45 protein-coding genes and 6 tRNA genes are annotated in these 54,560 nt (G+C 40.4%); 2 read left to right on the top strand and 49 right to left on the bottom strand.

The features are described from left to right. Window positions 1-357: 357 nt before the first annotated feature. The 41 genes from U9Q08_03470 to U9Q08_03670 form a co-directional block, all read right to left on the bottom strand. Entirely contained in the window at window positions 358-1,308 is a 951-nt protein-coding gene (locus U9Q08_03470) for an SDR family oxidoreductase (GenBank protein MEA3328775.1), read from the bottom strand. A 19-nt stretch (window positions 1,309-1,327) separates the two neighbouring features. Continuing rightward, entirely contained in the window at window positions 1,328-2,638 is a 1,311-nt protein-coding gene (locus U9Q08_03475) for a nucleotide sugar dehydrogenase (protein ID MEA3328776.1), read from the bottom strand. Beyond that, window positions 2,639-4,720: an LPS assembly protein LptD gene (lptD, locus tag U9Q08_03480; protein MEA3328777.1), complete on the bottom strand. Its 2,082-nt coding sequence runs from the start codon at window positions 4,718-4,720 to the stop codon at window positions 2,639-2,641. A gap of 7 nt (window positions 4,721-4,727) precedes the next feature. Further along, entirely contained in the window at window positions 4,728-5,969 is a 1,242-nt protein-coding gene (locus U9Q08_03485) for a sensor domain-containing diguanylate cyclase (protein MEA3328778.1), read from the bottom strand. Further along, a complete protein-coding gene (locus U9Q08_03490; GenBank protein MEA3328779.1) occupies window positions 5,957-7,165 on the bottom strand; it encodes a sensor domain-containing diguanylate cyclase in 1,209 nt (402 codons plus the stop codon). Before U9Q08_03490 ends, U9Q08_03485 begins: the two co-directional genes overlap by 13 nt. 16 nt (window positions 7,166-7,181) lie before the next feature. Next, window positions 7,182-8,291: a sn-glycerol-3-phosphate ABC transporter ATP-binding protein UgpC gene (gene ugpC / locus U9Q08_03495; GenBank protein ID MEA3328780.1), complete on the bottom strand. Its 1,110-nt coding sequence runs from the start codon at window positions 8,289-8,291 to the stop codon at window positions 7,182-7,184. A gap of 51 nt (window positions 8,292-8,342) precedes the next feature. Then, window positions 8,343-9,155, bottom strand: coding sequence for an acetyl-CoA carboxylase, carboxyltransferase subunit beta (accD, locus tag U9Q08_03500; GenBank protein ID MEA3328781.1), 813 nt, complete (start codon window positions 9,153-9,155; stop codon window positions 8,343-8,345). Window positions 9,156-9,252: 97 nt separating this feature from the next. Further along, window positions 9,253-9,324: transfer RNA gene (locus U9Q08_03505), tRNA-Thr, on the bottom strand. Between the two features lie 18 nt (window positions 9,325-9,342). Next, on the bottom strand, window positions 9,343-11,031 hold the full coding sequence (locus U9Q08_03510) for a GspE/PulE family protein (protein MEA3328782.1): 1,689 nt from the start codon (window positions 11,029-11,031) through the stop codon (window positions 9,343-9,345). Beyond that, window positions 11,028-11,411, bottom strand: coding sequence for a response regulator (locus U9Q08_03515; GenBank protein MEA3328783.1), 384 nt, complete (start codon window positions 11,409-11,411; stop codon window positions 11,028-11,030). The genes U9Q08_03510 and U9Q08_03515 overlap by 4 nt, the downstream gene beginning before the upstream one ends. A gap of 1 nt (window position 11,412) precedes the next feature. Beyond that, a complete protein-coding gene (locus U9Q08_03520; GenBank protein MEA3328784.1) occupies window positions 11,413-12,588 on the bottom strand; it encodes a hybrid sensor histidine kinase/response regulator in 1,176 nt (391 codons plus the stop codon). 30 nt (window positions 12,589-12,618) lie between these two features. Continuing rightward, window positions 12,619-15,396 (bottom strand): Cache 3/Cache 2 fusion domain-containing protein, encoded by a 2,778-nt coding sequence (locus tag U9Q08_03525; GenBank protein ID MEA3328785.1) that lies wholly within the window; start codon window positions 15,394-15,396, stop codon window positions 12,619-12,621. Window positions 15,397-15,403: 7 nt separating this feature from the next. Beyond that, window positions 15,404-16,009 (bottom strand): PAS domain S-box protein, encoded by a 606-nt coding sequence (locus U9Q08_03530; GenBank protein MEA3328786.1) that lies wholly within the window; start codon window positions 16,007-16,009, stop codon window positions 15,404-15,406. A 1-nt stretch (window position 16,010) separates the two neighbouring features. Further along, entirely contained in the window at window positions 16,011-16,994 is a 984-nt protein-coding gene (locus U9Q08_03535) for an ROK family protein (protein ID MEA3328787.1), read from the bottom strand. A 44-nt stretch (window positions 16,995-17,038) separates the two neighbouring features. Next, window positions 17,039-17,113 (bottom strand) — tRNA-Phe (locus U9Q08_03540). Then, window positions 17,104-17,685: a 3'-5' exonuclease gene (locus U9Q08_03545; GenBank protein MEA3328788.1), complete on the bottom strand. Its 582-nt coding sequence runs from the start codon at window positions 17,683-17,685 to the stop codon at window positions 17,104-17,106. Before U9Q08_03545 ends, U9Q08_03540 begins: the two co-directional genes overlap by 10 nt. A gap of 2 nt (window positions 17,686-17,687) precedes the next feature. Further along, window positions 17,688-18,389 carry a lipid-binding SYLF domain-containing protein gene (locus tag U9Q08_03550; GenBank protein MEA3328789.1) on the bottom strand — a complete coding sequence of 234 codons (702 nt, stop codon included), beginning with the start codon at window positions 18,387-18,389 and terminating at the stop codon, window positions 17,688-17,690. A 294-nt stretch (window positions 18,390-18,683) separates the two neighbouring features. Beyond that, a tRNA-Asp gene (locus tag U9Q08_03555) sits at window positions 18,684-18,762 on the bottom strand. A 79-nt stretch (window positions 18,763-18,841) separates the two neighbouring features. Then, window positions 18,842-18,918 (bottom strand) — tRNA-Val (locus U9Q08_03560). 85 nt (window positions 18,919-19,003) lie between these two features. Next, window positions 19,004-19,078 (bottom strand) — tRNA-Glu (locus U9Q08_03565). 18 nt (window positions 19,079-19,096) lie between these two features. Further along, a tRNA-Lys gene (locus tag U9Q08_03570) sits at window positions 19,097-19,172 on the bottom strand. Window positions 19,173-19,219: 47 nt separating this feature from the next. Further along, window positions 19,220-19,780 (bottom strand): ribosome recycling factor, encoded by a 561-nt coding sequence (gene frr, locus U9Q08_03575; protein ID MEA3328790.1) that lies wholly within the window; start codon window positions 19,778-19,780, stop codon window positions 19,220-19,222. Window positions 19,781-19,790: 10 nt separating this feature from the next. Further along, entirely contained in the window at window positions 19,791-20,510 is a 720-nt protein-coding gene (gene pyrH / locus U9Q08_03580; GenBank protein ID MEA3328791.1) for a UMP kinase, read from the bottom strand. A 6-nt stretch (window positions 20,511-20,516) separates the two neighbouring features. Next, window positions 20,517-21,083, bottom strand: a complete 567-nt coding sequence (tsf, locus tag U9Q08_03585; protein MEA3328792.1) for a translation elongation factor Ts — start codon at window positions 21,081-21,083, stop codon at window positions 20,517-20,519. Then, window positions 21,064-21,795, bottom strand: a complete 732-nt coding sequence (gene rpsB, locus U9Q08_03590) for a 30S ribosomal protein S2 (protein MEA3328793.1) — start codon at window positions 21,793-21,795, stop codon at window positions 21,064-21,066. Before rpsB ends, tsf begins: the two co-directional genes overlap by 20 nt. Before the next feature lie 70 nt (window positions 21,796-21,865). Beyond that, complete coding sequence (locus tag U9Q08_03595) at window positions 21,866-22,786, bottom strand: AEC family transporter (GenBank protein ID MEA3328794.1); 921 nt, start codon at window positions 22,784-22,786, stop codon at window positions 21,866-21,868. After that, complete coding sequence (locus U9Q08_03600; protein MEA3328795.1) at window positions 22,787-23,350, bottom strand: aminodeoxychorismate/anthranilate synthase component II; 564 nt, start codon at window positions 23,348-23,350, stop codon at window positions 22,787-22,789. It lies immediately after the preceding gene. Window positions 23,351-23,473: 123 nt separating this feature from the next. After that, window positions 23,474-24,991: an anthranilate synthase component I gene (gene trpE, locus U9Q08_03605; protein MEA3328796.1), complete on the bottom strand. Its 1,518-nt coding sequence runs from the start codon at window positions 24,989-24,991 to the stop codon at window positions 23,474-23,476. Window positions 24,992-25,000: 9 nt separating this feature from the next. Beyond that, a complete protein-coding gene (gene nagB, locus U9Q08_03610) occupies window positions 25,001-25,726 on the bottom strand; it encodes a glucosamine-6-phosphate deaminase (GenBank protein MEA3328797.1) in 726 nt (241 codons plus the stop codon). Window positions 25,727-25,742: 16 nt separating this feature from the next. Beyond that, the gene (gene purL, locus U9Q08_03615) at window positions 25,743-27,965 is read right to left on the bottom strand and encodes a phosphoribosylformylglycinamidine synthase subunit PurL (protein MEA3328798.1); all 2,223 of its coding nucleotides are present in this window, start codon (window positions 27,963-27,965) and stop codon (window positions 25,743-25,745) included. A gap of 125 nt (window positions 27,966-28,090) precedes the next feature. Beyond that, window positions 28,091-31,336 (bottom strand): carbamoyl-phosphate synthase large subunit, encoded by a 3,246-nt coding sequence (gene carB, locus U9Q08_03620; GenBank protein MEA3328799.1) that lies wholly within the window; start codon window positions 31,334-31,336, stop codon window positions 28,091-28,093. Between the two features lie 237 nt (window positions 31,337-31,573). Continuing rightward, on the bottom strand, window positions 31,574-32,644 hold the full coding sequence (gene carA / locus U9Q08_03625; GenBank protein MEA3328800.1) for a glutamine-hydrolyzing carbamoyl-phosphate synthase small subunit: 1,071 nt from the start codon (window positions 32,642-32,644) through the stop codon (window positions 31,574-31,576). After that, window positions 32,641-34,014, bottom strand: coding sequence for an amidophosphoribosyltransferase (locus U9Q08_03630; protein ID MEA3328801.1), 1,374 nt, complete (start codon window positions 34,012-34,014; stop codon window positions 32,641-32,643). The genes carA and U9Q08_03630 overlap by 4 nt, the downstream gene beginning before the upstream one ends. After that, window positions 34,004-35,272 carry a Glu/Leu/Phe/Val dehydrogenase gene (locus tag U9Q08_03635; protein MEA3328802.1) on the bottom strand — a complete coding sequence of 423 codons (1,269 nt, stop codon included), beginning with the start codon at window positions 35,270-35,272 and terminating at the stop codon, window positions 34,004-34,006. The genes U9Q08_03630 and U9Q08_03635 overlap by 11 nt, the downstream gene beginning before the upstream one ends. Before the next feature lie 15 nt (window positions 35,273-35,287). Next, a complete protein-coding gene (locus U9Q08_03640; GenBank protein ID MEA3328803.1) occupies window positions 35,288-36,226 on the bottom strand; it encodes an ATP-binding protein in 939 nt (312 codons plus the stop codon). 162 nt (window positions 36,227-36,388) lie between these two features. Beyond that, window positions 36,389-37,159: an imidazole glycerol phosphate synthase subunit HisF gene (gene hisF / locus U9Q08_03645; protein ID MEA3328804.1), complete on the bottom strand. Its 771-nt coding sequence runs from the start codon at window positions 37,157-37,159 to the stop codon at window positions 36,389-36,391. An 8-nt stretch (window positions 37,160-37,167) separates the two neighbouring features. Beyond that, complete coding sequence (locus U9Q08_03650) at window positions 37,168-38,697, bottom strand: DUF1846 domain-containing protein (GenBank protein MEA3328805.1); 1,530 nt, start codon at window positions 38,695-38,697, stop codon at window positions 37,168-37,170. 171 nt (window positions 38,698-38,868) lie between these two features. After that, window positions 38,869-40,701, bottom strand: a complete 1,833-nt coding sequence (gene pabB, locus U9Q08_03655) for an aminodeoxychorismate synthase component I (protein MEA3328806.1) — start codon at window positions 40,699-40,701, stop codon at window positions 38,869-38,871. A gap of 14 nt (window positions 40,702-40,715) precedes the next feature. Then, window positions 40,716-42,599, bottom strand: coding sequence for a tRNA uridine-5-carboxymethylaminomethyl(34) synthesis enzyme MnmG (mnmG, locus tag U9Q08_03660; GenBank protein MEA3328807.1), 1,884 nt, complete (start codon window positions 42,597-42,599; stop codon window positions 40,716-40,718). A 43-nt stretch (window positions 42,600-42,642) separates the two neighbouring features. Further along, the gene (locus U9Q08_03665; GenBank protein MEA3328808.1) at window positions 42,643-43,347 is read right to left on the bottom strand and encodes a GAF and ANTAR domain-containing protein; all 705 of its coding nucleotides are present in this window, start codon (window positions 43,345-43,347) and stop codon (window positions 42,643-42,645) included. Window positions 43,348-43,449: 102 nt separating this feature from the next. Continuing rightward, window positions 43,450-45,258 carry an ABC transporter ATP-binding protein gene (locus tag U9Q08_03670; GenBank protein MEA3328809.1) on the bottom strand — a complete coding sequence of 603 codons (1,809 nt, stop codon included), beginning with the start codon at window positions 45,256-45,258 and terminating at the stop codon, window positions 43,450-43,452. 229 nt (window positions 45,259-45,487) lie between these two features. Here U9Q08_03670 and U9Q08_03675 point away from each other — a divergent pair, with 229 nt between their 5' ends. Together U9Q08_03675 and lpxB are read left to right on the top strand one after the other, a co-directional pair. Then, entirely contained in the window at window positions 45,488-46,420 is a 933-nt protein-coding gene (locus U9Q08_03675) for a Gfo/Idh/MocA family oxidoreductase (GenBank protein ID MEA3328810.1), read from the top strand. Then, on the top strand, window positions 46,393-47,550 hold the full coding sequence (gene lpxB, locus U9Q08_03680; GenBank protein ID MEA3328811.1) for a lipid-A-disaccharide synthase: 1,158 nt from the start codon (window positions 46,393-46,395) through the stop codon (window positions 47,548-47,550). The genes U9Q08_03675 and lpxB overlap by 28 nt, the downstream gene beginning before the upstream one ends. On the opposite strand, the gene phoU is transcribed toward lpxB, so the two are convergent. From phoU to U9Q08_03720, 8 genes are all read right to left on the bottom strand, one after another. Further along, window positions 47,545-48,231 carry a phosphate signaling complex protein PhoU gene (phoU, locus tag U9Q08_03685; GenBank protein MEA3328812.1) on the bottom strand — a complete coding sequence of 229 codons (687 nt, stop codon included), beginning with the start codon at window positions 48,229-48,231 and terminating at the stop codon, window positions 47,545-47,547. The two genes, lpxB and phoU, sit on opposite strands and share 6 nt — an antisense overlap. Window positions 48,232-48,248: 17 nt before the next feature. Continuing rightward, a complete protein-coding gene (gene pstB, locus U9Q08_03690; protein ID MEA3328813.1) occupies window positions 48,249-49,013 on the bottom strand; it encodes a phosphate ABC transporter ATP-binding protein PstB in 765 nt (254 codons plus the stop codon). 65 nt (window positions 49,014-49,078) lie between these two features. Further along, window positions 49,079-49,939 carry a phosphate ABC transporter permease PstA gene (gene pstA, locus U9Q08_03695; protein MEA3328814.1) on the bottom strand — a complete coding sequence of 287 codons (861 nt, stop codon included), beginning with the start codon at window positions 49,937-49,939 and terminating at the stop codon, window positions 49,079-49,081. Then, window positions 49,930-50,808 carry a phosphate ABC transporter permease subunit PstC gene (gene pstC / locus U9Q08_03700; protein ID MEA3328815.1) on the bottom strand — a complete coding sequence of 293 codons (879 nt, stop codon included), beginning with the start codon at window positions 50,806-50,808 and terminating at the stop codon, window positions 49,930-49,932. Before pstC ends, pstA begins: the two co-directional genes overlap by 10 nt. Window positions 50,809-50,811: 3 nt before the next feature. After that, entirely contained in the window at window positions 50,812-51,645 is an 834-nt protein-coding gene (locus tag U9Q08_03705) for a phosphate ABC transporter substrate-binding protein (protein MEA3328816.1), read from the bottom strand. An 87-nt stretch (window positions 51,646-51,732) separates the two neighbouring features. Continuing rightward, window positions 51,733-52,944 carry a hypothetical protein gene (locus tag U9Q08_03710; GenBank protein ID MEA3328817.1) on the bottom strand — a complete coding sequence of 404 codons (1,212 nt, stop codon included), beginning with the start codon at window positions 52,942-52,944 and terminating at the stop codon, window positions 51,733-51,735. 351 nt (window positions 52,945-53,295) lie between these two features. Further along, complete coding sequence (locus tag U9Q08_03715; GenBank protein MEA3328818.1) at window positions 53,296-53,418, bottom strand: hypothetical protein; 123 nt, start codon at window positions 53,416-53,418, stop codon at window positions 53,296-53,298. Window positions 53,419-53,535: 117 nt separating this feature from the next. Then, a partial coding sequence (locus U9Q08_03720; GenBank protein ID MEA3328819.1) for an ATP-binding protein occupies window positions 53,536-54,560 on the bottom strand: 1,025 nt, incomplete at its 5' end.

Raw genomic sequence — 54,560 nt, forward strand, 5'->3', positions numbered from 1 at the left:
TCTAATAATTTCAGGTTCCGCAGGTGTTCGGTCGGCTTTAAGAATTTTTCTTGTAATTGGGGCATATGATGTTATTGAAATGATGTTCTAAAAATGAACGATGTTATTTTATATTAATCAGCTGCCCTTGTCAAGTAAAAAAAGAGGAGAGGTTGTAGGTCATAGCTGATAGGTCATCCTCTACGGGGAGGCTCCGCTTCGCTCCGCACTAGGTGATAGGTGACGTTTAAATATCGTCCCTCTGGATCCTGCGGTCAAGCCGCAGGATGACGCTTAAAAAACGGTCAAGCCGGAAAATGACATTGGGTATAAGTCATTAAAGAGTGTAGCCCAGGACTAGTCCTGGGCTACTGATAATTAGGGGGTAAGGATAGATGGATTGTTTTTAAACCAGGCTACTGTTTTTTCCAGGCCGTCTTTAAATTGGACATTGGGTTGGAGATTAAGGATGGTATGCATCTTGTTGATATCAGCATAGGTTTTAGCGACATCACCGCGTCTTTTGGGGGCAAAAACAGGTTTTATGTCTTTATCTAATATCCCGTTTAATAAAGCTACTATTTCATTGATAGAAATACTATTGCCACAGGCTACATTTAATGCTTCGCCGGATATACCAGGCGTTATGGCTGCTTTTAAATTCGCGTCTACGACATTGCCCACATAGGTAAAATCGCGGGACTGCTTACCGTCCCATTCTACAGTCGGCGGCTCATCTTTGAGCATCCTGAAGGTAAGTATAGGGATAACCGCCGAATATTTGCTCTCCGGGTTTTGCCTCGGGCCAAATACATTAAAATACCTTAAGCTAACAGTTTCTAATCCAAAAGTAGCGCTAAATGTCCGGCAATAGTGCTCGCCGGTGAGTTTAGAAACCGCATAGGGTGAAATCGGCCGGGGAAGATCTTCTTCTTTTTGAGGGAACTTATCTGTATCACCATAAATAGAACTGCTTGAGGCATAAACTACCCTCTTTACCCCCATTTCTTTGGCGGCCATAAGAACTCTTAGCGTGCCGGCTATATTTATATCATTTGTCAACACCGGGTCATCAACAGACTTTGGCACAGAACGAAGGGCCGCCTGATGTAAGATGTAATCTATGCCCTTACAGGCCTTTTTTAAATCCTCCGGATCTCTTATATCGCCTTCGATCAATTCTATTCTGTCCATAAAAGGGGCCAGGTTTTCGCGTTTACCGGTAATAAAGCTATCAATTACTCTAACCTGCTCATCCTGCTCAACAAGTCTTTCAATAATATTCGAACCGATAAATCCGGCTCCGCCGGTAACCAGATAACTTGCCATTAACTTAACCTCTTTCTTTTTAAAGTGTTACGATGTTGTTGGTTTTTATTCCTAAACGTCCGAAAATATTTCGTGTATCAAGAACAAGTCCGGCATTAGCGGCTAAAAATTTATAATCAAACCCCGTGTGATCGGTAACAAGCACCAATAAATCGCTTCCCCGGATGTTCTTTGCGGTACAACTGCATCTTTTAAGATTTATATCGTCTATTTTTAAATATGGGATATAAGGATCGCAGTAGGAAACCTTCACGCCTTTCTTCTTTAATATCTCAATAATATCCAATGCCGGAGATTCCCGAAGGTCGTTAACATCCTTTTTATAAGTAACCCCCATAATAAGTATTTTTGCTTTAGATATATCTACATTTTGCTGTATAAGAAGCTTCTCTGCCTGCTGACAAACATAATAGGGCATAAACAGGTTTGTTTTGGAAGCTAAGTCTATCATTTTTGTCCTGAAACCTACTTTACGCGCCTTCCAGGAGAGATACAACGGATCGGCAGGAATGCAGTGGCCGCCTATGCCCGGGCCGGGGTAAAACGGCATAAAACCGAACGGTTTTGTCTTGGCTGCCTCCACTACCTCCCAGGCGTTTATCTTGAGCTTGTTGCAAAGCATTGCAAATTCATTTATCAACCCGATATTTACGATCCTGAAGGTATTCTCCAGCAACTTCACTATCTCCGCCGCTTCAGCAGACGAAACCATAATAACCTTTTTTATTATCTTGGAGTAAATTTCTCTGGTAAGCTCACCGGCTTTTTTACTTATTCCGCCTACAACCTTGGGGATATTGGCCAAGCTATATTTCTCATTGCCGGGGTCTATTCTCTCCGGTGAAAAGGCCAGGAAAAAGTCTTTTCCTTCAACCAATCCGCCTTTTGAAAGAATGGGCAAAATTACATCTCTGGTAGTACCTGGATAAGTGGTGCTTTCAACTATAATAAGGCTTCCTCTTTTAAAATATTTGCCGATAGTGCGGGTTGCTTTCATAATATAGGAGATATTGGGTATTTTTGTTTTGCGCAACGGCGTAGGCACGCAAATTATGATAATATCGACTTCTTTTAGGATTTTATAATCAGGCTTAGGAAAGAAATTTTTTCTATCTATAGCACTTTTTATTTCCTGCTCCGGTATCTCCAGGATATATGAACGTTTATTTAAAAGTGTATTTAGCCTTTTTTTATCAGTGTCTATGCCAAAAACGTCAAATCCGGCCTTGCTAAATTCCAGGGTTATCGGCAGTCCTACATACCCCAATCCGATCACGGCTACTTTTGCGGTCTTGTTATTTATTTTTTCTTTTAATCCTCTTGCTATCATTTAATATCCTGAACCACGCTCGCCGATCCTGGGCTCGTTGTAAGTAGTACGTCCTTTTATCTCTATCTGAGGAAATGCCTTGAGCCGCAGGACAAGCCAGATAGTATCAGCGTCTTTTCTGTTCCAGGCCAACTCTCCTGTCCAGCAGTGAAGGTCACGTTGAATCCTGTATTCCTGTTCATTAAAATTTGCGCTCATGAAGTTATCAGCCTGATAACCCCAACGCTGATAAGCCCACACACGCCACTTGGAATTAAGCTTATAACTTGCCTGAACGGTCAGTTCATTGTCCATATGCCTTAAGTATCTATTGCCCACGCCAAAGCTCCATTTATCCCCGCCATTAGCTATTAAGTCGACGTTACAGGTCTCCATGGCTTTGCTGGTTATATTATAATCCGTATCGAACTGGCAGGTCAACCAATTATATGGTCTTAATTCTAAATCAACTTCAAGGCCGGAAATTTTGTTGGTCTCCGGAAAATAATCAATAGCCGTAAACAGGTTTACTAAATCGACCTTTTTTATTTCATCGTCAAATTTTCTTTTGGTTTGTAATTTGTTTTCCAGGCTAAGGGTAACAGCATTATAGTCGGTTATCCCGTCAATGCTGTCGAACACCAATATTTTATCCTGCTTTAGGCCGGGCTCTCTATATCTATAGTTATAACTTATTCCTGGTTCGACCAAGTGCCTTAATCCATTTATCCCCATATTTAAAAAATCACTTTCCAAATCAAAAACCCGCCAGAAACTAGTGCTTAAATCGAGGCCGCTGTAAAAAATAGCCCTGTTTAAAATACTGCCGTTTACATCCTCGCTGTACCATGTCTCTCTTGCTCCGGCATAAGGCGTGAAGTACAACCAGCCAAATAACTTGCTGGTATGGAAAAACTTATTAAAACTATCAAACCTTATCGCTTCATAATCTGAAAGTCCTGCTCTCCGATTATATAAGTTCGAGGCGCTGGTCTCTGTCTGGTAGTAAAATCTCGTATTGCCAATTCTTAAACCGGGGACATCTAATGAAACCTCGGGAAGTCTTTCTACTTGCGTGAAAAAATCATTAACCCTGCCGGTGGCAGTCAGATTAATGATATAATCGGGCCGTGATCTGGTAAAAGAAATGAATGATTCCGGCTCGCTTTCTTCTTCGTATTCACCCTCAAAAAAATCTTTAACAATGGTTCCATCGCTCAACTTATGATACTCGGCCTGAAATAAGGTATTATTATCTATTTGCCAACGATGCCGGTATTGAGCGCGGTATCTCTGTTCTCTTTCCCTTAAGCTTTCTATTAGTTGTTGATCCAAGTCATCAGCGTAATAAGTTTTAAGATGTCCTTCTCCGAAATTACGCGACCTATAATCATGATCTATACCGCCGGCCCATCCCCTTAACTCCCTCCAATCAGCATGAATATAACCCTGAGCGTTTTCATTCAGCCAGTAGCGATACTGGCCTAATGCAAATATCCCCCAATCCTTTTCACGGCCCGGAGTAATAGTTACCTTTGGCCTTTCATCTTTTAGAGAATGGGTATAAAACGGTATATAAAATACAGGGTATTTGTCTATATATATCACAACATTATAGGCAACTACTTTATCGCCTAAAAATATTTTAATCTTCTTTGACTGAACCCGATAATGCGGGGGGTCAAGCTCGCAAGTGCTGATATAACCATTGGTTATCAGGAATTCTTTATCTCCTACTTTATCGATCTCTTCACCCCTGCCATACCAGGGCTTGAATTCACCGCGGCCGTTTATAAGCTTGCCTTTTTTGGTCTCAAAATCATAATTTATCCTTTCAGCCCGAAAGGTATTTCCGTCTTGATATAAAGTAACATTTCCTTCCAGAAAACCCTGCTTGGCATCTAAACGGACAACTGCTTTATCGCAAGTCAATTTTATATCATTATAAGTAATAACTACATTACCTTCGCCAATTACTGTTTTTTCTTCGGTAAGAAACTCTATTTTGTCCCCGTTGCAGACAATAGATGAATCTTGCTGAGCATAGCCGGAACAACCGGTCAATAAATAAATACCAACCGCCAACCGCCAAACTCTTAACATTCTGGATTTACCTCTCATATATCTCTACCCTATTTCTCCCTTTGTTCTTGGCCCGGTATAACGCCTGGTCTGCCTTTTCTATTAGGGTCTTTGCCTTCTTGGCGTCACCGGGAAAACAAGCCACGCCGATTGAAATACTAAGCCTGGCTTGCTCCCCATAATAAGTCCTGAAAATATGATTATCTGCGGCCCACCTAATTCTTTCGGCAACTTGAACTGCACCTTTTTTGTCTGTCTGGGGAAGTATAACCGCAAATTCCTCCCCTCCGTACCTGCCTACCAAATCAACGCGTCTTAAGCTATTTTTGAGAATTTCCGTTATCTCCTGAAGGGCAGTATCTCCCGAAAGATGCCCATACCGATCATTATAAGCCTTAAAATAGTCAATATCGATCATAAAAAAGGATAATTTAAATTTATGCCGCAGAGAACGCTCCATTTCAGCATTATACATTTCCAAAAAGTGCCGGCGGACATAAGCCTTTGTCAAGCCGTCCATTATCGAAAGTTCCTGTACTACCTCATACAGCTCTATCTTTTTCATCTCCAACGCCAGTTGCCCTGCTAAAATTAAAAACTTATCAAAAACATCTCCTTTAAACCCCTCCAGCGTTAGGATTGCTATAATCTTATTCTCTACAATTAACGGTACTGCAATGAAAGATCTGATTTCATGCGGAAGAGCAAGCTTTATATCGGAACTATAAGCCCTGCCCGGCGAAACAAAGATAGGCTTCCTTGTTTTTAGTAAAAGCCTGACCACATTTTGGTCAAAGCCTCCAACATCTACCTCGGTTGGCCTGGCCCTTAATTCTTTATCCAGCATTGTCGCTTTTCTTCTTTCTTTAAAGGAAATTTCTTCCTGGATAGGATCTCCTTTTTGAATCTCATAAATTTTCTCAATCAAACCATGGTTTTCTACTTCAGCAATTAAAATCAATTTACTCTTTTTAAAATCAAACGTTCTTCGTATGACCCCGCTCAAAATAGTAAATATTTCAGAGAACTCCAAAGCCGTACCCATATCTTTAGTAACCTCATAAAGTGAGGCAATCTGCAGAAGATCATAGTCTAATTGCGTATTAAGACTATTCATCTTTTTGGTCTTTTCTTTAATCTTTAAACACTCACGCTTGATCTTGGTTGAGCTATCCTGAAATAGAAGCTTTTCCCTTTGCTCTAAGTAATAAAGGTAATAAACAAGTGCAGCAGTCATAACGGCTGAAATAAAGCCGACTATAAATAACATACGCAATTTCTTCCCTGTTCTTTTGCTTTATAAAGCGCTTTATCGGCCGCAGCAATAAGTCTTTCAGCATCCAAGGCATCTTGAGGAAAACTAACCACTCCAATTGAAACAGAAATTTTGGTCTTTTTTCTTCTTAAAAGAAATACCTTTTTACCTATTATTTTCCTAATATCCTCAGCAACAATTACTGCCTGCTCTTTGTTTGTATCGGAAAGTATTACAGCAAATTCTTCTCCTCCATATCGGGCCACCAGGCCATTGTTGCCAATTTTTTCCTGCAGAATACCGGCTATACCTTTTAGAAGAATGTCTCCAGCTGTATGACCATATTGGTCGTTATACTTCTTAAAATAATCTAAATCGCACATCAAAACAGACACCATAATTTTGCTTATCTTTGCCCGTTCACACTCTTCTGCCAACTGTTTTTTAAAATAAGTCTGAACATACAAAGAGGTTAAGCCATCTCTGATAGCCAATTCCTCGGTCCGTTGATAAAGAAGGGCATTTTCTATAGCTACCGAGACCAAACCGGAAATAATGTCCAACAACCTCAAGTCATTGGGAGAAAAGACATAACTGCTTTGATCGTTTATGCGAAGCAGGCCTACCATTCTTTCCTTGCTGATTATCGGAGCAATTATCAAAGACCGGTAATTTTGCTTGCCCGGATTAAACCGGAAATCTTTCTGGGTATCTGTAATTATCAACGGCTGTTTCTGCCTTAAGACCCAGTGATCAAATATATCCCCTTTCTTTCTGAATTCCAATTTAGTAATCTTAGAGTTCCTTTGCTGGCTTAATACTGAAAAACCTCCTTTTTTTCTATAAACCAGAGACAAAAAATACTCTTCTCCTTTGCCAATAACCTTAAAGGTCTGAACAAGTATTACCTTAGATAATTCTTCTAACGACAATGTGGAGCTCAAATCTTCAGTTACATTCTTTAAAGTAGAGTAACGCTGAAGCCTTTTGTTAAGCGTTTGATTTACAACTTCTTCTTTTTCATATTCCAGGATAAGCTTTCTTTTTTTTTCTTCCATTTTTTCTAACTTGACTTCGTTTAACCGCCTTATTCTCCTAATCCGTTGCCAGAAAAACCCCATAATTAAAATAATCCCTGAGCAGATAAGAAAAATATGTAATTTAGACGGGATGGCGCTGCTAAAAGACAAGGTAAGTGGGCAGGTAGCCATTAAGAAAGTCTCTAATTTAAATAATGGTGTCTTGGGTCTTGGGATCAAAGAAGTGAGCCTTGCTCATGTCAAATACTAAATCTATATCCTGGCCTATTTCGGCCCGCTCATCGGTTCCTGTAGCCATTCGGGCAATAAAATTGTGTTTGCCGCTGGTTAAATGCAAATAGACTTCAGAACCCATGGGCTCTATTACTTCACAAGTGGCAGCCAGAGTATTTTCTGGAGAGGCATCAGGGGTAAACAATTTATCATAAATATCTTCCGGTCTTACTCCAAAAATAACAACCTTATCCTGATAATTAGACATATAAGGTACCATTTCTTCTACAATCTTTATTCTAAAATTACCTTCATCAAAATAAAAATCTCTATCCTTTTTAATAATACTTCCTTCCATAAAATTCATCGGCGGTGATCCGATAAAACCAGCTACGAATTTATTAACCGGCTTAAAGTAAAGTGTAATTGGGTCAGCTACCTGATTAATTAAACCGTCTTTTAAGATAACTATCCTATCGCCCATGGTCATAGCCTCGATCTGATCATGCGTAACATAGATCATAGTTGCCTGCAGGCGGTTGTGAAGTTTTCTGATTTCCGTCCTCATCTGAACCCGCAGTTTTGCATCTAAATTGCTCAATGGTTCATCAAATAAAAAGACATAGGGCTTGCGGACAATTGCCCGGCCCACGGCTACTCGCTGTCTTTGACCGCCGGAAAGCATTCTTGGCCTTCTATTCAATAAATTCTTCAGGCCCAGTATAGTAGCAGCATCGTTAACCCTTTTATCTATTTCTTTTTTAGGATAACGGCGAAGTTTCAATCCGAAAGCCATATTGCCATAAACATCCATATGTGGGTAAAGAGCGTAATTCTGAAAAACCATAGCAACGTTCCTGTCTTTAGGCGGAGTATTATTAATTATCTTATCGCCGATGTAAATTTCTCCGCTGGTGATTTCTTCTAAACCCGCTATCGACCTCAAAAATGTTGACTTCCCGCAGCCAGAAGGCCCTACTACGACTAAAAACTCTTTATCAGCTACTTCAATATTTATATCTTTTATTGCCTGGACATTATTAGAAAATGCCTTGCTTACGTTTTTTAATCTTACTGTAGCCATATTCCCTCGCTATTTATATAGTTGATAATTATACCACATTTCAAACTAATGTCAAAAGAAACCCAATAAAAGATTTAAGGTCTGTTTTAGGCTTCGGCGATCAACAATCATATCTATCAGGCCATGCTGTAATAAAAATTCAGAAGTCTGAAATTCTTCTGGCAGCCTCTGCCTGATGGTCTGTTCTATCACCCTTGGCCCGGTAAACCCGACCAGAGCCCCAGGCTCAGCAATAATCACATCACCTAAAGAGGCAAAGCTTGCCATTACTCCGGCCATCGTTGGATTGGTAAGAATAGATACAAATGGTAATTTCGCCTGGTTATACTTGCTTAACGCAGCGCTGGTCTTGGCCATCTGCATCAGGCTGAACATCCCCTCATACATCCGCGCCCCGCCGCCTGACCCTGAAACCATTATAAGCGGCAGTTTGTTATTGATAGCCAGTTCAGTTAATCTGGTAATTTTCTCACCTACTACCGAGCCCATAGATCCCATGATAAAACGGGCATCGGTTACCCCAAAAGCTACCTCTCTACCATCAATTCTGGCCCGGCCGACAACACATGCTTCGGTTAAACCTGTCTTTTCCTGGTCTTCTTTTAACTTTTGCTTATATGTTTTTACCCCTTTAAAATCAAGGACATCGACTGTTGTTAAGCCTGTCTCATGTTCAACAAAACTGTCCGGATCCAACAGAACGTTAATCCTTTCCTGCGCGCCCAGGGTAAAATGATAGCTGCATCTGGGACAGACCATAAGGTTTTCCCTCAAGCTTTTATAAAATATAGCCCTCCCGCAATCCTTACATTTTGTCCAAAGTCCTGCCGGAACCCCTTTTCTTTTCTTTCCAAATGGTGACATGTTTTTTAAAGTATTTTGGATCTGCCTTCGGTCAACCTCTGGTTTACGAAACCGCTGTCCTTGAATTATGTTCAGGACAACGTTCTAATTTTTAGAGAGCTGGCGAGTGGAGTTGAACCACCAACCTGAACTTTACGAAAGTCCTGCTCTGCCATTGAGCTACGCCAGCATCAACACAAATTCATTTTTATTCTTGCGTCACTCTTATTACTTCTTCCAGGGTAGTTATGCCCTGTTTGGCCTTATCCATTCCATCTTGGCTTAATGTCTTCATTCCCGCTGCAATGGCCTGTTTCCTGATTTCCTCTATCGACGCATCTTTTTGGACCAAAATTTTTATCTCATCGGTAACCTCTAATAATTCATAAATTCCAATCCTGCCTTTATAACCTGTCCCATTGCAATCATCGCATCCTTTACCTTTGTAAAATTTAGTTTCTGAATTAGGTTTGATATCTAAATCATCAAGCAAGTTTTTTTCCGGCTGATGGGAAATTTTACAAGAAGAACATATTGTTCTGACTAATCTCTGGGCTAATATACACAACATCGAGGAAGCCATTATGTTTTTATCAAGACCCATATCTTTTAATCTGGTTATCGCGGTTGGGGCATCATTAGTATGTAAAGTTGAAAGAACAAGGTGTCCGGTTAAAGCAGCCCTGAACGCCATGTCTACGGTTTCTTCATCTCTGATCTCACCAATCATTATTACATCCGGATCCTGTCTTAAAAAAGAGCGTAAGGCGGCGGCAAAATCAAGACCGATCTTAGGGTTCACCTGGGCCTGGTTCACATTCTCCAAGAGATACTCTATCGGATCTTCTATAGTAAGAATATTCTTTTCCGGAGAACTAATTCTATTTAATACCGCATATAAAGTTGAACTTTTTCCGGAACCGGTAGGACCGGTAACAAGTATTATACCGTGGGGAATTTTAATCAATTTCTGAAATTTTTTAAACCCATCTGAGGAAAACCCTAATTCTTCAAGCTCCAGAAACGAAGTGGTCCTGTCGAGAATGCGCATAGATACACTCTCGCCATAAGCCATGGGGAATACCGCTATCCTTAAATCAATCTGTTTACCCGCTACTTCTATGCTAAATCTTCCGTCCTGAGGCTTGCGCCTTTCAGCTATATCCAATCCTGCCAATATTTTAATTCGGGGAACTACCGGCAGGTGAATCTGCATCGGCACAGAAACAATATCGTATAATATTCCATCTATTCGGAAACGAATCCTTAATTTATTCTGTAGCGGCTCAATGTGAATGTCGCTGGCCCTGCTTTTTAATGCATCGAAAATCATCTGGTTTACAAATTTAATAACCGGAGGTTGTTTGGCAAGGCTTGTCAGCATATGCGACGTTACGGTTGTCGAAGGGGCATAAACCAGTCCCTGTTCGGTGATTGGCTTTATTATGTCATCTAGAGTGCTTCCCAGCGTATAAGCCTGCGTTATGCCTTCTAAAATCGCCGTTCTTGTGCTCATTACAACCTGGATATTCCTAAACCCGGTCCTAACCCTTATTTCATCGACAGAAATAATATCCTGCGGATCTGCCATAGCAATAGTCAGGGTATCTTTAACCTTATAAAGAGGCAATAGGTGCAGCCGCCGGGCTGTTTTCTCATCAACGATATTCAAAACCGCCGGGTCTATTATAAAATTTCTCAGGTCCAAAAAAGCTATTCCTATTTCCTCGCTTATAACTTCGGTAATTTCCTCTTCAGTAACAAATTTCTCTCTTATAATAAATTCCTCGATTTTCTCGCCAGCCTTTTCCCTGGCAGACACTATTTGGGACAGTTGTTTGTGGTTGATTTTTCCTTTTTCCAGCAAAATCTGTTCCAGATTCTTTTTAAATTTCATAATTTTTTGCCCGTTTTAGTTATAAGCCGTCTGATACATTCCAGTAATTCCTCTGCTTCAAAAGGTTTGGTTATATAAGCGTCAGCATTAACCTTTTTACCCCATTCTCTATCATCTCTTTGACCAAGCGCTGTTAACATAATAATAGGTGTTTTATCCATTGTCTTATCAAATTTTAATAAACGGCAGACCTGGTAACCGTCTAATTTAGGAAGCATAAGGTCCAGAATCATCAAATCAGGCTTTTCCTCTCTGGCCTTCTTGAGTGCTTCTTGGCCATCAAAGGCAGTAATAACCTGATAATGATTTGCCTCTAATCTCGTCTTTAACATCTCAACTAACCGCTGTTCATCGTCTACTACCAGTATTTTCTCATTCATTTTAAACTCCCGGTTTTTTCGGCAAGCTGAATATAAACTTACTACCTTTATTTAATTCTGACTCGGCCCAAATTTTTCCTCCGTGCATTTCAATGAAGCTTTTACAGATAACCAGACCTAATCCTGTTCCTTTTCCCCGGTAAACTCCTTTCTGGCCGAATTGCGCAAATTTACTGAATAACCTTGGAATGTCCTCCCTGGCTATTCCTATACCGGTATCTTTCACCACGATCTCCACTTTATCTTCTTTATTCTTTACTTCTACTGTTATTTTTCCTTTTTCTTTGGTAAACTTATAGGCGTTGAATATTAAGTTTAAAACGACTTGTCTGATCTTTTCTGCGTCCAGAGAGATTTTTATATCGTTTTGAGGAACAATGCTCGTCAGTGAAATATCCTTATCCTTAATCAGATGCTTAAATCCATCAATAACTTTATTAACGAGCCCGGATATACCTATCGACTCCTTGTTAAGTTCGACTTTACCGGCTTCAAGCCTTGAAATATTTAAGAGGTCGTTTACTATTTTGTTCAAACGGTCTATTTCCTCAATAGATATGGCTAAATACTTCCTCTGTTTATTATTAATCTCGCCAGTTACTCCATCCAGGACCTGGGAAACCCCTTCCCTGATAGAAGATAAGGGTGTACGTAATTCATGAGATACAATCGAAACAAAATCGCTTTTCATCTGGCTGACTTTTCTAAGTTCCTCATTTGCCTTTTTAAGTTTTCGGTCATATTCTTTAGTTTCGGCCTCTAAGCGCTCTCTTTCTTTCTTTTCTTCGTACCTCTGGAGCGTTCTTTTAACAACCAAAGAAGTTCCTCCCCTAAAAGCCTCGTCCTTTAACATATAATCATAGGCTCCGAGTTTCATTACCTCCACAGCAACTTTTTCGCTGCCCGCACCGGTAGACATTATAACCGGTATATCTATATTTTTTTCTTTAAGCTTGCGCATAAAGTCTACACCGGTCAATCCCGGCATTTTATAATCTACTATAATCACATCGAATCTATCCTTAACCCCGGCTGCCTTTTCTAGACCCTCCGTTGCCGTTCGGGCAGATTCTATCTTTATCTCAAAATCCTCAATTGCTTTAAGAGCCTCGGCCATTATCTCTCTATCTATCGGACTGTCATCTATATGAAGTATTTTTATCTCTCTCTTCGCCATTTATGCACCTTGTTTCTGTTATGTCCTATACTATTTTTTAGGAACCGTAAAATAAAAAACGCTCCCTTTGTCAGTTTCTGATTCGACCCAGATTTCTCCTCCGTGAGATTCCACTATTTTTTTACAGATAGTTAGGCCCGCACCTGTGCCTTTTTGGTCATCAGGCTGTAATCTTTGAAATAGACCAAATACCTTTTCACGATATTCTTCCGGGATCCCTTTTCCGTTGTCTTTGACATAAAATTTGAACTTTTCATCATTAGATTTTTCGCAACCTATTTCCACCTGCGGATTTTTCTTATCGTTATACTTAACAGCATTAGTAATCAGGTTAGTGAAAAGCTGAGATATCCTTACTTTTTCATATTTAATTGCCGGGAGTTTAAGAATTTTAAGATCGACTTTTCTTTCCTTGAGACGCAAGAAAAGATCTTCTTTTATCTCATTTAAAAGCTTGTTTAGTTCTATATTCTCGGGAGGTTTTTTCCAGCGGCTTATCCGGGAAAGTTTTAAAAGGTCTTTTATCAAAACTTCCATTTTGTCCGCCGACTTTTTTATAAGCTCAATATAGTGCTTTGCCTGTCCGTCTAATTTGGACTTGTATTTATCATCCAGGAAACCAGTAAAAGCAGCAATGCCTCGCAAAGGTTCCTTTAAATCGTGTGAAACAACATAAGTAAAATCATCCAGTTCTTTATTGGATCTTTCTACCTCGATAACCTTTTGTTCAAGTTTATCTCTGGCTTTTCTTAAATCCTGGCTTATGGTATTTAAATCTTCAATCATAAAAAGCATTGCTTTATCGCCTTTTTCAAGTTTTTTTATTTTTTCTTCCAGGTCTTTCCTGGTTTTGGACAGGTCGTCTAAAAGTTTTTTATGTTCTCTAATGTCCCTTGCCGCTAAAATAGCGCTGGTATCCTTTCCCTCGGAATCTTTAAGTAAAGCTCCATTAAGACTTACCAGGATAGGATTACCCGTATTGCTTTTAAATTCTATTTCCAGATTCGATATAATCTCTCCCTGAAAAATCCTGTTTTTAAAAATCTTTAAACCTTCGAACTTCGGTGTAAAAAAATCATCCAGAGGATGTTTTAATATCTCATTCTGAGTATAACCCAGCAACCGACAGGTAGCGTTATTCACCTTTTTAATCCTTTCGTTGCTATCAATCACCAGCAATGCATCATTCATATTACCAATAATATCGTCAACGTAATCCTTTGAAAAAGTCGTCAGGCGTAGATTCTCAGTCATCTGCTTAAAAGCGTTTGCCAGCTGGCCAATTTCGTTTTTATCGTTCAATGCCTTAACATCTCCCATATCTATATCTAAATTCCCGTGGGCAGCGCTGTTCATTTTACTAACCAGTTGTTTAAATGTATTTGTCATCGCCGATGTAAAAAAGTAAGCGATCGTTGAACCTAACATTATCGCTGTAATGCAGACAAGAACTATCTGGTTTCTTATACTATTTATATCTTCGAAAAACTCATCCAGATAAACAGAAGTACCTATAATCCAATTCCAGGGTTGAAAATAAACATAAGCCATTGCTCTCAGCCTGGGAAACCGTTTATCTTTGTCTTTCCATAAATAAGTCATTGCCCCAGACTCATCTTTTTTCAGATTAGGCGCGCTTTCAATTATTTGTTTGATGAATCGTTTTCCTTTGTAATCCTTCATCAAAAGAACATTTTCGCCATCATCCTTCCTGCTTTTTGATAAAATATAACGGCCCTCATCCTCTCCCTGGCCGTCAATAATATAGACATATCCCGTCTTGCCTATCTTTTGTTGTGCCATCAAGCTCTTTAGTTCTTCTTTTTTTATATCTTCAAAGTCCTTCGCAAGCAAATCTTCAGGATAAATAGTCACTCCTACAACCCATTCTTTCTCGGGAATGTGCATCACGGCAACAAACTTCTTCCTGGCTGACTTCTCTCCGCTATCCTTCCAAACGTAACTATCATAATCAATTTTATCTTCCTTTAAGACTTGCCCTTTTTTAATAATATCCTGGATAAAAAATCTTCCTTTACTATCTTCTGCATACCAAATATTAGCCCGATCCATTTTTCTTTCTTTAGAAAGAACATAATTCCCTTTATAATCGAGTATATAAACATAGCCGGTCTCACCAATAACCGTAGATGACAATAATTCCTTCAATCTCTCTTCAGACAGTTTATCTGCTAATTTGCCAAATTCTAATTCTAATTCATCACTTGCCACTCTGACTGCACCATCAACAAGGTTTTTGGCGCCTTCCACCCTCCCTCCTGATTTTACAACACCCATTTCCTTTTTATATTTCTTTAATGCTGCTGTTACTGATTTAGTATCCAAGCCAATTATTGAACTTGCCTCGGTAATAAGTTTCTTCATATCTTTGATAGCCAGATCGAAATTTTCAACATACGTATTAAACTCCCGCCCGGCGAAACCGTAAAGAAGCATATTTTTCTCATATTTTCTGGCTCGGAGCAACGGCTCCTTTAAGGCGACCGATGTTGGGTCTTTTCTGAGATGATTATTTATCAGTTTTAAAATTCCCGAGGCCTGAGAAGTTACAATATTCCTGGTTCTACCCCCAGCAGCCTTTTTATTTTCCTCAATTAAATCATAATATGCCTGGGTGACAACCAGCCAATCGGAAGATTGAGTCTTTAATGTCACAATAATATTGTTCAATATGCCTTGCCTTGCGCTATTATAACTCATTATACCTAACATAATTACCGGCAGGGTAACCAGTAAGATAGATATTAATATTAACTGCCATTTTATATCGATATCGCCGATCTTCATTTAATTTTTACTTTTCAGCTTTTGTTTTATCTTTTTCCTGAAGTTGTTTCCGCAAACGCTCTATTTCTTTCTTCATCTCTTCCATCCTGAGCTCTCTGTTTACCGTAGCCTCCCTGAATCTTTCTAATTCATTCACTTTTTCTTTCAGTTCTTTTGTCCTTTTCTCTATTTTCTGTTCTAAACCCTCGTTCAGCTCTTTTATCGCATTGGAAGTCTTCACGCGTTCTGTATTATCCATCATAGAAAAAATAAATCCCTCGTCAAGATCATCTCTATTGATAGCCTGCATAATCACCAAAGTGGGAACACGGTGTCCATCCCGATGGACATAATCATACTCATAACTAATACGTCCTTTTTTTACTATATCTTTATAGATAATTTCATTGTTAACTCTTTCAAATTCTTCCCGGTTTGGATAAATAAACGCCATCGACGGTTCATCCAGCCATTTTTCCAACGGCCAGCCTAAAATACCCTCTGCTGCCTTACTTACCCAAATGGCTTTACTTTTTTTAATAAAAAATGTCGCGGCTGGAGAACCTCCTAAGATTGCGGCTAAAAGTTTGCGAGATTTATCTGTTTTGTCATCTTCTTTTCTGTATCTTAACATCTCAACTGTGTCCTCCATCCTTTCTTCGGTATTTATTGAAAACAAGGCTAACAGCTCCTAAATCGCCGACTTTATCTTTAAGTTTAGAAGGGACTATCTGACAAACCTGATAGGTCTTTCCGAATGCCTCTTTTTTAGCGCTTTCTTTCATTGGTTTAAACAAGAGTTCGCCGGCTAAAGAAACTCCCCCGCCGATTACTACCATTTGAGGATTAATTAGATTAAGAACGTTAGCTACACCTATTCCTAAAAATCTTCCTGCTTCCTGAAAAATTTGCTTAGCCAGCTCATCACCCTTCTCGGCCGCCTGGCTGACTATTCTGGCAGTAATGGAGCTGCTATTGCCGGCTAATTTTAAAATAAGCGAAGACGGTTCAAACTTAACTTTTTCTTTGGCCTTTCTGGCTATTGCAGTTCCGCTGGCCAGCGCCTCAAGACAACCACGCTTGCCGCATTTACACTTTGGGCCATCCACCAAGACAACTGTATGTCCTACTTCAGCGGCATCAAAGCTAGCCCCATGATAAACTTTACCCCCGATAATAAGTCCCCCGCCTATACCCGTACTGACTGTAAAATAAAACATATCACCTATGTCTTTACCTGCCCCAAAAATCTTTTCTCCTAAAGCAGCGGCATTAGCATCATTATCCAATATAACCGGCAAATTAAATTTCCGGCTAAATATTTCCTTTAAGCAAACATTGTTCCAACCGGGCATATTGGGCGTATTAAGAATTACGCCTTTTATCGGATCCAAAGGTCCCGGGGCGCCAATACCCATCCCCTCTACTTCAGCCAGGGTAATATCCAAGCGCCTTAACAACTCTTTTATATTTTTGATTATCCTCTTAAGAGTCTGACTCGACCCTTTTTGGGTTTCGGTGGGGAATAATGACTTACCTAGTATTCTTCCTTTTTTTGTTCCGATTACACATGATGTCTTGGTACCGCCTATATCTAAACCAATGATATATTTTTTCACGCTCTATCGTTCTCCGCTCCTCTTCCGTTTTACAGAAAATAAAATGGTGCCGAGAGTCAGAATCGAACTGACCACGCCGGGCTTTTCAGGCCCGCGCTCTACCACTGAGCTACCTCGGCACATTAAGAAGTTTATTTAATGTAATTGTCCTCCGCCAATTAAGATCTTTTAAAAATCTTTCAAAAACCTGATGGGTCGTAATGCAATCACCCATTGCCCGGTGGCTTTGTTCAATCTTAATTCCCAGGAACCGGGCTATGCTACCCAGACTGTTATTAGAAAAATTGAAGTGCTTCCTGGCAAGCGTCAAGGTATCAATTATCTGATAATCAGGAAGCCTAAGTCCGGCCTCCTCAAGCTCAACCTTAAGAAACCTTATATCAAACAGCGCGTTATGACAAACAATAACTGCATCGTCAAACATCTTTAACACCTGACCGGATATCTGCTTAAACTTTGGCTTTCCATCCAGCATTTTTTGAGTTATGCCGTTTACCGCATAAGCCGCCGGGGAAAGTGCTCTTCCGGGGTCTACCAAACTATGAAAAGATTCCAGGTGCTGACCGCTACGAGTCCTCAATACAGCCACTTCGCAAATCTTATCTCCCTGACCTGGTTCAAGACCGGTAGTCTCTAGATCAAAAAAGGCAAAAATGACATTTTCTAACGCTAAATCATCTTTATCATTCACTTTTATTTATAGGAATATTTACCCAGTAAATTCATAAGTTTTTCTGCTTCGGCCGGAGGTGTTACCTTTCCGCTTAACAAGATATCTCTGGGAGTAACATCCTTACCATAAAAAATCCGATTAGAGTCATTGTTAGGCGTTATTATTGCTCCTTTTAGCGCCACACCCGCAAACAGACCTTTTGTTCTTGAGTAAGAAAAAATTCCTGTCTTAAGCATGACATCACCGCTCATCTCTGCATCTCTTCCTATCGGACCTGCAGCAACCGCGGCATCTGCGCCAAGTGAAAGCTTGCCCCGAAGAAGACCATCAACAGCTTCTTCGCCGCTAAATACCAAAATTAGATCTATCGCCTGTCCTCCTATTTGAAGGCCCCAGCTTACTCCTCCGACCGTGAAAAAGGCCGGCGGACCCCACTTACCTGTTTTCCGGTCATGGTGTAATATAACCCCTTGGCCATATCTTCCTCCCCAGATAAAGCCGCCTTTAAGCACAGTGGGAAAAATAGCTATTCCTGTGCAATCGGAAAACATTTGTGTAGGTATACAACCTTCGGGCATCTGCATCATTTCGTCAATAACAGTGATCGAGCTATCAAGCTTTGTCACTAATTTTTCCCGGTTCGAGCAAAAAGCCTCGTTGGGAAAAACCAGCAGCACTGAGATCACAACAAGCACTGCTGCATAAAAAAATACTTTCTTCATACTTCCCTCCTCTTAAATGAGTCCCGAAGATTCGGGACGAATTAAATCCTGAGTCCCGAAGATTCGGGACGAAGGATCTCTTTATGATAAGGTACCGACAATTTGCCTTGATAGCAAATTATCAGTACCAATTCAATACATGCCATGTACCATTCGCTTCGCTCAAGTACATGGCACTCACCATTCACAAAATCTTTATGCCTGCCATGAATCTGAACAAAATTTTCGTAAGAAAATTTTGTGATTTGAATTAAAAAAATCTTATTTTTGTAAGCTCTCGAGTTCGAGCTAATATGGCGGGGGCAAAGGGATTCGAACCCTCGATCTTCAGATCGACAATCTGACGCGTTAAGCCAGGCTACGCTATACCCCCAAAAATTATAAAAGTACAAAAAACAAATTTAAGATTCAATGTTCGCAAAAACGCAAAAAGGTTTTAATTTTTGCGTTTTTGGTAGGCGATACAGGACTTGAACCTGTGACCTTTGCGATGTAAGCGCAACGCTCTAACCAACTGAGCTAATCGCCCTTATAAATTGCTGAATTACCTTAAAAACAAATGAACAAAAATTACACACGAATCTTCACGAATTCGTGGTGATTTGTGTATAGAGCGTCCCCAATGGGATTCGAACCCATGTCGTCAGATCGAAAATCTGATGTCCTAGGCCAGACTAGACGATGGGGACAAAATCATTCTGCGATTTTGGTGAGCCGCGAAGGACTCGAACCTTCTACCCCATCCTTAAAAGGGATGTGCTCTACCAGATGAGCTAGCGGCCCAATAAGAACTTACTTTAATGACAAGTTGCCAATACTTTGCCTCTTACCTATACTTCCCTGGTTTCCTTTTCTTTCTCCAATAATATCCGGTCTACTTCGTTTACATATTGATCAGTAAACCGCTGCAATTTATCCTGAACTTTAAACCTCTCATCTTCGGTAATACTGCCTTTTTTCTCACCTTCCCTTACTGATTCCAGGGCATCTCTTCTGATAATTCTAATAGCCACTTTTCCGTCTTCGGCTATCTTTCGCAATACCTTAACTAACTCCTCTCTTCTCTCTTCTGTTAACGAAGGAATCGTAATCCGAATAACCTTGCCGTCATTGACCGGGGTTATGCCTAAGTTTGCCTGTAAGATACTCTTTTCTATTGCGCCGATAACAGACTTATCCCAGGGTTGGATAACGATGAGCCTGGGTTGGGGAATGGCTATAGCGGCAAGTTGTTTTAATGATGTCGGCACGCCAAAATAATCGACCTTCAAATTATCAACCAGACCAACAGAAGCTCTGCTGGTCCTGACGCCCATAAACTCCCTTCTGGTAGACTCAATGATTTTCTTCATCTTGGATTCTGTTGTTCTTAATGTCTCATTAATTATCATAATTTTATCTTCAGTTAACTACGGTTCCTATTTTTTGACCTAAGATGATATTTTTGATATTCCCTTTTTGCGTCAAATTAAAGACAATAATCGGAAGGTTGTTATCCATGCAAAGAGAAATAGCGGTTGCATCCATTATTTTAAGCCCTCTCTTCAAAACCTCCATATAGGTCAGTTTGTCGAACTTTCTTGCCCTTTTATTCCGGTGAGGATCGCAAGTGTAAACACCGTCTACTTTGGTGGCTTTCAAAATAATTTCAGCATTCAATTCAATAGCCCGTAAGGCAGCTGTAGTATCGGTGGTAAAATACGGGTTACCGGTCCCTCCGGCCATAATAACCACTCTTTTCTTTTCCAAATGGCGGACAGCCCGTCTCCTGATATAGGGTTCAGCTAATTCCTTCATCTCTATAGCAGTTTGAATTCTGGTGGCAACACTTACTTTTTCCAATGCATCTTGAAGCGCCATGCCGTTTATAACCGTGGCCAACATACCCATATAGTCAGCCGTCGAACGGTCAATACCGCGGCTGGCTGCCGACACTCCTCTAAAGATATTACCGCCACCGATAACTATAACTATCTCTAAACCCAATCTATTGATTTCTTTTATCTGCTCTGCGATAGATTGAGTCATCTTCGGGCTAATGCCGTACGGCCGGCTGCCCTGTAGCGCCTCTCCGCTCAGTTTAAGAACTATTCTTTTGTAAAGGGACCTTTTTTTCTTCATCCCTGTTTATACCTCTTCTCCCAGTTGAAACCTTGTAAACCTTTTTATAGCTATATTCTCCCCTATCTTAGCTACTACAGAGGTAATATAATCCTTAACAGTTGTTTTAGGGTCCTTGATAAAGGGCTGATCCAATAAACAGACCTTTTGATAATATTCTTCTTTTTTATCCGGTTTAATTTTGTCTTTTAACAGCACTTCGGGAGAAATATTTTCCCTTTTAACATATAAAGGAGCAGAGGCCACTATCTGCAAGGCTATATTTCTAGCAAATTCTTTAAACTGGGTATTTCTAGCCACAAAGTCTGTCTCACAGTTAACTTCAACCAGCGCACCTATCTTATCGTTTAAATGAACGTAGGAGACTATCAAGCCCTGGGTGGTTGTCCTGGTTAACTTTTTAAAAGCCATGTCTATGCCTTTCTGCCGGAGCAAATCCATTGCTTTCTCCGAATCTCCTTCAGCCTCTTTCAGGGCATGCTTACAGTCCATAATGCCCGCCCCTGTTTTAGCGCGCAGCTCTTTAACTACTTCCTTGCTTATTCCCATATTATTATTCCTTTCCTTCCTCATTTTTTTCCTTTCTCTCTAAGCCTCTAAGAAATAACTCACGGCCTTCTATAACACTATCAGCGATCTTTGAGGTTATAACTGCAATTGATTTAATCGCATCATCGTTGCCGGGTAAAGGATAGGTAATTTTATCCGGGTCGCAATTTGTATCCACGATAGCAACTATCGGAATCGACAGCTTGTTGGCCTCGCGAACGGCTATTTCTTCTTTTTTGGGGTCGACTATAAAAAGAGCGTTAGGCAGCTTATCCATTTGAATTACTCCGTCAAGGTTCTTATGGAGCTTCCCTATCTCTTTATTTATTGAAGATACCTCTTTCTTAGCCAAAAGCTCAAACGTACCGTCAGTCTTCATTTTTTCTAATTTTTCTAAATATTTTACGCTTTTTCTAACCGTCTGAAAATTGGTTAACACCCCGCCGACCCATCGTTGATTTACATAAGGCATTTCGCAACGAGCCGCTTGGGCAGCAATAACCTTTTGAGACTGTTTCTTAGTACCGACAAACAACACCGCCTTACCCTGAGAAACAACGTTGGACAGGAACTGACAGGCATCTTGAAGATTCTTCAGCGTCTGCTCTAAATCGACTATATAAATCCCGCTCCTTTCTCCAAAGATATAACGGGCCATTTTGGGGTTCCAGCGCCTGGTCTGATGGCCAAAATGAACACCGGCCTCAAGAAACTCTCTTAATAAATCCTCTTTCAAATTTCACCTCCGGTTATAATGACAGTCAACAAAATCGGGTTCCAATTATATCATATCTTTTAAAAGGATGTCAAACTAAGCTCAAAAAGACAGGCACGGTTATAATGCTGAACAAAGTGGTAAAGAAAACCCCTGAAGCAGCAAGTTCGCTATCTCCACCCCCAAACCGGCGGATAAAAAGCGGCGTAGTTGAGGCAGAGGGCATAGCTGCCTGCAAGACTATTATCGCCCGAATCAAATGGGGCATATTAAAAATACTGGTAACTCCTAAGGCCACGGCCGGCACAATAATCAACCTGCAGGTAATTAAAGACAAAATGGTCTTATAAGGTATTTTCTGATTCAATTTTCCGCCGGCCAATATAGCTCCCACCACCAACAAGGCTAAGGGAATAGTTGCTTTCCCCAAAATATCGCTGGTCTCCAGAAAAAAAGAAGGTAGTTTAATAGAAAAACTTCCCGCCAATAATCCTATTAGAAGCGCTATTGTACCTGTGTTGATGAGATTTTTTAAAGAATCTACCTTTTTTTTATTAGTAGAGCGGCTTAATGTCCATATCCCCAGCGTCCACAACAGAAGGCTATAGCCAACATTAAATATAACCACTCTTACCACCCCTTGTTGACCGAATAAAGCAAAGGCCACAGGAATAGCTAAAAACCCACAGTTGGTAAAAGCGGACAGGTATATAAATGTATTTCGGCGGGGTTTATCCAGACAAAGAAAAGAAGAAACCAACCAGCCAAGCAGATAAGCCAGGAGAACAAGGCCAACAGCTGCCAGGGGAAGCATCCAGGTACTTATTAACAGCTCTTTAGAGCACTGAGTAGCCAAAGTATAAAAATACAAAAATGGCAGGGTAACAACCACTACAACCTTAGAAATATCATTGGTTGCTTCCTCTGTCAATAATCTTCTATACTTGGCTAAAGCACCGATCAATAACAACAGAAAAATAACGCTGATCTTGGATAAAATTTGAATAAACATCTATCCTGCCAAAAAATTTTTCAGTATCTTTTTTCCTTCTTTGGTCAAAATCGACTCTGGATGAAACTGAACACCCCAGACAGGATATTTTTTGTGCCTTAAGCCCATAATTTCTTTCTCTTCTGTTTCAGCTATGATCTCAAGTGAAGACGGCAAAGTATCCCTGTCTACTATCAATGAATGGTACCGGGTGGCCTCAAAGGGATTCTTAACACCCTTAACTATGCCTTTCCCGTTATGATATATAAATGATGTCATGCCGTGGAGCAGTCTCTTGGCCGTAACTATCTTTGCTCCAAAAACCTGGCCAATACACTGATGGCCAAGGCAAACACCAAGTATCGGAATATGGCTGCTAAAATGTTTTATTGCCTTTTTAGATATGCCCGCCTGTTCCGGCCTGCCCGGTCCGGGAGATATGACTATTCTCTCAGGCGCCAGTTTTTTAATCCCGGACAAATCTATTTTATCGTTTCTTTTAACGACTATATCCTCGCCCAATTCGCCCAGATATTGCACAAGGTTGTAAACAAAAGAATCATAGTTGTCAATGACTAATATCATTTCTTCCTCGTTCTTCCCGTCATTGCGAGGAGGCCTTGCCGAAGGCAGGCCGACGAAGCAATCTCAAAAAAAGAGATTGCTTCGGCTGGCTTCCGCCAGCCTCGCAATGACGTGTGTACTTACTCACAACCCTTCCTGCGCTAATTTAATTGCTTCAACAAGCGCTTTGGACTTATTTATCGTTTCCTGGTATTCTTTTGCCGGATCTGAATAGGCCACTATTCCCGCTCCTGCCTGAATATAAGCCTTATTGCCCTTAATAACCAAAGTTCTAATCGTAATACATGTATCTAAGTTCCCGGAAAAGCTAAAATACCCGACCACTCCCGCATACGGCCCGCGCCTTGTTTTTTCCAGTTCATCAATTATCTCCATGGCCCTTATTTTAGGCGCTCCGGTAACAGTACCGGCAGGAAATGTGACCTTTAAAAGAGAAAAAGAGTCCTCGTTCTTTTTCAATCTGCCCGTTATATCACTAACAATATGAATAACATGTGAATATTTTTCAATAGTCATCAGCTCTCCGACATTAACGCTTTTGTATCGGCAGACACGGCCTACATCATTCCTGCCCAGATCCACCAGCATAATGTGTTCTGCTCTCTCTTTAGGATCGCCAAGCAGATCTTTCGTAAAACGGTTATCTTCTTTCTCGTTTTTCCCGCGCTGCCTTGTCCCGGCTATGGGCCTTATTTCAACTAAATCATCCTCGCATCTAACATGAAGCTCCGGAGAGGAACCAACCAAAGTAATGTCTTGAAATTTTAAATAAAACATATAAGGAGAGGGGTTCAAAGAACGCAGGTATCGATAAACATCGAAAGGACTAACTACTAAATCGATCTCAAACCTTTGCGACAAAACCACCTGGATAATGTCGCCTGCTTTTATATATTTCTTGGCTTTTAAAACCGTTTGTTCAAATTCGCTTTGAGTAAAATTGGATTTTATCTTTAATTCTCCGGAAACTTGTGGTCTGTTTTCTGTTTTCTGTTTTCTGCCTTCTGTTTTCTTCAGTCTATCGATAATCGAATCAATCTTTTTTATAGATTCCTCATAAACCTCTGATATCTGTCTTCTGTTTCCTGACTTCTGTTTTTCTATATGCGCATTAGAAACCACCTTGATCTTGCGGTCTACATGGTCAAAAATTAAAATAGTGTCGGTCAATATAAACATACAATCAGGCAGATTTAAATCATCCGGATTTTCATCAGGCAATTTTTCAAAAAACCTAACTGTATCATACCCCATATAACCGACCATGCCTCCGCAGAATCTCGGCAAACCCTCCACTTCCACAAACTTAAACTTACCCATTAATTCTTTAATCTTAGCTAATGGATTACTCTCAAAAGGAATTTTTTTAATTTTATATTTTGCTCTGGTGTCTGATTCTATTATTTCAATTTCTTTACCCTTGCTTTTAAAAACCAACGACGGTCTGCCGCCTAAAAATGAAAACCGGCCTACCTTTTCCCCTTTTTCCACTGATTCTAAAAGGTAGGAATATTCACCCTGGTCTATCTTTTGGAATGCCGAGACAGGTGTTTCTACATCGGCCAGGATTTCTTTATAGACAGGTATCAAATTACCCTGCTTTGACTTAGCAATGAATTCTTCCTTAGAGGGATAATGCATAAATATCTTTCACAAATCTAAAGCAGCTTGCTTGTCTATAACAAAGGTGCAATCCGACTGATGCTGTAAGCAAGATGCCGGTATCTGGGAAGTTATCGGGCCGTTAACAGCTTTACTCACAGCTACGGCTTTATTACTGCCGGTAGCTATTAAAACAACCTTTTTAGTTTCTAAAATAGTAGCTATGCCCATAGTAAGAGCCTGACGGGGCACATCAGAAGCGCTTTTAAAAAAACGCGCATTATCTTCTATGGTCTTTGGGGTCAAGTTTACAACACGCGTCCTTGAATCCAGACCAGATCCGGGTTCATTAAACGCAACATGTCCGTTTGAGCCAATACCCAGCAGTTGTAAATCTATATTGCCTGCTTTTGAAATAGCATCCTCAAATTGCCTGCATTCAGTCTCAGGATCTTTAGCAAGACCGTTCAAAACATAAGTATTGGATTTATCTATATTGACATGATCAAACAACATCTTATCCATAAAATAACGGTAACTCTGGTCATGATCCGCTGAAAGCCCTAAATACTCATCCAGATTAAAAGTAACTACCCTGGAAAAATCAAGGCCCTCTTCTTTCTGCAGACGGATTAATTCCCGGTACATATCTACCGGAGTACCGCCTGTAGCCAACCCCAGAACTATTGAAGGATTGCTGCGAATGGCCTGCTGGAAAATCCGGGCAGATTCTTTGGCAGTCTCATGTTTATTTTCGCACACTATTACTTTGATATTTTTCTTCTCCATTTTATTTACCTTCTCCGGAAATTACATTTCGCCAGGTTTTAGTTAATTTTTTTATTTCTACATCAAATAAATCGTTGACGATTAATTTATCTCCTCCTACACAGCCGATATTATAAAGCGGCACCTCTTTTTCTTTGGCCAATGTTTCTATCTCTGAGAGTACCCGGGGATTAGAACTTACTACTACCCGGGATTGAGATTCTCCGAATAAAAAGGCAATGTTGCTGACTGCCTTAATTTCACAAGTTATCTTCGCCCCAATCATCTTATCTTTATCAACAATACAGCTCTCGGCCAGGGCTGCTGCCAGCCCGCCCTCGGAAAGATCGTGGGCTGAGTTTATTAAACATCTTTTAACCAGTTCCTGAATAAAGCCTTGGTTTCTTTTTTCTCTATCCAAATTCAGTTCAGGAGGCCTGCCTTTCTTCATATTATGGATAATCTTTAAAAACTCCGTTCCTCCTAATTCTTCAAAGGTCTCGCCAATTAATAAAATTATATCCCCCTCTTTTTTAAAAGAAGAACTCACAAATCTATCCACATTTTCTAACAGTCCGACCATGCCGATAACCGGTGTTGGGTCAACCGATCCTTTGGGACTTTCATTATGAAAACTGACATTACCGCTAATTACCGGTATATCTAATCCCTTACAGGCGCAGCTAATCCCCTCAACACACTTTTTAAATTGCCAGAATATTTCCGGATCATAGGGATTGCCAAAGTTCAGACAATCAGTTAAGGCAAGCGGCCTTCCCCCTGAACAAACAATATTTCTCGCTGCCTCACAAACCGCGATCATTCCTCCTCTGTAAGGATTCAAATAACAATAAGTGCCATTACAATCAGAGGTTATGACAACCGCCTTTTTTGTCCCCTTGATAGATATCACACCGGCATCTGCGCCTTTGAATATAGAATGGAACCCGGCTTCTTCAGGCCGGCTCTGTGAACATAACCATTCCTTGCTGGCTATTGTCGGAGAGCCTAACAATTTAAGCAAAACATCATTATAATCTTCCGGTTGAGACAATTGCCCTATATCCAGGCTGGAAACCTCTTTTAAATATTGGGGTTCTTTTTCTTCCCGGATATAAACCGGCGCGTTTTCAGTCAGGGCAGACGCGGACACCTCTGCTACTACTTCACCCTTATCTTTTACGCGGACTAAACCATCATCTGTTACTCTGCCTATTTCATCGACAGGAACATTATATTTATTACATATTTCTCTAACTTTTAAAATATCATCTTTCTTGACAATAGCCAGCATCCTTTCCTGCGATTCCGACAGCATTATCTCATAAGGGTTCATTGCCTCTTCTTTGCGGGGAACTAATGAGACATCTATTTCTATTCCCTTACCGCTCTTCGCAGCCATTTCAGAAGTAGAGCAGGTAAGTCCGGCAGCCCCCATATCCTGCATCCCGACTACCAGGCCGCTGTGTATTAACTCAAGTGAGGCCTTACGAAGAATCTTTCCCATTTTAGGATCGCCGATTGCCACAGCAGATTTCTTTCTCTCTGAATCCTCATCCAAACCGCCTGAGGCAAAACTCGCTCCAGCCACACCATCCTTACCGGTAGGGCCTCCTAAAATCAAAACTACATTTCCTGCTTCTCCGGCCTTTGCCTTTGTAAGTTCAGAATGTTTCATTAATCCAACGCACATAGCATTCACTAAAGGATTTCCCTGGTACGAACGGTCAAAATAAACCTCTCCTGCTACTACAGGTATCCCTACGATGTTAGCATAGGTAGTAAAGCCCCTGGCTACTTCCTTAAATAAAAATTTAACACGGTCATCATTCAGGTCGCCGAAACGTAGAGAATCTGCTAAGGCAATGGGAACAGCACCCATAGTAAAGATATCCCTCATTACGCCCCCTCCTCCGGTTGCCGAAGCCTCGTAAGGTTCAACAGCTGAGGGGTGATTATGGGATTCTATTTTGGTCACAATTGCTAAATTATCCCCTATATCCACTACTCCGGCATTTTCACCCGGTCCCTGAATAACAACTCTTGAGGTAGTTGGAAATAATTTAAGGACTGATTTGGAGTTTTTATATGAACAGTGCTCTGACCACATAGCCGAAAACATACCAAGTTCTGTATATCTTGGTTCGCGATTAAGAAGATCGCAGATCCTTTGATATTCATCCCGGCTTAATCCATGTTCGGAAATAACCTCTTCACTTATTGTTTTCGTCTCTTTGCCTGCCATATTTTACCTCCTGGTATAAAAGCGTACTTGATTACATTCAAAAATGATTACATAGATCTTTAAAATCACACAAACAATCTGTGTAATCTGCTTTTAAAATCTGCGTAATCATAATTAATGTTTTTTTATCGCTTATGATATTCCTGAAGTGATTTGACTGAAAAACTTTTCCTACTTAAGGCCTCAATGCCGTTTACCGTAGCCTGGGCACCGGCAATAGTAGTTACCAAAGGAATGTTGTAAAGAACAGCCGTGCTTCTTATAATGGTTTCATCTCTCTTGGTAAGCTTCCCTTGCGGGGTATTGATAATCAAATTAATCTCACCGCTCTTTAACATATCTACAATATGGGGCCTTTCCTCATATAATTTGGGCACTATTCTCATTTTCAGGCCGTTTTCTGTTAATACCCTGGCTGTTCCGCTGGTAGCAAACAGTTTAAACCCCAGGCCAGCCAATTTCTTGGCAATAAGAACAGCTTTATTTTTATCCTCATTTCTTACAGTAATCAAAACGTTTCCCTTTAGCGGAATTTTCTGTCCGGCAGCCATTTGGCTTTTGGCATAGGCTAAACCAAATGTAGAATCTATGCCCATTACCTCACCGGTGGATTTCATTTCAGGACCTAAAATCGCATCCGCGCCGGGAAATCTGGCAAAGGGAAATACAGATTCTTTAACCGCTATGTGATCAATCTCTATCTCCTTAGTTATTCCCAGTTGCTTTAATGTCTTTCCCAGCATTACCTTGGTAGCTATCTTGGCCCAGGCAATACCACTGGCCTTGGAAATAAGAGGAATAGTCCTGGAAGCCCGCGGGTTTACTTCCAGTATATAAACTACGTTGCGTCTTACGGCATATTGGATATTTAATAACCCTTTAACATTTAACTCCTTAGCCAGGGCATAAGTATTTTTCTTAATTTTTTCAATTATGGCATCACTCAATGTATGAGGAGGAAGCACCATGGCACTGTCTCCTGAATGAACCCCTGCTTCCTCAATGTGCTCCATAATGCCGGCAATTACACATCTGTCTCCATCGGCCACAGCGTCTACATCTACTTCAACAGCATCTTCTAAAAATTTATCTATTAAAATTGGTTTTTCCGGCGAGGCCTGGACAGCTTTTTGCATAAAATTAGCTAATTCCCCATCATCATAGACTATCTCCATTGCCCTGCCGCCCAAAACATAAGAAGGCCTCAACATAATCGGATAACCTATTTTTCGGGCAATTCTTTCTGCCTGGTCAAAAGAGGTTACAGTATCATTATCAGGTTGAATTAATTTAAGTTTTTTAATAAGCCTTTTGAAACGTTTTCTATCCTCTGCCTTGTCTATTGAGTCAGGGCTGGTTCCCAGTATTTTGACACCTGCCTTGTGCAGGGCAGTAGAAATATTAAGCGGGGTCTGTCCGCCAAACTGGACAATAATACCAAACGGCTTTTCGCAATTTACAATATTTAACACATCTTCTACCGTAAGGGGCTCAAAATATAATTTATTTGATGTATCATAATCAGTAGAAACAGTCTCAGGATTACAATTTACCATAATGCTGTCTATATATTCTTCTTTTAAGGCGTAAGAGGCATGGCAGCAACAGTAATCGAACTCTATTCCCTGGCCAATCCTATTTGGCCCGCCGCCCAATATGAGAACCTTCTTATTAGAACTGGGCTGAGACTCATTTCTTGTTTCATATGTTGAATAATAATACGGCTGGCTCGCCTGAAACTCTCCTGCACAGGTATCGACCGGTTTAAAAACCGGCTGGATTTTATATTTTTTTCTCAAACCTCGAATCTTTTCTTCCTTACTACCCAGTAAGTCCGCCAGCTGTACATCGCTAAATCCATTTTCTTTCGCTTTTCTTAGTAATTTTGAAGATATAATTTCTGTTTTCTGACTTCTGTTTTCTGATTTCTGTTTTCTGATTTCCCCCTCCATCTCAACCAACTGCTTCATATTATCAAGAAACCAGCGGTCTATCCTGGAAAGCTCATAAATCTCATCTACTGATAACCCTGCTTTTAACCCATAACGAATATAAAATAGTCTTTGGTCATTAGGGGTCTTTATCTTTTGTTTAATAAGCTCGGTGTCTTTTTGCAGATTTTCAGGTATATCCCGGCCATCAGCGCCAAACCCGTATCTGGAAGTCTCGGTTGATCGTATCCCCTTTTGAAAGGCCTCTTTAAAATTTCTTCCGATAGACATGGCCTCGCCAACCGCCTTCATAGAAGTATTTAGCACCGGCTCTGTTTCAGAAAACTTCTCAAATGTAAAACGGCAGATCTTAAATACGCAATAATCAATCGTGGGTTCAAAAAAAGACGTGGTTTTCCCGGTTATCTGATTCATAACCTCAGGAAGTGTTAATCCTACTGCCAGTTTCGTGGCTACCATGGCAATAGGAAAACCTGTTGCCTTGCTTGCCAGAGCAGAACTGCGCGAAAGCCTCGGGTTGACCTCGATTATCACGATCCGGCCATTATTGGGATTCTGGGCAAACTGAATATTTGCCCCGCCTCCTGTAATATCTACTTTTCTTATTATTTTTTTAGACAGATTAACAAAATTACTGTATTCCTCAGCTGTAAGGGTTTGGGCCGGAGCTACTACAATGCTGTCACCGGTATGAACGCCCATAGGATCCACGTTCTCCATAGAAGTAATCATAACAACATTGTCCACCCGGTCTCTCATCACTTCATATTCTATTTCCTTCCATCCCAAAACTGACTGCTCTACCAGGACCTGCTCTACAGGACTTATCTCAATCGCCTTGGCTAAAGAGACTTCCAACTCCTCCTTATTATAAACCGTAGCACTTCCTTTGCCCCCAAGACAAAAAGCAGGCCTGAGTATCAATGGAAATCCTATTCTCAAACCTATTTTTACCCCCTCTTTCACAGAAGTGGCAATTCCGCTTTGGGGAACATCAACCCCTATTTCATTCATCGCCTGCTTAAATAAATCCCTGTCCTCAGCCCTGGCTATGGCCTCTGGACTGGCTCCAAGAGATTCAACTCCATACTTTTTCAACACTCCCTCTTTTGCCAGGAAGGTTGCCAGATTTAAGGCCGTCTGGCCGCCAAGAGTAGGAAGCACGGCATCCGGCCTTTCCTTTTGGATAACCTTGGTTAAAATCTCTAAAGTCAAAGGCTCGATATATGTCCCATCAGCCATTTGAGGATCAGTCATAATAGTGGCGGGATTTGAATTCACAAGTACTGTCTTATATCCCTCTTCCCTCAATGCCTTGCAGGCCTGAGAACCGGAATAATCAAATTCACAAGCCTGGCCAATAACAATCGGCCCTGACCCAATCATCAATATTTTCTTTATATCTTTTCGTTTAGGCATGATGAAATTGTTAAATATGAAATCCCTAAAAACTATCTTAAACGCAGATTCTCACAGACGTCGTTGCGAGCGAAGTCCCCGAAGGGGAAGGAGCGAAGCAATCTCTCTTTTTGAGAGTACGAAGTTTCCCCGTAAGGAGATTGCTTCGTCCCGCCACCTTTGGTGGCGAGACTCGCAATGACGTTTATGTCAGATCTGCGTATATCTGCGTTAAAAAATGCTTTTCCAGAATTCTCTTTATAATTTCTTAACTGATGTTATGAAATTTTTCAGCACGCAATTAACCTCGCCCATGCCCGGAGATGCCGGATAAAATTGGTATCCCCAAGCCTTCAGCTTCCTGCATTCAATACCCTCTATGGTCTCATCATTTATATTGCGCCATGCAATCTTCACATTTTTTCCTTTAAGCGAACTTTCATTTATTGCATAACTATGATTTTGAACCGTTATTTCTCCCTTTAAAGACCCCGGACTTAAGACAGGATAATTCAAGCCGTGGTGACCTAAAAACATGCTTTCCACCCGGCCGCCCAGCGCCAGGGCAAGAACCTGACAACCTGCGCCTATTCCAAGCACAGGCACTTTACCAAGTAATTGCTTTACCTTCTCAACTGCAATATAAATTCCCTTATCCGCTTCCGGGCCGTCTGAAATTATCACTGCCTTTGGTAAATTCTTTAACAGGCTGGAACCTGAGATATTATATGGAAAAACCTTGACCCCCCAGCCCAAAGTTTCAAGCTGGCTGACAATGCTATTTGTAAGGCCAATATCTATAACTCCTATTGTCAAACCTCGTTTGCCGGACCTGGTTATTTTTTTGACCGAAATATCCTTAATTACATCTAATCCTTTAAACTTTAACTTTTCTATTTTTTTCTTCAAGCTTTTAGGATTAAAGTCTCTGGTTGAAATTATTCCGAACTGCTCTCCGTTTTCACGAAGCTCAACCATCAGGGTCCTTGTATCAATGCCCTCTATTGCCAAAACCTCTTCTTTCTCTAAGAACCTGTCAAAATCCCCTTCTGCCTGCCAGTTGCTTGTTATAGTTGCCTTTTCTTTAATAACCACAGCCTCGGCCCAAACCTTTTTAGATTCCATAAACTTTTTGGCCACGCCATAGTTTCCGATAAGAGGATAGGTCAAGACTATAATCTTTCCGGCATTAGCAGGGCTGGTCATTACTTCCTGATAGCCAACAACTCCCGTATAAAAGCTAACCCGACCTGTCTTTTCTCCATTTAACCCAATAGATCTTCCTTTAAATATAGAACCTTTTTCTAAGGCCAAAACCGCTTTTTTCATTTTTCCTCAATCGGGCGTATCCCATCCCAGCAGTTAAGACAAAGTTTTTCCTTTGGCAAACCAATAGCGCTGACGAAATCTTCCAGAGAGTTATATTTTAGAGAATCGGCCCCAACAAGTTTGGCCACTTTTTCCTCAACTATCCTTAATTTATCTAAAGAGCCTATTTCGCCTTGTTTAATAAATGACCTTACTGCTAATTCCTCATAGGTCCGGGTGGAAATCCCATAACTGCAGGGGTGCATAAGCGGGGGACAAGCCACTCTTACATGAACCTCTTTTGCCCCTGCCTTTTTGAGCTCACGAACCTTGTCTCGAATCTGTGTGCCCCGAACTATAGAATCATCACAGAGAATAATTTTTTTATCCTGCACTGCTTCTCTTATAACAGAAAGTTTCCTTTTGGCCATCTTGTCCCTGGCGGCTTGAGTTGCCAGAGTATAACTGCGGTCAGCGTAACGATTATACAAAAATACGTTTTGATATTGAATCTTTGATCTTTTATGATACCCCAAGGCATGTCCTATCCCGGACATAGGAACCGACGCTATGCAATCTGCCCTTAACCTTCCTTCTCTTTCATCCCGTTCAGCCAATTTTTCACCTAAATTATTTCTGGCCTGCTTAACATACACCCCATCGATTTTGGAATCTATACTGGCAACATAAGCCCATTCAAAGGCACAATGAGCAGTCCTTTTTACAGGAATCTTCCCCACTATATTAAATCCATGCTTATTTATTAAAATTATCTCTCCCGGTTTTACATCTCGTTCTATCTCCATATCCAAACTCTCGACAGCCCGGGATTCACTGGCCACTACAAATTTTTCATTTCCACTTCCTAAAATCAACGGCCTAAATCCATAAGGACCCCGGGCAGCGTAGATTCCTCGATGATTCAAAATTAAAAGAGAGAAGGCCCCCTTAATCCTTTGGGCCATTGAGACAATACCCTGAACTAAATCCTCTCCCTCTCCAATCATCTTAGAGAGAAGTTCAATATGGCTGTCTGTAGAAAATGAATGTCCTTTTTTCTTTAAATCTAAAAAGAGCTGGTCGGCATTTATGATATTACCGCTAAAACAAGCAGCAAAACTTCCTAATTTGGTCTCTAATTTTACGGGCTGGCGGTCTTTTAAGCTTACATGGCCAATGCCAAAATTTCCGCTTAACGACCGGAGTTCAAGCTCGGTAAATCTTTCTCCTACCCTGCCCAAATGGGTTATAAGACTAATTTCATTATCTGCGGCAGTTGCTATTCCGCAATACTGCTGGCCCCGATGTTGCAGGAAATCAATCCCCAGATATATATCGTTTACGCAATCTCTTTTTGAATAGACGCCAAACACTCCGCAGTTATCCGGCATTCTTACCACCCCATCCTCTGAGCTCTACAGCCCGGGCCACTCTTGCCACAGCCACCATATAAGCGGCTACCCTCATATTGATTTTATGTTTAACGGACATATCTAAAGCATCGTGAAAGGCCTTAGTCATTTTCCTATTAAGTCTTTGGTGAACCTCTTCGATCTCCCAGTAAAGATTGGTAATGTTCTGGACCCATTCAAAATAAGAAACAGTAACGCCTCCGGCATTGCAGAGAAAATCAGGAATTACAAATACCTTATTTTTATAGAGAATCTTATCAGCCTCCGGCGTTGTCGGGCCATTGGCAGCCTCTGCTATAATCTTTGCTTTTATCCGGGGGGCATTTTCTTTAGTAATGACATTTTCTAAGGCCGCCGGCCATAATATATCAACATCAAGCTCTAACAGATCCTCATTTGAGATAAATTTTGTCCCCGGAAAATTAATAACCGAACCTGTCTTTTTCTTGTGTTCCAGCACTGCCTGAGGATCAAAGCCATTAGGATCATAACTCCCGCCTTTTGTATCAGATACAGCAATAATTTTACAGCCAAGAATTTCCTGGCTTAAGATAGAGGCATATGAACCGGCATTTCCATATCCCTGGACCGCTGCTGTTGTTTTTTTAGTATTGATCTTTAAATGTCCGGCTGCCTCTCTTACTGTATATACCCCGCCCCTGGCAGTAGCATCGCCCCTGCCTAAAGAACCTCCTATTTCTATGGGTTTGCCGGTAATCACACCCGGAGAGTAACTGCCCTTTAATTTACTGTATTCATCCATCATCCAGGCCATTATCTGAGGTGTTGTATAAACATCGGGGGCAGGAATATCTTTTTCCGGGCCGATATATTTAAATATTTTTTTTATATAACCCCTGCTAAGTCTCTCCAGCTCTTTAACAGACAGCTTCTTGGAGTTACAAATTATTCCGCCCTTTCCTCCTCCAAAGGGAATATCTACCAGGGCTGTTTTCCAGGTCATCCAGGCAGATAACGCCCTTACCGTATCAACGGTTTCTTCAGGATGATACCTTATCCCGCCTTTACACGGCCCCCGGGCATCATTATATTGAATTCTGAAGCCCTTAAATCGTTTAATCTTGCCATTATCCATTTTTACCGGGATAGTCACATGGTACTCCCTCATCGGCTTTCTTAAAAGCCGATGTATAGCGGGAGCCAAACTTAATTTTTTAGCTGCTTCATCCAGCTGGCTCTGAGCGATCTTAAATGGATTCAATCTTTTTTTTTGCATAATGTTATTTTCTCCTTAAATAAATTCAATCGTACTTGGCGGTTTTGGGGTTATATCAAACAAAACCTTTACCACCTGCGGGATATCTTCTATAATCCTGTCCCTGATTCTTTCTAAAATCCGCCACGGAACTTTAGTAACGGATGCGGTCATCGCATCCTTACTTTCTACCGACCTTATTACAATAATATTGCCAAAAAATCTTTTCCCCTTTCTTATACCCGTGGCTTTATCGTTCAATAAAACAGCCAATGCCTGAAACGGCCTTAACTCCTCTATTTCCTCTTCCACTATCTCTGTGGCCGTTCTTAAAATCTTAATCTTGGAAAGTGTCACTTCTCCTATTATTCTGGTGGCTAATCCCGGTCCGGGAAAAGGCATCTGGCTATAAACTAAAGATGAAAACCCCAATTCCTTTGCCACCTTTCTCACCTGGTATTTAAAAATTTCCCGCAGCGGCTCAACAACCTTAAAACCAAATTGCTTTTGGGGATCAATCCCTATCTGTTTTAAGATATTGTGCTGGGTCTTAATTTTTCCCTTGGTTTCAATAATATCAGCGGCGATCGTCCCTTGAATTAGTGATTTTACCTTATTCTGCTTAACTGTCTTACCCAGCGTCTTATAAAAAACCTGACGAAAAGCCTTTCTCTTTTCTTCGGGATCATCCTTTTCCTTTAAGGCCTTAAAAAAATCTTTTTCCGCATTCAATATTTTCACATTTATGCCGAACGGTTTAAGTTCACTCCTCACCCTTTTTTCATCACTTATCCTCATCAGGCCATCATCAATAAAAAGGATAATCGCTTTCTTACCCAATGCCTTATGAGCCAGCAATGCGCAAACCATGCTGTCTACCCCGCCTGATGTAGCTACCAGGACACCATTCTCTCCAATCTCTTGTTTTATCTCTTTTAACTTTTCTTTGATAAACCGCTTTGTCTCAAATCTCATTCCATCCCTCCCCTAAATATCGAAAAACTATCTTAAACGCAGATTCTCGCAGATTGCACGCAGATGGTCGCAGATTATTATGAATAAATCTGCGTTTATTTACGTTAGATTTGCGTATATCTGCGTTAAAAATATTTTTTCGGAGCTTTCTAAAAAAGAAATTTACCCATAAACAGCAATGCCTTTGTCTTTCAAATACTCCTTTGCCTGTTTAACTGAAATCTCGCCAAAGTGAAACACTGAAGCGCAGAGGACCGCCGATGCTTTTGCTTCCCTGACAGCATTATAAAGGTGTTCTAACTTTCCAGCTCCCCCGGATGCAACTACTCCAATAGAAACTGCCTCAGCAACCGCCTTGGTCATTTCCAGGTCATAACCTTCTTTGGTTCCATCAGCATCTTTGCTGGTTAATAAAATTTCGCCCGCGCCCAGGGCTTCGGCCCTTTTTGCCCATTCAACGACATCCATTCTAGTCCCTTCTGCCCCGCCGGATATCAAGACCTCTAAATGCGGCGAACTGCTGCCTTGGGGGTTTTTCCTCCCGTCTATTGCTACTACAAGTTTTTCTTTGCCAAATCTTTCTGAGGCTTCTTTTATTAAATCCGGATTCTTAACAGCAGCGGTATTTATTGAAACCTTGTTCACACCCATGTTAAACAAGGCCTGCATATCTTCTAAACTCCTGATCCCGCCTCCCACGGTAAATGGAATGGTTACGACTTCTGCAACTTTTTTCACCCACTCCAACCTGGTCGGCCTTCCCTCAACCGAGGCAGCGATATCTAAAAAGACCAGTTCATCGGCGCCTTCTTTTGAATAACAGACAGCCGCCTCAACCGGATCACGGGCATTTTTTAAATTGACAAATTTTATCCCTTTAACCACTCGTCCGTCTTTTATATCCAAACAGGGGATAATTTTAATCGTTCTCATAGCGTTAATTATACCTCCCTTAAAAAATATCCCGGGGCTGTGGGAATTGCGTCTGTAGTCATATTTATTCCGAGCTTTCTCAAGCCTCCCTCATCACCTTCACTCGGAATATGAGTCATGTGCATCTGGCAGCCATTCAACTCCTGCAGTTTCTTCATCCCTGTTTCTGCTGCCGGATTAGCAGTAGCACTTATCGAAAGGGCTACTAATATCTCTTCCACATCTAAGCTTTCCGATTTCATCTTTAGGGTATCTTTTTTGAGTATCCTGATATTATCAATAATCATTTTGGGTAAAAGGTCTATTTTGTCGGGTATCCTTGCTAACGTCTTTATGACATTCAAGATAGCAGCCGAGGCAGCATGCAGGAGGGGAGAATTTTTACCGGTAATAATCTTGCCGTTTTTCAGCTCTATAGCCGCGCCGCAGAATATGCCCTTATGTCCTTTACCTTTTTTCTCGGCCTTTTGAGCCGCCTTCCTGGCAGGAACTACAGCAGGCCTATCTTCTTGTTTTAAACCCAATTCTTCCATTAATCCCTTAGTGCGTTCTACGGTATCCTTGTTTTGCAATCCTGCCATAAACTCCCGATGATAACGAAAATATCTGGCTATAATCTCCTGCTTAGCCGCCCTGTTTATAACCTTATCATCCACTATGCCAAACCCAATTCTATTTACACCCATATCAGTAGGAGAATTGTACATCAGCATTTTTCTCCCCTTTCCCACAATCCTTTCTAAAATCTTTTTCAATATGGGAAATGCCTCAACATCTCTGTTGTAGTTAATAGCCTCTTTTTTATAAGTCTCTAAGTGAAACGGATCCACCAAATTAAAATCTCTTAAATCGCAGGTAGCCGACTCATAAGCTACATTAACCGGATGCTTTAATGGAAGGTTCCAGATTGGAAATGTCTCGAACTTAGCAAAGCCTGAATTAATCCCTTTTTTATGATCATGATACATCTGAGATAAACAAGTAGCCATTTTCCCGCTTCCAGGACCAGGGGCGGTTACTATAACTATCGGTTTTTTGGTCTTGATATATTGATTCCTGCCGTAGCCTTCTTCACTTACAATTCTATTTACATCCACCGGATAACCAGATATTTCACCGTGAGTATAAACCTTTACCCCCTTATGTTCCAATCGTTGTTTAAAACGGACAACCTGAGGTTCTCCTCTAAAGCGTGTCAAAACTACACTTATTATATCAAGGCCCCAGTCTTTTAAATCATCTATCATATAGAGAGTGGCGATATCATAGGTCATACCAAAATCGCCGCGCAGTCTTCCCGATTCTATGTCTTTTGCATACACACAAAACATTACCTCTACCTTATCCCCCAGCATCTTAAGAAGCCTCATTTTTACCCGTGGATCATATCCCGGCAGGACCCGCGCCGCATGATAATCAAAGCAAAGTTTTCCTCCAAATTCCAGATAAAGCTTATGGCCAAACTTTTTTACCCTTTCCAGAATAGCGTTGGATTGCTCAGCCAAATATTTTTGATTGTCGAATCCTGCTTTTTTCATTTTGCTTGAAAATTAGTGCGGAGATTAATTTATCCCGAAACTCCGGGACTCATTAAAAAAAGACGCCTTTGTTCGACGTCTTTGTCAATCACAATCGCATAATAATACCACTTTATACCTTCGCATAACTTTACCAGAATAATAATCTATTGTCAAGATTTTATTTATTTCCTATTCATCCAACGTTACCCGCATCATTCCTCTTACGGAATTAGCCAGAAAAATTCCATCTGCTGTTTCCAAGTCATTCATAGCTAAGACCTTTTCGCAAATCAACCCTGAATTTCGCGCAAAGAAATATCTTCGATATACCCCATTTAACAGTCCGCTTTTAAGCGGAGGGGTATAATAAATTCCGTTAGATTTAATAAACACGTTAGAAACCGCTCCTTCGGTAATTTCGTCTCTTTCATTTTGAAAGATTACATCAAAATATCCTAATTTCTTATATTTTTTGTATTCCCGGTCATAGAGTTTTCTATTGGTTGTTTTGTGCCGCAGAAAAACATCGTTTGAAACAGTGCGTTGATTGGAAATAGTTATTAAATTAATTTTGCTATTTATCTTTCTTTTTATTTTTCTATACGAAATAAAAATATCTCCGTTTTTAGACAACAGCAGTCGAACTCGATAGCGGTAACGAATATCAAAAAACTTTCTTTTTCTTTCCAGAAGATCTTTTATAAGCTTTCCATTATATTTGAAGCCGAAATACAAGGCAGATTTTTTTAATCTTTCCAGATGATACTTGGGGAGAAAAAATCCTGTCTTTTTTGACCAGAGCATTGTCTCGATCAACTGAAATTCTTTTTTTATTCCGGTTAAAAAATTGGCTTTAAGTTTACATTCCTCATATTCGGCAGGCGCGTTTGAGCTGTAGACAATACCACTGCCAACCCCCATCTCTCCTTTTTTATTCTCTAAAAGGATGCTGCGAATGGCTACATTAAAGACCGCATCCCTGTTGGGATTGATAAAACCGATTGAGCCGGTATAAACCTTTCTATCTTTTTTTTCAATATCCTTTATAATCCGCATTGTCCGTATCTTGGGCGCGCCGGTCACAGAGCCGGACGGAAAAATGCCGGAAAATATACTATAAAGAGACATTTTTTCTTTTAACGTACTTTTTATGGTAGAAGTCATCTGAAAGAGGGTTTCATACTTCTCAATAGAAAATTTGTCAGGCACGCTTACGCTTCCCGTCTCGGATACCCTCCCCAGGTCATTTCGCAGTAAGTCCACTATCATTATATTTTCCGCCCTGTTTTTCTTGTCGTATTTTAAAACAGAGCTATTTTTTTTATCCTCTCTTAAATTACTGCCCCTATTTATGGTCCCCTTCATCGGCCTTACTTCCATTTTCCGGCCTTTTTTCTTAAAGAACAACTCCGGCGAAAAAGAAAGAACTTTAAAATCTTTTGTCTTTATAAAGGCAGAGTAAAAAACAGTTTGATTATTTCTCAAATCATAATAAAGCTTATAAGCCGAGCCTGTAAAATCAAACTTATACTTCATGGTATAATTGACCTGGTAAGTATCCCCTGCCCTGATTAATTCTTTAATTTTTTTAATGGAATTAAGATAAGAGTCTTTTTTGACATTTAAACGCAGGTTTTTTATATGGTAGCTGGCTTTTGTTTCTTTTACATTGCTAAGGAAAAATCCTTTATTATCGACAAAAGCATTTTTTCTGTGATCAAAAACCACTGGTTTTTTAAAAATGCCCATCCAAATAAGAGGAAATGCGTAGTTTATTTTTCTTTTAGAAAACTGTTCAAATCCGTAACCCATTTCATATGAACAAAACCCAGCCGCATAGTATCCTTTATCCAGATAAAAATTAATACGCTCAAAGCATGTCTTGATATTATTTAAACTGTGGCTTTGAACAATGTCACAGGGCTTGACAAACAGGTAAGAAAAAAAATTGTTTTTATTTATCTTTGCTGTCTCAAGCAAGACAAATACACTGTGCTTCTTTAATTTATCTAAAATATTCAAAACGGAAGGACCGATCATGCTTTCTTTAAATAGACCATTAGAATAGAAATGGCTGCCGGAGTAATGCCGGAAATTCTGGATGCTTCACCTAAGTTGAAAGGCCTAAACGCGGACAATTTTTCTATTACCTCGGATGAAAGGCCGGGGATATTCTTAAAATCTACGGCATCCGGTATCTTTATTCTCTCTATTTTTCTAAAGCTTTCTATTTCTTTCTTCTGCCTCTGGATATAGCCTTTATGCTTAACCTCAAATTCCACCTGAAATATCACAGCACTGTCTATCCCGTTATTTTTTCCGCTAGAGTCAGAATCTTCTATAAAGGATATTAAATCTTTATATAAAATCTGCGGCCTTTTTAAAAGTTCGCTAAAGCGTTTAGCTTCGCGGATTGGGCTGCTTCCTAGTTGTTTTATTTTTTTGTTTACCGGGAAAAGAGGTTTTATTTTAATATCATCTATCCTTTCCAATTCCCTTCTAATGGTTTCCTTTTTAGAACAGGCCTGTTTATATCTATTTTTATCTACAAGGCCCAGATTAAATCCTATCTCTGAAAGCCTTAAATCCGCATTATCCTCCCTGAGTAACAATCTATATTCTACCCGCGAGGTAAACATCCTGTATGGCTCATCGGTTCCTTTAATCACCAGGTCATCAATTAACACCCCGATATAAGCCTGGGAGCGGTCAAGTGTCAAGGGCTCTTTATTTTTAACCTTAAGGGCCGCGTTTATCCCGGCGATAAGCCCCTGAGCAGCCGCCTCTTCATAACCGGATGTACCGTTAATCTGGCCGGCGTGATAAAGCCCCTTAACTACCTTTGTCTCTAAGGTAGATTTAAGCTGTCTGGGGTCTATATAATCATATTCAATAGCATATCCCGGCTTGGTTATTTTTGCATTCTTAAGACCTCCTAAAGACCTCAGGACTTTAAGCTGTACATCTTCAGGCAAGCCTGTAAACAACCCGTTACAATAAACTTCGGTAGTGTTTTCCCCCTCAGGCTCTAAAAATATCTGGTGCCTGTCTTTATCGGGAAAAAGGTCAATTTTATCTTCAATAGAAGGGCAATACCGGGGAGGCGCTCCTTTGATATGCGGATTAACCATTGGCGAAAGAGAAAGATATTTTTTTATAAAATTATGAGTCTCGGCGTTGGTATAGGTTATATAACAAGGGACTTGTTTTCTTTTAATCTCCTTTGTAGAAAAAGAAAACGGTCTGGGGGGATTGTCTCCTGCCTGAACTTCCAGCTGAGAATAATCTATAGTCTTGCCTTCTATCCGGGGAGGAGTGCATGTCTTAAGCCTCCCCAATTTCAGCCCCGCCCTGATCAAGCTTTTTGAAAGCAACTTGGAAGGTGGTTCTCCCATCCTTCCGGCTGAAAATTTTTTCTTGCCGATATGGATTATTCCTTTCAAAAAAGTTCCGGTAGCTATGATTACTGTCTCAGATAAAAATCTTTGTTTTCTATTTGTAACCACCCCGTGCACATTCCTGCTCTTTATTAAAATTCCATTTACTACAGCCTGCTTAAGGTGCAAATTTTTCTCGTTTTCTAAGGCGGACCTCATCCTTAAGCCAAAGGCCTTTCTGTTGGCCTGAGCACGAGATGAACGAACAGCCGGACCTCTACTCATATTCAACACCCTGAACTGAATTCCTGTATCATCTATGGCCTTAGCCATTTCTCCCCCCAGGGCATCTATTTCTTTTACCAGTTGTCCCTTGGCTATGCCCCCGATAGCCGGGTTACAGGACATAAGGGCTATTGTCTTCAGGTTCATAGTTAAAAGAAGTGTTTTGCATCCCATACGAGAGGAAGCTAAAGCCGCTTCACAACCGGCATGACCAGCCCCAACAACTATCACATCATATACTTGCATAATTTCCTTCATCCACAGCCCGTATTGCTATTTACTCTTTCTGTGCTCATCTGTGTTATTTTTTCACTTCCGAACTCAAAATAATTGCCTCGGCAATATCCCTCATAGACTTGCGTAAATTCATACTGGTTTTCTGAATTTTTCTAAATGCCTCTTGTTCGGAAAGGTTCTCTTCCTTCATTAACAATCCCTTGGCCCGCTCGATTAGTTTTCGCATTTCCAGCTCTTCTTTAACAACTTTGGATTGAACCAGTAAGCTGGCATTCTCAATTACAATAGCTGCCTGATTAGCAACTGTGATTAGAACATCTATCTCTGTTTTGGTAAATTTATGCGGGGATGAAGTATAGTTATTAATTACCCCAATTACTTTACCCTTGACAGCTAATGGAACGCATAAAAGTGAATATAATCCTTCTTTTTTAGCTATATTTTTATACCTATACTCCTTTTCCTTATTTACATTAAAGACCACCTGGGATTTATTCTCTTTAGCAGCTTTTCCGGCAATTCCTTCTCCTACTTTTAAGGGCGGTTTTTTGTTGTATGTTTCACTAACACTTTGCGTAGTCCTGATTACCAGATTATTTGTTTTCTCGTCAATTAACATTAAAGAACATATCTTTGACTTCAAAACCTGAGCTGCGACCGTTACTATCAAACGCAGAATATCTTCCAGATAAAGATCGGAAGTAATGGCCTTGCTTATGCTCAAAAGCGCTTCTATTTGTCTGGAGGATGATATTGCTTTCTTTTTCATATTCTCCTCCGAGCTATGAGCTTTGGGCTGTGGGTTGTGAGCTGTGGGCTTTTTAACGCACAGCCCAAAGCTCATAGCTCACAACCCGTATTACTGTCTACTTTACTTATTTGCGTCTGTGCTCTCAAACTGCATCTCGTACAGCTTCTTATATAGACCACCTTTAGAAATAAGTTCAGCGTGCCTGCCCTGCTCTACAATCTCACCTTTGTCTAAAACAATTATTCTGGTAGCATTTTTGACAGTGGATAGCCGGTGGGCAATAACAAAAACTGTCCGGCCTTTCATCAACCGATCAATGGCCTCTTGAACCAGCTTTTCAGATTCTGTATCTAACTGGGAAGTAGCCTCATCCAGGATTAAAATAGGAGGATTTTTTAGTATCGCCCGCGCTATAGCCAACCTTTGTTTTTCACCTCCGGATAGTTTAGTGCCTCGCTCGCCAATTATAGCGTCATAACCGTTTTCTAACTCCAGAATAAAGCAATGCGCATTAGCCATCCTGGATGCCTCGATAATCTTATCATCTGAAGTGCCGATCCTTCCATAGGCAATATTCGCTCTGACGGTGTCATTAAACAGAATTGTCTCCTGGCTCACCAGCCCTATTTGTTCTCTAACCGAAGAAAGAGTAACATCCCTTATGTCACAGTCATCTATCGCCACCCTGCCTTTATTCGGGTCATAAAACCGAGGAAGAAGGTTAACCAGGCTTGTCTTACCTGTCCCGCTTGGGCCCACAATGGCGACTATCTCGCCCTTGCTGACATCTAAATTTATATTACTCAATACAACTTTATTATTGTCATAACTAAAGTGAATATCATTAAAAGAGATACATCTTTGAAGCGGATTTAAGGTTACAGCCTCTGTTTTCTCGGTAATCGTCGGCTTTAAATCCAGGATTTCAAATATCCTGGCAGCAGCAGCCAATGTCTGCTGGATTACAGCCTGAACCCTGCTTAATTTCTTAATCGGTTTCATCAATGAAAGAAGCGCCGCTAAAAAAAAGCTGAAAACCCCGAAGCTAAATACCCCTCCCATCACCTGCCGTGCCCCATAATAAAATACAAACATAGCCATTGCCGCGCCAATAAATTCTGTTATTGGAGCAATAGCCGCCATTCGCCTGATCGATTTCATCATCAATTTATAGAGACCGTCGCTAAGTTTATTGAATTTATTTATCTCGTAACTCTCCATAGAAAATGCCTTTACAATCCTGATCCCGGAAATAGTCTCAACCAGCATAGAAGAGATATCAGCCATTTTTTCCTGGGTATTTTTACTTATTTTACGCAACTTCCTGATAATCTTTATTACCGGAAACATTACCAACGGAAGAAGAACCAAGCAGATAGAAGCTAACCGCCAGTGGATAAAAAAGACTATCAATAAAAACAAGACCACCTGCAGGGATTGATAGACCAGATCGGCCAGATTCTCGCTAATGGAATTCTGAATTGCGGTTACATCATTGGTAATCCGGGAGGTTAACTCTCCGGTGCGCTGGCGGGAATAAAAATCTAAAGAAAGGCTTTGGAATTTCCGATATAGTTTATTTTTTATATCTCTGATTACTCTTTGGCTGATATCACTCATAAAATAGGTTTTCCCAAAGTCGCTTAAGCATTTAATCAAGATAACTAAGGGTATTACCAGTGCTATTATTTTCAATAACTCAAGGGAGCCCAAAGAATTTATCTTTATAATAATGTCTTTGATAAAAACCGGCAAGCGGGTACTTCCCGTGGGAATTCCTTTGCCGGTGAATATATTATCTACCAACGGAATGATCATTCCTAACTGAAGGCCGGAAAAAACCGTAGAAATAACCATACAGGCAACCGCAACCACAAATATCCACCTATAGGGCTTTATAAACTTAAGTAACCTGCTATATTCCTGCATTATTACCTCGTTTTTGATTTCCTTTTATCCACAGATGAAAAGACACGGAAGGACACAAATTACTTTTAGACCCCAAAAAATTAACCTACTACAAGTAAAAATCTGGTGTCTAAGATCTATGTGTGCTAATTTGCGTATTTTACCATACTCATTGACTTCTGTCGAGGATTTTGTTAAACTCATTACATAATTCGTGTTTAGTAATTCGTGTTTTTTAAGGTATTTACATATGCTAAATGTAGCGGTCATTGGGGTTGGGAAACTGGGCAGTAAGCATGCCCAAATATATTCTAACCTAAATAATGTAAACCTGTTAGGTGTATGTGACATAAACAAACAACGGGCAGAGAGTATAGCCCGACAGCTTCATGTTACCCCTTTTATTCATTACCAAGACCTGCTGGGAAAGGTCAAAGGAGTAACTATATCCACCCCCACCTCTCTTCACTACCAAATAGCCAGAGATTTCCTAAACTCAGGAGTAAATGTCCTGATTGAAAAACCAATGACGCTAACGCTTAGTCAGGCCGACCGATTGATTAAACTATCCGAACAAAAAAGATTAAGCCTCCTGGTAGGTCACGTGGAAAGATTTAATTCTGTAGTCCATGCGCTTAAAAAATTATCCCGTCAGCCCAAATTCATAGAAGTCCACAGATTGGGAGCTTTTACTCCCCGGGTTACTGATGTTGGCGTAGTGCTTGATCTTATGATCCACGATATTGACATTGTCTTAGCCCTGGTCAAGTCTGAAATAAAAAAAATAGAAACTGTCGGTATAAATGTGCTATCTCATCATCATGAAGATATAGCCAACGCCCGGATTACTTTTAAAAACTCCTGCATTGCCAATCTTACCGCCTCCCGCTTAATTGGAAAATCAATGAGAAAAATCAGGATATTCCAGGAGGATACTTATATCTCCTTAGATTATTTGAATCAATCTGCCGAAATTCACAGGAAGGTTAAAAATAAGATGGTAAGCAGCAGTATTGATATAAAAAAGGAGGAGCCTCTTCGGCTGGAAATAAAAGAATTTATAAACTACCTATTAAATAGAAAATCCTGCCCCTATATCGACCGGGAAGCAAGAGATGCCTTAAAAATAGCCCTGCAAATAGTTAGAAAATTAAGATGTCAGCTCAGAAACCAAAAAAAATAATCATCATTGCCGGAGAAGCCTCCGGAGACCTCCATGGAGCCTGTCTAGCCAAGTCTATAAAAGCCTTGGACCCTAAGACAGAAATCTTAGGTATCGGCGGTCAACTAATGGCCGATGCCGGGGTAAAACTTTATTATGATATAGTTGGTTTAGCAGTAATCGGCTTTATAGAAATTCTGACAAACCTGAAAAAATTCAAGTCTATCTATAATCTTGCCTTAGAAAAAATAGATAACCTCAAACCGGATGCTGTTATCCTGATAGATTATCCGGGTTTCAACCTCAAGATTGCCCGCCAAATAAAAAAGAGACGTATTCCTGTTTTTTATTATATCAGCCCTCAGGTATGGGCTTGGGGTAAAAACAGAGTAAAAACCATATCCGAATTAGTCGATAAGATGCTGGTGGTATTCGAATTCGAAAAAGAATTCTATAAACAACATGGAATAAACGCCGCATTTGTCGGCCATCCGCTTTTAGATACCATTAAGCCGCCCCTGGAAAAAGATCAAGCCTGCAGGATATTCAACCTGGATAAGACTAAGCCAATAGTGGGAATACTGGCCGGCTCGAGAGAAAACGAAATCAAGCGGCATTTAACGATTATGCTTGAAGCAGCCAGGATGTTAAAAAAAGATATACCAGATATCCAGTTTATTATTTCTAAACCTCCCCAGATACCCGAAGATTTGTTTAATTATTTGCTTAAAAGTTCCCGGTTATCTGTTGGGACAATAACGGAAAAGACCTACAATTTGATGAACGCAGCTGACTTGGTCCTGGTAGCATCAGGAACAGCTACGCTTGAAGCGGCCATCTCCTTAACCCCGATGATTATTATTTATAAAGTCTCGCCCCTGACCTATTTTTTGATAAGAAGATTGATCAGGATCCCCTATATCGGCCTGGTAAATATCGTGGCCGGAAAAAAAATAATGCCCGAGTTCATTCAATATCAGGCCCGTCCTAAAAATATCTCCCGTAAAGCCGCTGAGTTCTTAAAAGACAGAAAAACCTTAGAGCAGTTAAAAGGTGAGCTTATAAAAATAAGAGAAAAACTCGGGGGCCCCGGCGCAAGCCGCCGCGCAGCCGAAATAATACTATCCTCCCTGAATAAATCCTATCTATAATTCTCTGTGGTTATTTTTTATCTTTTCAGGATGGTGCTTCACTACTTTAGCCTGGACCATATAGATTACATCTTCGGCAATATTTGTAGCATGGTCGCAGATTCTTTCCAAATGGCGGGCGATTAAAAGAAGGGGAACCGCCCGGGGAGCAGTTGTGCCGTCTTTGACCATATAATCATTTATTAACTCATCATAAACCAGATTTCGTAATCCATCAGCCTCTGGATCAGAAAGAATAACCTGCCTGGCTAGATTTTGGTTTCGATCTACAAAAGCATCTATTGCATCTTTTACCATTTTTCGGGCTACTACGGTCAATTTAGGGATATCTATTAACGGCTTAAGTAAAGGTTCATGCGCCAGTTCCAAAACTCTCTGGGATATGTTTACTGCCAGATCAGCAATCCTTTCCAACTCCGCATTTATTTTCATTCCTGTGGTGATAAATCTAAGGTCTACTGCCATAGGTTGGTGCAGGGCTAATAAGTCAACAGCCTTTTCCTCAACCACAAGTTCCAATTCGTCAATCTTGCGGTCATCGCCAACAACAGCCTGGGCCAGCTTTTCATCCCGGTTCTTCAGTGCTTCTATTGATTTATAAATTGCCTCTTCGGCTAAAGCGGCCATTTTTAACAGATCCGTGTTTAATTTTTTTAATTCTTCATCAAAATGCCTCTCCATTTTTATTCCTTTCAGTCTTACCCAAACCTTCCGGTAATATAATCTTCGGTAATTTTCTTAGAAGGAGCGGTAAAAATTTTGTTCGTTAGATCATATTCTATCAGTTCTCCGAGCATTAGAAAAGCTGTGAAGTCAGAAATCCGCGCCGCCTGCTGCATATTGTGAGTAACAATGATAATGGTATACTTTTTCCTTAGTTCTTGAATCAGTTCTTCAATTTTTGCGGTAGCGGTTGGGTCTAATGCAGAACAGGGTTCATCAAAAAGGACTACCTCCGGCTCAATTGCTAAGGCGCGGGCAATACATAGACGCTGCTGCTGGCCGCCTGATAAATCTAATGCTGAATCACCCAACCTATCTTTAACCTCATCCCAAAGCGCAGCATCTTTCAAAGATTGCTCAACCCTTTGTGTAAGTTCGTCTTTTCTTTTAATAAGTCCATTGATTTTAAGCCCATAAGCAACATTTTCAAGGATGGACTTAGGAAAAGGATTGGATTTCTGAAAAACCATCCCAATCTTTTTTCTCACTGCAACCACATCTATGTTTTCGCCATAAATATTTTTTCCATCTAAGAAGATTTCTCCTTCAACCTTTGCCCCAGAGATAATGTCATTCATTCGATTAATGGCCCTTATAAGTGTAGATTTACCACAACCCGACGGCCCAATGACAGCAGTAACCTTATTTTTCTTAATATCAAGGCTTACATTCTTTACTGCCTGTGTATTCCCGTACCAAATGTCTAAATTACGAATGGAAACTCTAACATCCTTACCTATTCCATCATTTTGACTTCTGATTTCTGACTTCTGATTTTTGATTTCTGACGTTTGGCTTTTGACTATTACCACTTTTTTCTCCTTCTAAATCCATTACGTATAATGATAGCAACTGAATCTACACTTAAGACCAAAAAAAGCAAAACTAACGCTGTACCGTAAGCAATAGGAAGCTGAGCCTCCGGACGTGTGCCTTCAGTCATTAGGGCGTAGATGTGATATGGAAGCGCCTGTACCTCACTAAAAATTGAACGAGGAAGTCTCATAGTATAAAAGGTGGCAGCAGTGAAAAGTATCGGCGCGGTCTCGCCGGCAGCTCTGCCCACTCCTAATATTGAGCCGGTTAACATTCCTGAGATGGCGTTAGGAAGCACTACCCTGCGGATAGTTTGCCATTTAGTTGCGCCTAAAGCCAAAGAAGCTTCGCGAAAAGATTGTGGAACAACCAACAATGCTTCTTCGCTAGCACGAATGATTGTGGGTAAAATCAACATTCCCAGCGTAAGGCCACCTGATAAAATCGATATGCCAAAACCAAAGAACTTAACAAACACGGCTAATCCAAAAAGCCCAAATACAACTGAAGGGACCCCGGCAAGATTATTTATCCCAATACGAATCATTCTTATCAATCTTCCCTGCCTTGCGTATTCGGTTAAATATATTGCTGAGGCCACGCCTAAAGGCAAAGCAAAGCAAATTGCGCAAATAATCAGATAAAAAGTGCCCAAGATTGCCGGCAGGATTCCCCCGGCAGTCATTCCTTCACAAGGCATTTGAGTCAAGAACTGCCAGCTAATCACTCCTATTCCTCTGGCAGCGACAAAGTAGAGAATAATAAAAAGCGCTGAAAGAATAATTACTGTAGCTAATCTTAAAGCTCCAAAACCTATAAATTCTTTAATCTTTCTTAGCTTCAAGCCCATTTTTTCCTGAATTTCTGGGTTAAAATATCGGCAACAATATTAAAGGTTAAGGTTATCAGAAAAAGCACTATGGCAACAGCAAACAGGGCGTGATAGTGACTGCTCCCTACTACTGTTTCTCCCATCTCAGCAGCGATAGTAGCGGTCATCGTCCGCACAGGTTGAAAAAAAGAACAAGGTATAACTGCTGCTCCCCCGGCAACCATCAACACAGTCATGGTCTCGCCAATAGCCCTGCCCATACCTAAGATAACGGCGGTGCTTATTCCACCCGCCGCGGCGGGAACAGTTACTTTAACAGTAGTCTCCCACCTGTTTGCCCCTAAGGCAAAAGATGCCTCTTTGAAACTCTTAGGGACTGAAGAGATTGCATCCTCTGAAATACTGGTTATAGTTGGAATAGCCATAATACCTAAAAGGATGGAGGCAGTAAAGGCATTCAGGCCTACAGGTAAACCAAAAAATTTCTGTACTAAAGGCGCCACAACCACCATTCCAAAGAAGCCATAAACCACGGAAGGAACACCTGCAAGAAGCTCTATTGCCGGCTTTATAAGCCCTTTTATTTTGAGATGAGCCACTTCTGAAATATAAATAGCTGAAGCTACTCCTAAGGGAACAGCAATAATTAATGCTCCCGCGGTAACCCAAAGAGATCCCAAAAGCAAAGGTAAAATCCCAAAATCAGGCGGCTCATAGGTAGGATACCAGAATTTGCCTAAGAGGAATTTTCCCAAAGATGTTACTCTAAAAATAGGTAGTCCTTCCTTGAACAAAACTATGACAATTCCCAAAAGAAAAAAAATAGAAACTAAGGAAAATAGGCAAAAAAATCTTCTGATTAAATTTTCTTTTTGCGCTCTTTTCATATTCTAATCCAAGGCAACAAAACCCTGATCTTTAGCTATCTCTTGCCCCTCTTTGCTCAAAACAAAATCTATAAAATCTTTTATTAACCCTTTCGGTTTTCCATTTGTGTACATAAATAATGGCCGGGAAACCGGATATTTACCATTGCGAACAGTTTCAACTGAAGGTACAACACCATCAATAGCCAAGGCTTTAACTTCTAAACTTAAATATCCCAACCCCACATAACCAACAGCACCCTCCGTTCGTTTAACAGTCGAGGCCACTGCCATATTAGAGGCTTGAAGTAAAGCATCAGGGCGCACCCGTTCTTTGTTTAAGGCCAGCTTACTGAAACACTCATATGTCCCTGAGGCAACATCCCGTGAGATTATAACTATTTTTTGATTTTTACCTCCAAGCCCGCTCCAGTTGGATATTCTACCCGTATAGATATCTTTAATCTGGGAAAGGGAAAGTTCATTAACAGGATTTGAAGGATGAACAATTACTGCAATCCCGTCCATAGCAACTACATGGGGTTTGGGATTTATTCCTTTTCCCTTGGCTTTCAAGATTTCTTTCTTTTTCATTGGACGGGAAGAATCGGCAATATCACATATCCCGTCAATTAAAGCAGCGATACCTGTTCCTGAACCGCCGCCCCGAATTGAAATATCTGATCCTCGATACTTTCCCATAAAGACCTCTGCGGCCTTCTGAGCAATAGGTAAAACCGTGGTTGAGCCCTGAATAACAAGCCGGTTACTATCTGCATAGATACCCTGGGCCGTCAACCCAAAAACAAGCAACCCTAGTAATAACCTTGGTAATCCTTGCGAAAAAATCCTTTTCATCTGAATTCTCCTTTTTTAACTTTAAAAAGTTTATCATTCAATTGTTACAATTCTGTGACAACTTTGTAAAATTATGGTGAAATTTGATCAGAATTTAAACTCCAACTGCGCTAAAAACTCATTGTTGTTCACATCTCTGCCACCGGTCTTTTCATTATTAAAATAATACTCGGTCTTTAGTTTGACATTTTTAGCAAGCTCTGTAATCAGAGCAAGGGTGAGCATTTCTCTATCCCAGGAGCAAGGCTTTGAAAAAGATTTTGGCCAATCAGGATTTAACTCTCCATATCTTATTAGAGGCTCAAAAGAAGGAAAGTAAGTCCTTTTAAACTTCCATTTATGTGAGCCCTGGACATACCAACCTGTTCTTTCTAAATCCCCGTCTTCAAATTGAGCACCTTCCGCTACCAGGGTCAGCTCTTTTAATTTGTCGAATTTATATTTATAAACCGCCCTCCCGCCATATCGACGCATTATCTCGGAATCAGATATATAGCCGGGTAATTTACTTTTAAGCACACCAACATCAGCAGTGTCCAGCTCACCAAAGAAACCAAATCCCAAAACATCGATAGTGCCCAAATCTCCGATATCAGGCTTAATTCCTAATTTAAAACCCGCTTCAAAATGGCCTGTTTTCGCTGCTACATTGCGATTATCCCGTAACATTTTATAACTGGAATCTTCCGATACCTGTTTTGTGCCAAGCCTTAAACCCTCACTCAGACAAACACCCCAATAAAAGAGAGCTTTTTTTGCTTCCCAGTTTACTTGAAGTTCTTGATACCGCCACATAGCAGTTCCTATAAGAGGATAAACTTCGGTTTTACGAGAGATGTTGATAAACCTGGTATCTAAACCGGCAAAAAATTGCGAATCCAATAAGGGCAAACCCTTAAAATAAACCCCTCCGTTAGAAAAGTAGGCGCTATCGGCTGTGAATTCCAGTTCTCCTTTTAAAGATATCTTTGAATCTCTAAAGGTTACCTCCGGCTTTAACACAAACTTATCAAACTGAAACCTTGGATTAGGGTCAGATATCCCGTCATCTTTTTCAGTATCTCTAAACTCCACCTCTAATTCGCCGCCCAGGCGAAGATCCGCGCCTTTAAGCGAGATAAGAAAGTCTGCCTTTTCTTCTGCTGAGTCTATTCTTGCTTCCTCTGCCTCTTCATAGGTAATAACCCCTTTCTCGCGCAGTAAATCCAAAAGTATCTCATCAGCCTGCGCCCCGGCCGGTAATATAAAAATTACCATCAGCAACAATAAACTTATTAACTTAATCTTGCCACGCATCATGTCTTGATCTCCTTTCTTATTTCTTATTTCTTATTTTAATTTCTTAATTACTGACACATGATTTCCTGAGTCGGTGTAACTCTTTTTCTATCCGCCTTAAGGATTCTTCCACATAACCATCTTCAAACCTGTCTGAATTCTCAATATTGTCCAATACGCTCTGTAAAGCTGTAAGTTGAGAACGCAGGTAACTGGCTAGAAAATCCTTATTTAAACTTGACATAGTTTTTACACCCTGCATATTATTTTTTCACCTCCTTTCAGTGAGACCGCAATTTAGGGAACAAAGTGAACCTAAATTGCTTGGTCGAATTGATCCTTGACATCAGAGATGTCAAGGATCTTATTCCTTTATTTTTTTCCTTTCTTCAATATATTTAAAAACCCTTCTGATGTCTTTTTGCAAAAGCGATAATACAGAAACCCCATCAAGCTAAAACAGACTAAAACTATCAACAACAAAATAATTTTCATCTCTCCTTTTTCCTCTCTTCAGGCAAAAGTATATATTATCCCTGTGAAGAAAAAATTACAGGCAAGTGAATTCTTTGTGAATTGTGAAATAGAGGAGTTTTAAAGAAATGAGGCTATTTAAGCCTTAGGAATGGTAAAGCTAAAAGTGGAGCCTTGGCCTAATACGCTTTGGACAGAAACTTCGCCATGATGGGCAGAGACGATATGTTTAACAATAGAAAGGCCGAGTCCTGTTCCGCCTAACTCCCGGGAACGAGCTTTGTCTATGCGATAAAATCTTTCAAAAAGTCGAGAAATGTCTTTTTCGGGAATACCAATACCGGTATCGGCAATATCCACTTGTATAAATTCACCTTGATCTTTAACCAAAATAGTAATTTCTCCCTGCTCGTTAGTGTATTTAATTGCATTATCTATGAGATTTAATAGAACCTGCGCAATTCTACCTTCATCGACTAAAATATTCGATATGTCTTTAGAAATATTTATGTTAATCACAAGTGATTTAGCCTTTGCCTGGGCTTTCAATCCAGAAACAATGCGCTTAACAACAGGCTCTAAAGCAGCTGACTTTAAAATCAGCTTCAGCTTACCTGATTCTATCTTTGATAAATCTAAAAGGTCATCTATCAATTTTGCCAATCGGTCAGAATCGGAATAAATTATCTTCAAGAAATCTCTGGCGTTTTCTTTATCATCTAATGCACCTTCTAATAAGGTTTCAGCATAACCTTTGATACTCGATATAGGGGTTCTTAATTCATGAGAGACATTGGCGACAAAGTCCTGCCGGATCTTTTCCAGCCGCCTCAAACTCGTTATATCATGAAATACTAAAACTGCGCCCTCAGGTCTTCCTTCTCGAATAACAGGGGTTGCATGCACTAATAAGATTTTTTCCTCGGGAACAAAAACAGCTATTTCACGAGACTCAACACCTTCCTGCAGTTTTAAAACTGTATCGACAAGCTCCTGAATTTCAATATTCCGTATTATCTCAAGAGGCTCTTTACCATCTGATTCTTCCTTAATATGTAAAAAATCTTTTAGGGTTTGATTCATTAATAAAATTGCCCCTTTTAAATCAACAACCATAACACCTTCAAACATACTTAAAAGTACGGCTTTTAATCTCGATCTGC

It is taken from the genome of Candidatus Omnitrophota bacterium (genome assembly GCA_034717435.1).
Taxonomy (GTDB): domain Bacteria; phylum Omnitrophota; class JAUWXU01; order JAUWXU01; family JAUWXU01; genus JAYELI01.

Coding starts and splice junctions, on each gene's coding strand:
- pstC (MEA3328815.1), bottom strand. CDS start 50,808: ATGAAAAGAGCGCAAAAAGAAAATTTAATCAGAAGATTTTTTTGCCTA.
- lpxB (MEA3328811.1), top strand. CDS start 46,393: ATGTCAGCTCAGAAACCAAAAAAAATAATCATCATTGCCGGAGAAGCC.
- U9Q08_03485 (MEA3328778.1), bottom strand. CDS start 5,969: ATGTTATTTATAGTCGGCTTTATTTCAGCCGTTATGACTGCTGCACTT.
- U9Q08_03650 (MEA3328805.1), bottom strand. CDS start 38,697: ATGAAAAAAGCAGGATTCGACAATCAAAAATATTTGGCTGAGCAATCC.
- U9Q08_03640 (MEA3328803.1), bottom strand. CDS start 36,226: ATGAGATTTGAGACAAAGCGGTTTATCAAAGAAAAGTTAAAAGAGATA.
- U9Q08_03520 (MEA3328784.1), bottom strand. CDS start 12,588: ATGGCGAAGAGAGAGATAAAAATACTTCATATAGATGACAGTCCGATA.
- U9Q08_03525 (MEA3328785.1), bottom strand. CDS start 15,396: ATGAAGATCGGCGATATCGATATAAAATGGCAGTTAATATTAATATCT.
- U9Q08_03530 (MEA3328786.1), bottom strand. CDS start 16,009: ATGTTAAGATACAGAAAAGAAGATGACAAAACAGATAAATCTCGCAAA.
- U9Q08_03470 (MEA3328775.1), bottom strand. CDS start 1,308: ATGGCAAGTTATCTGGTTACCGGCGGAGCCGGATTTATCGGTTCGAAT.
- U9Q08_03710 (MEA3328817.1), bottom strand. CDS start 52,944: ATGATGCGTGGCAAGATTAAGTTAATAAGTTTATTGTTGCTGATGGTA.
- U9Q08_03510 (MEA3328782.1), bottom strand. CDS start 11,031: ATGAAATTTAAAAAGAATCTGGAACAGATTTTGCTGGAAAAAGGAAAA.
- phoU (MEA3328812.1), bottom strand. CDS start 48,231: ATGGAGAGGCATTTTGATGAAGAATTAAAAAAATTAAACACGGATCTG.
- hisF (MEA3328804.1), bottom strand. CDS start 37,159: ATGAGAACGATTAAAATTATCCCCTGTTTGGATATAAAAGACGGACGA.
- U9Q08_03630 (MEA3328801.1), bottom strand. CDS start 34,014: ATGCCGGATAACTGCGGAGTGTTTGGCGTCTATTCAAAAAGAGATTGC.
- U9Q08_03490 (MEA3328779.1), bottom strand. CDS start 7,165: ATGGCTACCTGCCCACTTACCTTGTCTTTTAGCAGCGCCATCCCGTCT.
- U9Q08_03670 (MEA3328809.1), bottom strand. CDS start 45,258: ATGCAGGAATATAGCAGGTTACTTAAGTTTATAAAGCCCTATAGGTGG.
- carB (MEA3328799.1), bottom strand. CDS start 31,336: ATGCCTAAACGAAAAGATATAAAGAAAATATTGATGATTGGGTCAGGG.
- U9Q08_03635 (MEA3328802.1), bottom strand. CDS start 35,272: ATGCAAAAAAAAAGATTGAATCCATTTAAGATCGCTCAGAGCCAGCTG.
- U9Q08_03595 (MEA3328794.1), bottom strand. CDS start 22,786: ATGTTTATTCAAATTTTATCCAAGATCAGCGTTATTTTTCTGTTGTTA.
- carA (MEA3328800.1), bottom strand. CDS start 32,644: ATGAAAAAAGCGGTTTTGGCCTTAGAAAAAGGTTCTATATTTAAAGGA.
- U9Q08_03705 (MEA3328816.1), bottom strand. CDS start 51,645: ATGAAAAGGATTTTTTCGCAAGGATTACCAAGGTTATTACTAGGGTTG.
- accD (MEA3328781.1), bottom strand. CDS start 9,155: ATGTCACCATTTGGAAAGAAAAGAAAAGGGGTTCCGGCAGGACTTTGG.
- purL (MEA3328798.1), bottom strand. CDS start 27,965: ATGGCAGGCAAAGAGACGAAAACAATAAGTGAAGAGGTTATTTCCGAA.
- U9Q08_03715 (MEA3328818.1), bottom strand. CDS start 53,418: ATGAAAATTATTTTGTTGTTGATAGTTTTAGTCTGTTTTAGCTTGATG.
- U9Q08_03665 (MEA3328808.1), bottom strand. CDS start 43,347: ATGAAAAAGAAAGCAATATCATCCTCCAGACAAATAGAAGCGCTTTTG.
- U9Q08_03550 (MEA3328789.1), bottom strand. CDS start 18,389: ATGAAGAAAGTATTTTTTTATGCAGCAGTGCTTGTTGTGATCTCAGTG.
- U9Q08_03515 (MEA3328783.1), bottom strand. CDS start 11,411: ATGAATGAGAAAATACTGGTAGTAGACGATGAACAGCGGTTAGTTGAG.
- U9Q08_03600 (MEA3328795.1), bottom strand. CDS start 23,350: ATGATATTAGTCATTGACAACTATGATTCTTTTGTTTACAACCTTGTG.
- ugpC (MEA3328780.1), bottom strand. CDS start 8,291: ATGGCTACAGTAAGATTAAAAAACGTAAGCAAGGCATTTTCTAATAAT.
- pyrH (MEA3328791.1), bottom strand. CDS start 20,510: ATGAAGAAAAAAAGGTCCCTTTACAAAAGAATAGTTCTTAAACTGAGC.
- mnmG (MEA3328807.1), bottom strand. CDS start 42,599: ATGAAGGAAATTATGCAAGTATATGATGTGATAGTTGTTGGGGCTGGT.
- pstA (MEA3328814.1), bottom strand. CDS start 49,939: ATGGGCTTGAAGCTAAGAAAGATTAAAGAATTTATAGGTTTTGGAGCT.
- U9Q08_03675 (MEA3328810.1), top strand. CDS start 45,488: ATGCTAAATGTAGCGGTCATTGGGGTTGGGAAACTGGGCAGTAAGCAT.
- frr (MEA3328790.1), bottom strand. CDS start 19,780: ATGATAATTAATGAGACATTAAGAACAACAGAATCCAAGATGAAGAAA.
- U9Q08_03475 (MEA3328776.1), bottom strand. CDS start 2,638: ATGATAGCAAGAGGATTAAAAGAAAAAATAAATAACAAGACCGCAAAA.
- lptD (MEA3328777.1), bottom strand. CDS start 4,720: ATGTTAAGAGTTTGGCGGTTGGCGGTTGGTATTTATTTATTGACCGGT.
- trpE (MEA3328796.1), bottom strand. CDS start 24,991: ATGCATTATCCCTCTAAGGAAGAATTCATTGCTAAGTCAAAGCAGGGT.
- tsf (MEA3328792.1), bottom strand. CDS start 21,083: ATGAGGAAGGAAAGGAATAATAATATGGGAATAAGCAAGGAAGTAGTT.